This window comes from Streptomyces sp. NPDC058295 (assembly GCF_042880655.1).
In the GTDB taxonomy this organism is placed as follows: domain Bacteria; phylum Actinomycetota; class Actinomycetes; order Streptomycetales; family Streptomycetaceae; genus Streptomyces; species Streptomyces coriariae.
On the sequence record NZ_JBHVYO010000009.1, the window covers coordinates 23,168 to 78,353 of the forward strand.

Sequence of the window (55,186 nt, forward strand, 5' to 3'; positions counted from 1 at the left end):
GCTGGCCCCCCCGCCCCCCCCCCCGGTTGGGTGTGTGGCGGCGCCGGCGGGCGGGGGCGGCCCCGCCCCCGCACATTTTTGGGGTGTTTGTGGGGGGGGGGCGGGGGGGGGCCCCCCCCCCACCACCAAAAGGGGTGAACGGTCGTAACTTTCCCGTGCGGATCGCGTTCGGTCGCGCTAGGAGATCATCCGACTGCGAAACGTCACGTCACACGCGCCGCACGGGTCTCAGGCGAGGGCCGGCTCCCGTCGTTCGGCGCGTCGGCGGGCGGCGACCGCCGGGTCGAGCGCCGGTACGGCGGCCAGCAGCTGGCGGGTGTAGGGGTCCCGCGGCGACTCGTACACCTCGTCGGCGGGCCCCTCCTCGACGACACGGCCGCGCCGCATCACCGCGACCCGGTCGCTGACCTGGCGCACCACGGCCAGGTCGTGGGCGACGAAGACCAGCGCGAGTCCGAGTTCGCGCTGGAGCTCGCCGAGCAGGGCGACGACCTGGGCCTGGGTGGTCACGTCGAGCGCGGAGACCGGCTCGTCGCACACGAGGACGCGCGGGTCGGCCGCGAGTGCCCGCGCGATGCCCACGCGCTGGCGCTGACCGCCGCTGAACTCGTGCGGGTACCGGTCGTAGTGCGCGGCTTCGAGCCCCACCCGCTCCAGCAGTTCCGTCACGCGCCCCCTGACGCGCGCCTCGTCCCTCCCCCGCACGCCACGCGCGCGTGCGCGGAGCGGGTCGGCGATGGACTCACCGACGCTGCGGCGGGGGTTGAGGGAGGAGACGGGGTCCTGGAAGACCATCTGCACGGTCGGGTTCACCCCGGACGACACCCGGCCCTCGTACCGGACCTCGCCGGCCGTCGGCTCCAGCAGTCCGACGAGCATCCGGCCGAGGGTCGTCTTGCCGCTGCCGCTCTCCCCGACGACGCCGAGGGTCTGGCCGCGGTGGACGGTCAGCGACACGCCGTCCACGGCCGCGAAGGCCCGCTTGCCGCGCCCGAAGTCGCGGCGCAGCCCGTGCGCCTCCAGCACGACCTCGCCCGACGGCTCGCCGGCCGGACGCAGCCCGTCCGCCTGCGGCCCGCCCGCGCCCGGCTGCCGTGCGTCAGAACGCGGAACGTCAGAACGGAGTACGTCAGGACCCGGTACGCCAGGACCCGGTACACCAGGACCCGGTACGCCAGGACGCGGTACGTCCGGCTTCCGGGGGTCGTCCCCGACCGCGCGGCGTGCCTCCACCCGGGGGACGGCCCCGAGCAGCTCGCGTGTGTACGGCTGCGCGGGAGCCGCCAGGACGGCTTCGACCGGCCCGTGCTCGACGAGCCGGCCGTGCCGCATGACCAGCACCTCGTCGACGCTCTCCGCCGCCACGCCCACGTCGTGCGTGACCAGCAGCAGCCCCATGCCGGTGTCCTCGCGCAGGGTGTGCAGCAGGTCGAGGATCTGGGCCTGGACGGTCACGTCGAGCGCGGTCGTCGGCTCGTCGGCGATCAGCAGGTCGGGTTCGCAGGCCAGCGCCATGGCGATGAGCGCGCGCTGGCGCATGCCGCCGCTGAACTCGTGCGGGCGCGACCGGGAGCGCCGGACCGGGTCGGGAATTCCCACCCTGTCCAGGACCTGCACCGCACGCGCGCGTGCCGTACGGCGCGACACGCGCGTGTGCACGCGGTACACCTCGGCGATCTGGTCGCCGATCGCGTAGTACGGGTCGAGGGAGGACAGCGGGTCCTGGAAGACCATCGCCGCCCGGCCGCCGCGCAGCCGCCGCAGTTCCTCGTCGGACGCGGCCTGTACGTCGGTCCCGGCGACCCGTACCGAGCCGCCGACGGCGGCCCCGGTCCCCCGGTGCAGCCCCAGGAGGGCCGAGGCGACCGTGGACTTGCCGGAGCCGGACTCACCGACGAGGCCGAGGGCGGCGCCCTCCGCCAGGCGGAAGGAGAGGCCGTCGACGGCGCGCAGCGCGCCGAACTCGACCGTCAGGTCCGTGACTTCCACCAGGCTCATGCGAGCACCACCCGTCGGTCGGCCACCGCGTACAGGACGTCCGCGACGGCGTTGGCGAGGACCACGAAGAAACCGATGACCAGGACCATCCCGACGACCACCGGAAGGTCCACGACGTTGACCGCGTGCACCAGTTCCTGGCCGATGCCGGGAAGCCCGAAGAGCGTCTCGGTGAGCACCGCGCCGCCGACCGCGGAGCCGAAGTTGTTGGCGTTCAGCGCGATGACCGGCGCGAACGCGCCGCGCAGCGCGTGCCGCCCGATGATCGACCGCTCGCCGACGCCGTACGCGCGGAAGGTGCGGATGTGGTCCTCGGCGAGGGTCTCCAGCATCGACGACCGGGTCAGCCGGGCGAACGAGGCGGCCTCGATCAGGGCGAGCGAGAGCCAGGGCAGCAGCAGGTTCCACGCCCACTGCTCGGGGTCGTCGGTGAGGTTCACGTACTGCGGGAAGGGCAGCAGTTGCAGCTCGCCGCAGACGACGATCATCAGGATGAGGCCGATCACGAACACGGGGGTGGCCGTTCCGGCCAGGGTGACGGCGGTCAGGACGCGCTCGGTGAGCCGCCCGCGCCGCCAGGCCGAGAGCACGCCGGTGCCGACGCCGAGGACCAGCCACACCACCATCGCGCCGAGGACGAGCGACAGGCTCACCGGCAGCTTGGTCAGGATCAGCCGGGTGACCTGCTGGTCGCTCTGGTACGACAGTCCCAGGCAGGGCGCCGGGCAGTGCTCCACGGCGGTGCCGGTCGAGTAGTCCTGGCCGGCGACGAGACCCTCGATGAAGTGTCCGTACCGCACGTAGAGGGGTTCGTCGAGGCGCAGTTGCTCGGCGACCTGGTGCACCTGCGCCGGTGAGCAGCGCGGCCCGCAGGTGATCTGGGCGACGTCTCCGGGGGTGACGTAGAAGACGACGTAGACGATCACCGAGATGGCGAACAGGGTGAGGACCGTGCCGATGCCCCGGCGCAGCACGAAGCCGCCGATGCCGCTCATGAGGACGTCTCCTTCTCGCAGGCGGTGTCCGCTCGGTGCTCCCGCCTGCGCCCCGTCCCCACCCGCAGCCGGGACGCCGCGCGCGGGTCCAGCGCCGTGCGCACGCCGTCGCCGAGGACGGTCAGCGCGAGGACGGTCACGAAGAGGGCGCCGGCGGGCAGCAGCAGGTACTGCGGGGCCGCCTGGTACCAGACGTCGGCGGCGGTGAGCATCTGTCCCCAGGACGGCGTCGGCGGCTTCACGCCGACGCCGAGGAAGGACAGCGCGGCCTCGACGGTGATGTTCTGCGGTACGAGCAGCGCCGCGTACGTGATGACGGGGGCGGCGAGGCCGGGCAGCAGTTCCCGGCGGGCGATCCGCCAGGTGCCCCAGCCGCTGAGCCGGGCCGCCGAGACGTAGTCGAGCCCCTTGAGGGTGAGTGTCTGGGCGCGCACCAGCTTGGCGATGTTGCCCCAGGAGAGCAGTCCGATGACCAGGGTGACCAGGACGGGCCGGGGGAAGCTCGCCGGGACGATCGCGAGCAGCGCCAACGACATGATCATCAGCGGCAGGGCTACGAAGATGTCGGTGATCCGGCTCAACAGTTGATCAACCCATCGGCTGCCGAGCGCGGCGGCGATGCCCAGGGTGACGCCGATGGCGATCTGGATGACGGTCGCGGCCAGCGCGACGCCCAGCGAGACCCGGGCGCCGTGCACGAGACGGGCGAACAGGTCGCGTCCGGTCTGCGGTTCGACGCCGAGCCAGTGGTCGCCGCCGATGCCGCCCAGCGGGCCGACGGGCACGCCCCCGCGCGCGGAGTCGATGAGGGAGGGGTGGTAGGTGGTCGGGTCCTGGCCCTCGAGGGCGGTGAGCAGCGGCGCGGCGAGCGCGACCAGGACGAGCAGCGCGACGACGGCCGCCGCGACGAGGGCGGCACGCTGCGCTCGCAGCCGCCGCCAGAACTGACGGGCCCCCGAGGCCCCCGGGACGGACGCGGGGTCCGTACCGGGGGCCTGGGCGGCGATGACGGCCTCGGCGGCCGCCTTGGTGACTGCCTCGCTCACGGTGCTACTTCACCGCGACCTGCGAGGGATCCAGGACGCCGTCCCAGTCGCTGATGACGATGTTGCGGATGTCCTCGCCGTACAGCCGCTTGTAGACCGGGTGGAAGAGCGGCACGGTCAGCGCCTGCTCGCCGATCTTCTTGTCCAGTGCGCCCCACCTCTTGGCGGCGGCGTCGAGATCGGTCAACTTGTTGATCGCGTCGATCTCGGCGTTGACCGACTTGTCGTTCAGGAAGCCCGTGTTGAAGTTCGCGCCGTCCTTGACGATCTGCCGGCCGTCGAAGATCGGGGCGAGGAACGGACCGCCGGAGGGCCAGTCGGCGCCCCAGTGGGCCAGGAAGAAGCCGGGCTCGGTCTTCACGTCGTGGATCGTGTCGGAGTAGTCGTTGTCCTCCAGGCCCTGGAGCTTGACGGTGATGCCGGCCTTCTTGAGCGCGTCCTGGATCGCGGTCGCGATCTCCGGGCTGGTCTCGAAGTCCTGGCTGTTGGAGTGGGTGAGGGTGATGGTCAGCCCGTTCGGGTGACCGGCCTCCTTCAGCAGCTCCTTGGCCTTCGCCACGTCGCCGGTCTTCCCCGCCGGGAAGAGGTCGTAGGGCTCGTAGCCGAAGGACTTCTGGTTCGGCAGGTAGGTGGTGGCGGCCTCGGCGAGCGACGAGCCGCCCGCCGCGTTGACGACCGACGACCGGTCGACGGCGTACGAGATCGCCTGCCGCACCTTGATGTCGTCGAACGGCTTCACGTTCGGGTTGAACGCGATGTAGTCGGTGTAACCGAAGTGGCCGGTGCCGACCCGCGCGGCGAGTTCCTTGTCGCCGCTGACCTTGGCGAGTTCGGCCGGGCCGAGGTTGGTGTCCGTGGTGATGGCGGCGGCGTCCGCCCCCTGGGACGCGGACAGCCGCTGGTTGATCACCGAGGAGTCGAGCCCGGACCGTACGTCGATCTTGTCGGGGTACGCCTTGCGCTCGGCGTCCGTCTTCGCCGACCAGTAGGTGTTGCGCTCCAGGGTGAGCCGCTCGCCGTCGTTCTCGTTCTTGACGACCTTGTAGGGGCCGGACGAAACCGGGTGCTCCTCGTACTTCGTACCGGTGTCCTTGGCCTTCGGGACGGGCGCGAACTGCGTCTGCGTGGCTAGGTACGGGAACTCGCCCTCGGGCTTGTTCAGATGGAAGACGATCGTCCGGCTGTCCGGCGTCTCGATGGCGGCGAGACCCTTGGAGTCCTTGTACGGCCCCTGGTAGTCGGCCGCGCCGACCAGCCAGTCCCGCAGGTAGGGCGCGCCGCCGGAGAGCTCGGGCGCGAAGGACCGCTCGATGCCGTACTTGACGTCGGCCGAGGTGATCGCGGTCCCGTCCTCGTACTTGAGGCCCTCCTTGAGGGTGTACGTCCACACGGTGGCGTCCTCGTTGGGACGTCCGGTGTCGGTGGCGAGGTCGGGCACGACCTCGGTGCCGGGGGCGCCGTTCTCGCGGTTGCGCGTGGTGAGGGTTCTGAAGACCAGGGTGGGGACCTTGCCGCCGCCGGAGGTGTAGAGGCGGGCCGGGTCGAAGTCCTGCTGGGGGTTGCGGTTCAGGACGGTGAGCGTCCCGCCCTGGTGCGGGGCGGAGTCGCCGGCGGAGGCCTTGGCATCGTTGTCCTCAGGCCCGCAGGCGGCGGCGCCCGCGGCCACCACCAGGCTGACGGATGCCGCGGCGACGCGGCGCGCTATGAGGGACGGTTGACGCATCGGAATGACGACCTCTCGGTTGGCGTTCTCGCCGCCCCTGGCGGGGCATCTCGTTATCCGAGACATATGAACGAGGAGTGAGACGAACAGGAACAGACGTCCGCCCCGGCGCCGGGTCGTCGAAGAGCCGTGGCCGTGACCAGGTCACGGCTCGGAGAGAGAGAAGAGAATTCGCGACGCACGCGCCTGAGGGCGGCGTCAGCGACAGTGGATGTCGGCCACGCAGAGCGCGGTCACGCCGAAGAGCGCCAGCTCGATGGCGGCGCTCCTGTCGACGGGATGACTAGACCACATACGCAGCAATATGGAGGAACTTTCTGGGCATGTCAACGCGCCCCATGAGACACCTGCCCATCCCTGAGGCTCAACTGCCGGGATAGGGCCAGGCGTTGGGCAGGCAGTGAATCCCGTCGTGGTCGAGGAACTTCGTCTGCTGCTGCATGACGGGCGCCAGGTCGCCGTCCTTGTCGCAGGTCACATGGCTGTAGCCGAGGCGGTGGCCGACCTCGTGGTTGATCAGCATCTGCCGGTAGGCGTACATCTTGTCGCCGAAGGTCTCCGACCCCTGGGCCCACCGGTAGGCGTTGATCATCACGCGCTCGGTGGCGGCCGAGTCACAGGAGACGTTGTCCTCCGTGGTGTCCAGACCGGACTTGGCGCACCACACGGCGGTGGTGCCCGGACTGGCGAGCGTGATGACGAAGTCGGCCTTGCCCGACTGGATCCGCTCGAAGGTGCGGGCGCCGTCGTGGGCCCAGCTGCGGGGGTCGTTGAGCGTCTGCTGCACGGCCTGCGCGAAGAGTTCGCCGTCGAGCCCGAGGCCCTGTTCCACGTCCACGCGGTAGGTGTACTTCTGCCCCTTGCCGGGCGCCTTGTCGACGCCCGCGACGGCGTCGAACCTTCCCGACCCCTTGAGCTCGGCGCCGAGCGCGTACTTCGTGTCCATCCGCTGCGCGTACGTCAGCGTGGCCGCGGCGCCGGGCGCGCCGGCGGACACGGACGGGCTCGGCCGGGCTTCCCCGCGCGCGGCGTCGTCGTCGACGGCCTCACGGGTCTGCCCGGAGGCGGACTGCGACCGTACGGGGTCGTCGTCCCGGCCGGTGGCGACCTGTCCGGCCACCACGACGGCCAGCACCGTGGTGACGGCGGCGGCCGCGATACCGGCGAACGCCCGCCCCTTGACTCCCTGGGCGGTCGCGGGCTCGCCGACGGGCGGCGCGTCGCCGCCGTCGATGGCGGCCGGGCCGGTGGTACGGAAGGCAGCCTCCCGGGCGGTGTCGGTGGGGTACGGATCCCGCTCACGCACGCGCGTGGCGGCGGACGGCGTCCTCGCGCGCGTGAAGACGTCCTCGTCGTCCTCGCCGAAGGCGTCGAGGTAGTCCTGACGCGGTCCCTGACGGGAACCTTGACGAGGGCCCTGACGCGGACCGTCCTGGGGTATGGGTCTCTGACGCGGTATCACGGGCTGTCCGGTACCCGCTGATCGTCCCCTCAAGTCACCCCAGCCGCCCCCGCCTTCACGCTGCTCGGGGTGACCGCCCCGCACCTGCGGGAACCCATGGGCCGGAGTTCCGTCGGGAAACGGAAAGCGGGGCACTCCGTGCGAGGGGGTTCCGTCGTACCCCGGGGGCGGCACCTGGACGCGGGCGCCACGCGGGTCCCCCTGGGGGGACGGCTCCGGAGAAGCCCCCTGCGACGCGCCCTTGGAGCCGCCTTTGGCGGCACTCTTGGGCGCGGGTCCACGCCGGCTGTGGCGTCCCACCTGGGTCTCAGCCTCCCGAGGTCTTCGTCGCGGTGTCGGCGCACAGCTCCCGGAACGCCGTCGCCACCGTCTCGGGATACTCCATCATCGCCACGTGCCCGGCGTCGGGCAGCGTGAGCAGGCGGGAGTCACGGAAGGTACGGGCGGCCCGCTGCGCCATGCGGAAACCGACGAGCTGGTCGCGACCACCGTAGACCAGGAGGGTCGGAGCGAGGACACGCTCGGCCTGGCGCCACAGCCCGTGCTGCCCGCCGAGCGTGTACGCACTGAGCAGGCCGCGCGTGGAACGCGTCAGCGCGTCCCAGAAGTACGGCAGCTGAAGGCGCCGCTCCAGCTCCTCCACCGCGTGGCGGAACGCGTCCTGGCTGACCCGCCCGGGATCGCCGTAACAGAGCGCCGTGACGCCGCGGACGCGCTGCTCGGCGGTCCACTCCCGGGTGAACCTGGTGAAGAGCGCGGCCACGCCGGGCAGCCCGACCAGTCCGGTGGGTACCGCCGTCCGCTGCACGCGCAGCTCCGGCAGCGCGGGCGACACCAGCGTCAGCGTCCGCACGAGGTCGGGCCGGACCGCTGCGACGCGCGTGGACACCGCGCCGCCGAGGGAGTTGCCGAAGAGGTGCACGGGTCCGCGGTCGACGGCGTCGAGATAGCGGATGACGGCACGCGCGTGTGCCGTGATGGAGTAGTTGCCGTCGTCCGGCGGCGGGGAGTCGCCGAAGCCCGGCAGATCCACGGCCTCGCTCGCCACCACCCCGTCGAGCAGCGCCATCAGCGCGGACCAGTTCTGCGAGGAACCGCCCAGGCCGTGCACGTACAGCGCGGGCTCGAGCCCCTCGCGCGCGGGCGGCCTGGAGCGGACGGTGAGCGTGACACCCGGCAGCCCGACCGACCGGAGCCGCTCGCCCTCGGCCACCCGGACCGCGATCGCCTTCGGCAGCACACTGGTGGGCGGCACGGAAGGCAGCTCGGTCGAAGACATGCGGGCAATGTTACGAGACGATCACGCGCGCTTTTGTGTGTTCGCCGTCACACGCGCGGGTCGCACGCGCGCGGGACGCACACCGCCCCGGCATCACTCCGGAGCCATACCCACGCGAATCGGGGGCACTCCGCACAGCGATCGCTTGGCGTCCGAAACGGGTGTCTCCTAGGCTCGTACCGAGGGCACCCGCTTGTGGCCCCTGCACCTCGCAGGGACGTTCGTAGGAAGGGAGCCCACCATGGCCGTTGACCCCACCGACCCGGAGACGTTCGAAGAGGACGACGACTTCGGGGAGATCGACGTCGAGGCGCCGGAGAACGACGCCGCCGAGCAGTCAAAGGACGTGATCCCTCAGGGCGACGACCCCTTGGAGGACGTGGATCCCGCCCGGGCCGACGAGGCCGATCTCGTCGAACAGGCTCGTGTCGTCTCCCTCGACGAGGACGACTATCGCTGACATGCGCCGAGCTGGAGCGGGGCGGAGTATGCCCGTAACATCCCGGTCCAAACCTCTTTACACCGCTTTTGCCGTCGTCCAGTCCGTGAAATTCTGCACGCGCACCGCGCACAGCACGGTTACCGAAAAGTACGATGGCGTCGCGGCGCTCACCGCATGAGGACCACTTTGGGAGGCGGCGTGACAGCCATCGAGCAGACAGAGGCGGCGCGCCCGCGAGGCACCCGCCTGCCGCGCCGTGCCCGACGGAACCAGCTGCTGGGCGCCGCCCAGGAAGTCTTCGTGGCGCAGGGCTACCACTCCGCCGCCATGGACGACATCGCGGAGCGGGCCGGAGTCAGCAAGCCGGTGCTCTACCAGCACTTCCCGGGCAAGCTCGACCTCTATCTGGCCCTGCTGGACCAGCACTGCGAGTCGCTCATCCAGGCCGTTCGCGGCGCGCTCGCCTCGACGACCGACAACAAGCAGCGGGTCCGGGCCACGATGGACGCGTACTTCGCGTACGTCGAGGACGACGGCGGCGCCTTCCGCCTGGTCTTCGAGTCGGACCTGACGAACGAGCCCGCGGTGCGCGAGCGCGTCGACAAGGTCACCACCGAGTGCGCCGAGGCGATCTGCGAGGTCATCGCGGAGGACACCGGCCTCTCGCGCGCCGAGTCGATGCTGCTCGCCTCGGGTCTGGGCGGCCTCGCGCAGGTCGTGGCGCGGTCCTGGCTGCACAGCGACCGCAGCGTGCCGCGCGACCAGGCGGTGCAGCTGCTGGCCTCGCTGGCCTGGCGGGGCATCGCCGGATTCCCGCTGCACGGCACCGATCAGCACTGACCGCGGGGGCGTCCGGCCGTTTGTTCCCGCCCGCTGTTCGCTCCTGGCGTGGACGGCCACGCCGTGAACGTCCCCTCACCGGGCTAATGTGTGCAGCGTACGGCGCGGACGCCCGCGCACCTCATGACCGTCGGAGGGACATAGCCGTGGAGGTCAAGATCGGCGTGCTGCACGCACCCCGCGAGATCGTTCTGGAGAGCGGTCAGACTCCCGAGGAAGTCGAGCGCGTGGTGGCCGAGGCCCTGGCCGGAAAGTCGCAGCTGCTCAGCCTCGTGGACCAGCACGGCCGCAAGGTCCTGGTTCCGGCCGACCGCCTGGCCTACGTCGAGCTGGGCGAGCCCGCCCCGCGCAAGGTGGGCTTCGGCGCTCTGTAGACGAAGCAACGCGAGTGGGGCCCGGCGAGCAGATGGTCGCCGGGCCCCACTCGCGTTCTCGCCACCGGACATCCCCACCACCGGATTCCCGGCCGGTTTCGCTGTCGGCGTCCTCTCCACAGACGGAGCACAAGTCCGCCACAGAGGAGGATTGCATTCCGCAGGTCACGGGTATGACGGGCTACGACCTTGCTGCACAGCCCCAACCGTCCGGGAGGGACCCACATGATCTTGGAAGCGCTCGGCTCCGCTGTGCTCGGTCTCGTGCTCGCGTGGGCGGCGGTCCACCGCTTCTCGCACCGTCTGCCGGTGCGCACCCTCGTCTTCGCGACGGGCGTCGCCGGAGCGCTGTTCGGTGACTTCGTCACCCACAGCGCACTGGGACCCGGCACCGCCCTGGCGAGCCTCCTCGGCGCGGGGATCGTCTCCACCGCCTCGCTCTCGCTGCTGCTGCGCCCGGCCGGCCGACTCCGCCGGCGGTCGGCCCCGGCCTGAGCCCGGCGACGGCCGGTGACGGCCGGCGGGAAGGGGGCCTGTGCGGCCCTCTCCTGCGCCTCGACCGGCCGAACAGACCCTAGGCCGCCAGCCCCAGCGCCGCCATCCGCTTGGTGTGCGCCTCGGTGATCCGGGAGAACATCCGGCCGACCTCGGCGAGGTCGAAACCGTCCGCGACACCGCCCACGAGCATCGTCGACAGCGCGTCGCGGTCCGCGACCACCCGCTGGGACTGCGACAGGGCCTCGCCCATCAGCCGCCGCGCCCACAGCGCGAGCCGGCCGCCCACCCGCGGGTCGGCGTCGATCGCGCCACGCACCCGGTCCACGGCGAAGCCGGCGTGGCCGGTGTCGTCGAGCACGGCCAGCACCAGGGCACGGCTGTCGGTGTCCAGGCGCACCGCGACCTCGCGGTAGAAGTCGCTGGCGATCGAGTCGCCGACGTACGCCTTGACGAGGCCCTCCAGCCAGTCCGACGGGGCCGTCTGCCGGTGGAAGCCGTCGAGCGCGGCGACGAACGGCTCCATCGCCAGCGTCGGCTCCTCACCGATCTCGGTGAGCCGGTTGTGCAGCCGCTCGAAGTGGTGGAACTCGGCCGACGCCATCTTCGCCAGCTCCGCCTTGTCCTCCAGCGTCGGCGCCAGCTTGGCGTCCTCCGCGAGCCGCTCGAACGCCGCCAGCTCGCCGTACGCCAGCGCACCCAGCAGATCCACGACCGCGGCCCGGTACTGCGGGTCGGCCGAGGCCGTCGTCCAGTCCTGGGCGGCGATGCCGGTGGCGGTGATCTCAGGCTTGTCAGAGGTCGTCATGAAGCGCACAATAGCCCGCTCGTCGCACGGGGGAAGTCCCTGGTCAATCAGTGTGACAACGAAGACGTACGGGACCACCCCCGGCACTGTGACAACCACAACGTGACCGAATCGGCCATCGCGTGTGCGCGATTCCGGGGTATGGTGGTAATGCGCCTGCCGAATATTCGACGGGCCGCACGTATGAGGATGCCCGGTCGGTGGCCCGATCGGCTCCGACCCGACAGCCCTCCTCGCCCGTACGGCACTGTGCGTACGGCAACCCGGAGGGGACCCCCTCAGCGGTACGAGCGCTAGAGCGTCGGCAGAGGTCCCGTGTCCTGACGGCTGGCCCGTGAGGCAGTCGACGTCCCCCGGCACGGTCCTGACACGACCCCCGCGCTCGCCTCGCACCGCGCACACAGAAGAGGCAGCACCCTGACTACCACGTTCCGAGAGCTCGGCATTCTTTCCGAGACCGCTGAGGCCCTTGAGGCCGTCGGCATCATCAGTCCCTTCCCCATCCAGGAGATGACGCTCCCGGTCGCCCTCACGGGCACGGACGTCATCGGCCAGGCCAAGACCGGCACCGGCAAGACGCTCGGCTTCGGACTCCCGCTCCTCGAGCGCGTGACCGTCCCCGCCGACGTCGAGGCCGGCCGCGCCCGGCCCGAGGACCTCACCGACGCCCCGCAGGCGCTCATCGTCGTCCCCACGCGTGAGCTGTGCACGCAGGTCACCAACGACCTGCTGACCGCGGGCAAGGTACGCAACGTGCGCGTCCTCGCCATCTACGGCGGCCGGGCCTACGAGCCCCAGGTCGAGGCCCTCAGGAAGGGCGTCGACGTGGTCGTCGGCACCCCGGGCCGACTGCTGGACCTCGCGGGCCAGAAGAAGCTCGACCTCAAGCACATCAAGTCGCTCGTCCTGGACGAGGCCGACGAGATGCTCGACCTGGGCTTCCTGCCCGACGTCGAGAAGATCATCAACATGCTTCCGGCGAAGCGCCAGACCATGCTGTTCTCGGCGACCATGCCGGGCGCGGTCATCGGCCTCGCCCGCCGCTACATGTCGCAGCCCACGCACATCAACGCCACGTCGCCGGACGACGCGGGCAGGACCGTCGCGAACACCAAGCAGCACGTGTACCGCGCGCACAACATGGACAAGCCCGAGATGGTGGCGCGGATCCTCCAGGCCGACGGCCGCGGCCTGGTCATGGTGTTCTGCCGTACCAAGCGCACCGCCGCCGACCTGGCCGACCAGCTCCAGCAGCGCGGCTTCGCCTCCGGCGCGGTCCACGGCGACCTCGGCCAGGGCGCCCGTGAGCAGGCGCTGCGCGCGTTCCGCAACGGCAAGGTCGACGTGCTCGTCTGCACCGACGTGGCCGCCCGCGGTATCGACGTCGAAGGCGTCACGCACGTCATCAACTACCAGTCCCCCGAGGACGAGAAGACCTACCTGCACCGCATCGGCCGTACCGGCCGCGCGGGCGCCAAGGGCATCGCGGTCACGCTGGTCGACTGGGACGACATCCCGCGCTGGCAGCTCATCAACAAGGCGCTGGAGCTCGAGTTCAGCGACCCGCCGGAGACGTACTCCACCTCTCCGCACTTCTTCGAGGAACTCGGCATCCCCGCGGGCACCAAGGGTGTTCTGCCGCGCTCGGAGCGCACCCGCGCCGGGCTCGACGCGGAAGAGCTCGAGGACCTCGGCGAGCCGGGCGGCCGCGGAGCGCGCGGTCGCAGCGACCGGGGCGGTCGTGGAGACCGCGGTGGCCGTGGAGACCGAGGCGGCCGTGGTGACCGGGGCGGTCGCGACGACCGCGGTGGCCGCGACGACCGCAGTGGCCGCAACGAGTCCCGTTCCGGCGACCGGACCGCGGAGTTGACCGAGGAGCGCGAGCGTTCGGCCCGCACGCCCCGTCGCCGTCGTCGTACGCGCAACGGCTCCCCGCTCGACGCGACGCCCGCCGGGACCACGGCGGCCGAGCAGGCCCCCGTGGCCGAGCCGACGCCCGTGGCGGAGGAGACCGAGGGCCCGCGTACTCCGCGCCGTCGGCGCCGCACCCGCACCGGGTCCGCGCACGAGGCCGCCGTCGTGACGGCCGTGTCGGCCGGCACGGCGACCGTCGAGCCCGTCGCCGAGGCGGTGGAAGCGGCTGTGACGGCCGTGGCGACCGCGGAGGGCACCACCGCCCCGGAGGCAGCTGCGGAGACCGCGGCCGCGCCGCGCCGCCGCCGTACCCGCAAGACCGCGGAGACCATGCAGGCGCCGCAGGCACCGCAGGCACCGCAGGCCGAGGCGACCGCACCGGTCACGGTGACGGAGCCGCCGGCCGCCGAGGCCGCTGCCGACACCGCTGAGGTGACGGAGACCAGGCCGCGCCGCCGCACCCGCAAGGCGACGGCTCCGGCCGAAGCCGTGGTCGAGGCCCCGGAGACCGTCGAGGCCCCGGAGGCCGTCGCGGCCGCCGAGACCGTGGTCAAGCCGCGTCGCACTCGCAAGACGGCAGCCGCGGCCCCGGCCGAAGCCGCCGTCGACACGGCCGAGGCGACCGAGGCCAAGCCCCGCCGCCGCACCACCCGCAAGGCCACCGCGCCCGAGACGACGGCCACCACGGCCGACATCCCGGCCCAGGCCACCCAGGAAGCGGAAGCCACCAAGCCGCGCCGCACCCGCAAGACCGCCGCCACCGTCACCGCCCCGGCCGAGACCACGGCCGCGGCCGACACGGCGGAGGCGAAGCCGAGGGTGCGTCGCACCCGCAAGGCGACGGCTGCCGCGGAGCCCGCGGACGGCTGATCCACCGCATTGGCATGACGGCCCGACGGCCCGTTCCCTCCTCGCGAGGGGCCGGGCCGTCGGCGTTCCCGGGAGAGGTACCACCGACGGCGCGCGGTGGGCCCTCCCGGTAGCCTCGGGGCGTGACCAGGCCCAGCACCAGCAGCCCCTTCCCGCCGCCCCCCGGCGCGCTCTCGTATCCGCTGCGGACCGAGCGCGGCGAGTTCGCCGTCGTCGACGCGCCCGTGCCCGCCGGTGTCGAGCAGCGGGGTGTCGCGCTGCTGATGCCCGGCTTCACCGGGAGCAAGGAAGACTTCCACCGGATGCACGAGCCGCTCGCGGCCCGCGGCTACCGGACCATCGCCGTGGACGGGCGCGGGCAGAACGAGTCCGACGGACCGGCTTTCGACGAATCCGCGTACGCGCGCGAGGAGTTGGCGCGGGACGTGCTGGCACAGGCGGCGGCTCTCGACACTCCTGTGCACCTGATGGGGCACTCCCTCGGCGGTCAGATCGCGCGCGCCGCCGTGCTGGTGGACCACTCCCCCTTCCTGTCGTTCACGCTCGTCGCCTCGGGCCCGGCCGAGATCTCGGAGTCCCAGAAGCAGCGCGTGAAGCTGCTGCACGACGCGCTCGCGGTGATGACGATGCCGGAGGTGTGGGAGGCGATCCTGGCGATGGGTCCGCCGGAGGAGGTCGGTGGTCCGGCCCGCGGCCCCGGCGACCCCGAGATGTTGCGACGGCGCTGGCTGAACCACAAGCCCGCGCAACTCCTGGTGACCGGACGCCAGTTGTGCGTGGAGCCGAACCGGGTCGGTGAACTCGCCGCCGTTCCGCTGCCGTTCCATGTGCTGTCGGGTGCGCGGGACGACACCTGGCCGGTGACCCTCCTCGACGACATGGCCGTGGAGCTGCGGGCGCACCGGACGGTCATCCCGGGCGCCGAGCACTCGCCGAACCAGGACCAGCCGCTGCCGACGGCCCACGCGCTCGCCGATTTCTGGGACCGTCACCCCGGGGGTCGGGGCCCTGTCCGGCCGGCCACGCCCTAGTACTGCGTCTGCACGTGCTCCCAGAAGCCGTCCCGCAGGGCGCGTCTCAGGTCGGCCTGGCCGCGCAGGGAGTACTGGAGGATGCCTTCCGCCTCCACGAGAAGGTCCTGGTCGACGGAGCCGGGGAGGTAGGGGTGGCCCGGCAGCAGCTCGGCCAGCGACTCCCTGCCACGCGCCACCAGCCATTTCGCCGCCACCTGCGCGCCGACGAAGCGGACGGCCTCACGGGTGGGCCGGTTCGCGCCGGGGCCCTCGTAGGCCGGGGCGGTGCGCCGTGAGACGTACGGCTTGAAGAAGTCGAGGTCGAGGGTGCGCTGGCTGTCGACCTCCCAGAGCAGCGGCTCGGCCTGATTGCGGCCTTCCGGGGCCTCGATGCCCCAGAGGTGCACCCGGGCGCCGTACCCCTGCGCGGCCTCCACCGCCGAGACCAGGTCCTCGTCACCGCCCAGCAGGGCCGCGTCACTGATGGCGCGGTGCCGGGCCAGGGACTCCAGGTCGGTCCGGATCAGCGAATCGACGCCCTTCTGCTGATTGTTGGCGTTCAGGTTGCCCAACCGCACCTTCACGTCCGGCAGTTCGGCGATGGACTGCTGCTCGGCGGTGTGGATGCGGCGCCGGGCGCCGTCGTACCAGTAGATGCGCAGCAGCCGGCTGTCGGCGAAGATCGAGCGGGCGCGGTCGATGAGCGCCTCGATCAGGCCCTCGGCGTCGAGATCGAAGGCCCGGCGGTCCTCGGTCCCGGCGACCAGGCGCCCCGCGGCCGCGTACAGATACCCCGCGTCGACGAAGATCGCGTGGGTCGAGGGTGTCTTGGCCACCTCGGCGAGCATGCGTGTCAGCAGCGCGTTCGTGCGGTCGATACGGTCGGCGAGGGCCGGGAGGTCGTCGTTCATCGCCTCCATTGTTCCGGCGGTCACGCTGCGAACACAACCGGTCCCGTTCAGTCTCCGCAAACCCACTTACTCGTCAGTAATTAGCCGTTCGAAAAATTTCTTTAGCGTAGGGAATGTTTGTAACACGCATGCCGTTGACTCCCTGTGTAACCAAGTAGTTCTCCTCAGGAGGATGACCAGACGAAGGGAGAAGCCATGCGCTTCGAAATCATGCGACTCGACGACGTCGACGGCACCGCCGTGGACAGCACCGTCGTGGACGCCGCCTCCGTCAACCGGATCGTTCAGCAGGCCGCCGCCATCGGGCAGCGATTGTGGATCCGTCCGGCCGACAACTCGGCCTCGTAACACGGGTCCCTTACAGGTTTCAGAGCCCCCCACGGCGATGCCGTGGGGGGCTCTGCGCGTGCCGGGCGCCGGTCAGCCTGCCCGGATCACCTGCGTGATCCCGTTGATGATCTGCTGCACGGCGATCGCGGAGAGCATCATGCCCGCGAGCCGCGTCACCAGGACCACACCGCCGTCCTTGATGACCCGGATGATCAGCAGCGAGTAGCGCATCACCAGCCACAGCACGACATGAATGGCGAGGATGGCCACCCAGACGGACACCTGCATCGCCGCGCTGTCGGCCTTCTGCACGGCCAGGATGACGGACACGATCGCACCCGGCCCGGCCAGCAGCGGCATCCCCAGCGGGACGAGCGCGACGTTGACGTCCTTGGTCTGCTTCGGCTCGTCGGTCTTGCCGGTGAGCAGGTCGAGCGCGATCAGCAGGAGCAGCAGCCCGCCCGCGATCATCAGTGCGGGGACGGAGACATGCAGATAGTCGAGGATCTGGTGCCCGAGGAGCCCGAAGACAGTGATCACGCCGCCGGCCACACAGACCGCCTGGAAGGCCATCCGCTTCTGGACCTTGCCGGGGCGTCCGGCGGTCAGCGCGAGGAAGATCGGGGTGATCCCGGGGGGATCCATGATGACAAAAAGGGTCAGGAAGAGGGAGCCGAAGACGGCGACGTCGAACATCAGTGCGGAAGCCTTGCGGGAAAGTGGATGGGCCGGGACGCGTGGAGGTGAGCCTCAGGCTCCGCCGGTGCCCGGCACCGGGAACGCGCCGGTGGCGCGCCGGGTGATCTCCCCGTACACCTCGGGGTCGGTCGTGTACTCGCCGAGCACGCAGGTCTTGCGGCTGCCGTGGTAGTCCGACGAGCCGGTGACCAGCAGCCCCAGATCGGCGGCTAGCCCGCGCAGCCGCGCGCGCGTGTCCGCGTCGTGGTCCATGTGGTCGACCTCGATGCCGTCGAGACCGGCGGCCGCCAGTTCGGCGACCACGGACTCCGACACCGTACGACCGCGCTTGCTCGCGCCCGGGTGCGCGAAGACGGTGACCCCGCCGGCACCCTTGACCAGCCGGATCGCCTCGAAGGGGTCGGTCTCGTGCTTCGCGACGTGAGCACGGCCGCCGTCGGACAGCCAGTTCTCGGTGAAGGCGTCGTTCACGGTCGGCACGACGCCGAGCTCCACCAGGGCGGTGGCGACATGCGGCCGCCCGACGGACCCCTCGCCCGCGATCCGCGCCACCTGCTCCCAGGTGACGGGGACGCCCAGCTCGTTGAGCCTGGCGACCATCGCCCGCGCCCGCGGCACCCGGTCGTCGCGCACCAGCTCACGCTCGGCGAGCAGGGCGGGCTCCTCGGGGTCGAACAGATAGGCCAGCATGTGCATGCTGATGCCGTCGATACGGCAGGACAGTTCGGCACCGGTCACCAGCGTGAGCCCTCGCGGCAGCGCGGCGACGGCCTCGGCATGTCCCCGGGTGGTGTCGTGATCGGTCAGCGCGACGACGTCCAGACCGGCGGCACCCGCGTTGCGGACCAGCTCGGCCGGGGTGTCCGTACCGTCGGAAGCCGTGGAGTGGCAGTGCAGATCGATGCGCACGACGCAGACTCCAGGCGATGACAGGACGGAAGGGGACGCTCCAGCATAGCCGGTAATCAGACCACCCCTGTCACACCCAAAACCCCCGAGCACCCCCTACACGCACAACCCAGAATCCCCGGCCCGCGACACACGAACGGGGCGCGACACACATACGGCGCCGGCAACCCCCTAGGGGCGCGGGGAACTGCGCGACCAGCCACGACGGCGCGGCAGACGCCCACGACCGGCAAGCCCCACACACCCCCGACCGCCCAGCCCAGCGGAGCGCCCCGCGGGGAACTGCGCGACCAGCCACGACGGCGCGGCAGACGCCCACGACCGGCAAGCCCCACACACCCCCGACCGCCCAGCCCAGTGGAACGCTAAGGCTTCAGCAGGCGCGGGGACAGCGCCCCGCACGGCACCAGTTCCAGCTCGGCCCCCGCGTCCCGCAGATCCGTGAGCACCAGCTCGTCGTACATCAGCAGTCCGGACTGCTCGGGCCACACCACCGCCCACAGCCACAGCCCGCGCGCCTCCCCCGCGAAGACGGCCCGGTCGTCCGGGGTGGCGGAGACGTGCCAGAGCGGGGTGGGACGGCCGGCGGCCAGGACCTTGGCCTGCGGGGGTTTCTCGACGCTCATGTACGGACCCGGGTCCGGCCCGTCGACGCCGGCGTACCGCGCTCCGAGCCCGACGCCCAGTTCCTCGGCGACCAGGATCAGCTCACCCATACCGCCGAGCGGGCCCGGTCCGGAGCAGGCCACCGCGGTGGCACGGCCCCCACTGCGGTCGTCCCCCGCGTACGTCACGCCCGTGAAGAGCCAGCCGACCGGCAGCGGCCACGGCATCCACACCGGCACCTGCGTGCGATGCACCACGACACTGAGAGCCTCGACGCTGGGCGGGATCACGGGCTGAAGCGGATGCACCGTCCCGTGCACATCGCACTGCCAGGAATCGGCGAAGAGTCCGGGAGCCCTGACCCGGCCACCACACTTCGGGCAACTGGGTTCGCCCCTCATAGAGCCCCACGGTCCTACCCGAGCACGCCCACGTCAAGGACGATCACCCGTCCGGACGGAAGTGACCGCGCCGTACGACCGCATCGGCCACTCCCTCGGCCGCCCCCTCGGCCGCCTGTCGGCCATCCCTCGGCCCTTCCTCGGCCCTTCCTCGGCCCTTCCTCGGCCCTTCCTCGGCCCTTCCTCGGCCCTTCCTCGCCCCGGTATAGATGTAACTTGCATTAATTAGGCGATCTAACTTATCGTGTGTATATACCAACTACCTCCGAGGGGTGAGCGGAACCATGGACCCATTCGATGCGGGAGCCGGAAGCATCCTGCGACAGCCGAAGGCGGTGTGGGCGACGGCCGGCGCGTCCGTCGTCGCCTTCATGGGCATCGGCCTCGTCGACCCGATCCTGCCGTCCATCGCCCAGGGGCTGGACGCCACGGCCGGCCAGGTCTCCCTGCTCTTCACCTCGTACTTCCTGATCACCGCGTTCGCGATGCTGGTCACCGGCTTCGTCTCCAGCCGCATCGGCGGCCGCAGGACGCTGCTGGTCGGCCTCGCCCTCGTCGTCGTCTTCGCGGGCCTCGCGGGCACCTCGGGCTCGGTCGGCGAACTCGTCGGCTTCCGGGCGGGCTGGGGGCTCGGCAACGCGCTGTTCGTGTCGACCGCCCTCGCGGTGATCGTCGGCGCGGCGGCCGGCGGCAGCGCGGCCGCCATCCTGCTGTACGAGTCCGCCCTCGGCCTCGGCATGGCGTGCGGACCACTGCTCGGCGCGCTGCTCGGCGACGCCAGCTGGCGCTACCCGTTCTTCGGCACCGCGTTCCTGATGGCGATCGGCTTCCTGTGCATCACGGTGTTCCTGAAGGACCAGCCGAAGCCGGCCCGGAAGATCTCCGTCCTGGACCCGATCAAGGCGCTCGGGCACGGCGGTCTCGCCTCCGCCGCGGCCTCGGCTTTCTTCTACAACTACACGTTCTTCACCGTGCTGGCCTTCACCCCGTTCGTGCTGAACATGACCCCCTACAAGTCGGGGGCGGTGTTCTTCGCCTGGGGCGTGCTGCTCGCCGTGTTCTCTGTCCTCGTGGCGCCGCGGCTCCAGGAGCGGTTCGGCTCGCTGAAGGTGCTCGGCGGCTCGCTGGTGCTGCTCGCCGTCGACGTGTTCGTCCTCGGGTACGGCGACCACACCACCGCGATCGTCTGCACGATCCTGTCGGGCGCGTTCATCGGCGTGAACAACACCGTCTACACCGAGTTGGCGCTCGGCGTCTCGGACGCCCCGCGTCCCGTGGCGAGCGCCGGCTACAACTTCGTGCGGTGGTTCGCCGCGGCGGCCGCTCCCTACTTCGCGCCGAAGATCGAGGAGTGGACCGACATCCATGTCCCGTTCGCCGTCGCGGCGGTCACCGCGCTGCTCGGCGCGGTCGTGGTCGTCGTCCGGCGCAAGGCGCTCACGCACGAAGCCGAGGAGCTCGAGCCGAAGCACGCGACGGAGGACGGGGTCGCGGTCTTCGCCGGCTGAGCCGACCCGGCGTCAACTGACGAGCGACGCACGAGCGTTGGTGACGTGGGTCACCCAGATCTCAATCGAGCGGGACGGACTTCCGGGACGGATCCCGGAGGTCCGTCCCGTTCGTGAGCCAGCGCTCCTGGAGAGCCTGGGCGCCGTGCACGCGCTTCCAGGCGGCCTCGTTGGGGGTCATGGGGAGTAGGGGCAGGAAGCGGACCGGATCGAGGGGTTCGTCGAGGTCGAGATCCTCGACCAGGCCGCCCGGCTCGGCGACCAGGACCGAGGTGAACGGGGCGCCCGGCCACAGGGGTTCACCCACGTCGAGGGAGCTGCCGGGAGCCACGACCACACCCTCGACCTGCGGGGACGCGGCGAGCACGGCCAGCGGGCGGAGCACCTTGTCGGTGTCGGACGCGCCGGGCCGGACGGACAGCACCAGCTCGGCACGCGGCCCCTCGACCGGGTCGGCGAGGATCGCCGTCGGGTCGCTCATCGGCTGCGCGGACATGCCGAGCGTGGCGTAGCGGACGACGTCGCCCTCGTGGAAACGCAGCACCTCGAGGCGGTCCGTACCGAGGAAGGTGACCGCGGCGCGGGCGTCCGGCTCGCCCAGCGCGCTGCGCAAACGAGCCTCGACCAGAGGAAGAACATCAACCATGCGGCGAGCATAGAACTCGTCGGTGCTGGGCAAAGCAGCGCCTTGACACTTCCGTCGACTGCTATTCTGGCCCGGTGGTTCGGGGCAGCACGCAGAAGCGTCGCGATCTTGCCCCGACGCAGACGAGACTCCCTTACGAGGGACCGGCTGGAGGAGGTGGGGCTGTCATGGATCGAAGTCACCCGTGCAGTACCACTCGCTCTTCCTGCCGCTGACGCAGCTGCTCCGGCTTCTTGGCCCCGGCTGGTCGCCACCTCTCGCGCTCATCTTCATGCGGAAGAGCACTTCGTTTCCTTTTTCACCTGATCTGCTCGATCTGTCTGATCTGCCAGATCTCTCCGGTCTGATTCAGTAGCGAAGCTCGCCACCGCGACGGAGCGGTGCTCCCCGCTTTGTGGACGTGCCAAACCTCCGCACTCAGGACGTCCTCATTCCGGGCAGTTCCACCCGTCGTGGCGGTCTTTCTTTGCTAGTCGCGAAGGAGCCTGCCATGTCGATGATCCGCGACCTCCGTGCCGTTGTCCGCCCGGCCCGTCCCTCCCTGCGCAAGGGGGGCGGGCGTACGGACACCGGCGCCTACGACACCACCCGCGACCCCGCGACGCCGTCGGCCGTCGTCGACTGCGCGGTCTACCGCGACGGCGCGCGTGTCACCTACGCACAGCCCCCGACCCCGCAGGAGGCCATGCGCCGGGTGCGGCGCGACGGAGGCTTCGTGTGGATCGGTCTGCACGAGCCGACCGAGGCCGAATTCGCCGGTATCGCAAGCGAGTTCGGGCTGCACCCGCTGGCCGTGGAGGACGCCGTGCAGGCGCACCAGCGGCCCAAGCTGGAGCGCTACGACGACTCCCTGTTCACGGTCTTCAAGACCATCCACTACATCGAGCACGACCGGCTCACGGCCAACAGCGAGGTCGTCGAGACCGGTGAGGTCATGTGCTTCACCGGCAAGGACTTCTTCATCACCGTCCGGCACGGCGGTCAGGGCTCGCTGCGCGCGCTGCGCCACCGCCTCCAGGACGACCCCGAGCTGCTCGCCAAGGGCCCGTCGGCCGTGCTGCACGCCATCGCCGACCACGTCGTCGACGGCTACATCGCGGTCGCGGACGCCGTCCAGGACGACATCGACGAGGTCGAGACGGAGGTGTTCTCGCCCGGACGCAAGGGCACCCCGCGCGGCACGGACGCCGGCCGGATCTACCAACTCAAGCGCGAGGTGCTGGAGTTCAAGCGCGCGGTGTCTCCGCTGCTGCGGCCGATGCAGCTGCTGAGCGAGCGGCCGATGCGGCTGGTCGACCCCGACATCCAGAAGTACTTCCGGGACGTCGCCGACCACCTCGCCCGGGTCCAGGAGCAGGTCATCGGCTTCGACGAGCTGCTCAACTCGATCCTCCAGGCCAATCTCGCGCAGGCGTCCGTCGCGCAGAACGAGGACATGCGCAAGATCACCTCCTGGGCCGCCATCATCGCCGTACCGACGATGGTGTGCGGGGTGTACGGCATGAACTTCGACTACATGCCGGAACTGCACTGGAAGTTCGGCTATCCCGTGGTCATGTCGGCCATGGTGGCGCTCTGTGTCGGCATCCACCGCACGCTGAAGCGCAACGGCTGGCTGTGAGGGCCCCGGCCAGGCTGGCTAGGGTTGAGCCATGACAAGAGAGCTGCTGCTCGACCAGGCCCTCGTCGAGGAGGCCACCAAGAAGTCCGGCCTCGTCTGGATCCAGGGCGCCGGTGAACCGGCCGCGCGTGCGCTGTGGCACGTGTGGCACGAGGGCGCGGTCTGCCTGGTCGGCGACGGAACCGGGGAGCAGCCACTGACCGGGCTGACCGAGGGCGCTTCGGCCGAGGTCACCGTCCGCAGCAAGGACAAGGGCGGCCGGCTGGTCTCCTGGACGGCGAAGGTCGTCACCCTCGCGCCGGGCTCCGAGGCGTGGCAGGCGGCCGTCGCCGAGCTCAAGGGCAAGCGGCTGAACGCACCCGACGGCGAGGCGATGACCGAGCGCTGGGCGCGCGAGTGCCGGGTGCTCCGCCTGGAGCCGACGGGGGCCACGCTGCCCCTGCCCGAAGGGGATCTGGCGGCCCGGCCCGTGCCCTCGCCCGCCACCACGCGAGAGCCGGCGCCCGCGGGGCTGCCGAAGCTGCTGCTGCGCAAGCGCAAACGCGCCTAGCCGGTACCGCGAGCAGCCGGGGCCACGAGCGGCCGCTCACGAGGTCGGGAGCTGCTTGCCGTAGTCCACCGTCTCGTCCTTCGCCGGTTCCTTCAGGACGAAGTCCTTGCCCCAGGAGGAGAAGCTCAGCGTTCCGGCTCCGCCGGCGCGCTCCAGGCGCAGCGGGTAGGGCTTGCCCTCCAGCGACACGTCCAGCTTGCCGCCGGAACCGCCGTCGCCGGTGATGCGGATCGTCCGGACGCCGGACTGCTCGTGGTGGCCGTCGGTGGCCAACGAGCCGTGCAGCGACAGCAGACCGTCGAGGAGGAGGTCCTTGTCCGTGAAGCCGCTGAACTTCTTGTACGAGGGGTCGCCCGTCGGCACCTTCACGTACTTGCCGTCGAGCTTGTCGGCGGCCGCCGTGTCCGAACCGTCCTCGCCGGACTTGCCGTCCTCCTTGTTCCAGAAGGCCGCGTCGGCCTTCAGGAACAGCTGCTCGCCGACCCGCAGCAGGTGGAAGGTGGCGCCCTCCGCGGTGACCGACCCGGTGCCGCCGTCCGCCTTCAGGCTCATGTCCAGCGTGTACGTGTGCCCGCTGGTGACCACGCTCCCGGAGAGCCGCACCTCGTCCACGGCACCGGCCGCGGCCTTCGTCTTCGCCTGGATCTGCGCGGCGGACAGCTTGCCCACCCCGTTCGTGCCCGCGTCCGGGTCCTCGCCGCATCCCGTCAGTCCCATGCCCACGACCAGTGCGCACATCGCGCTGACCAGTGAGGCGCGGCGAGTTCGGCCCTGGGGAATCGCAGTCACAGAGAAGGCCGCCTTTCTGCGGGGGTGTGCTGAGCGGCGTACGGCAGCGTACCGGGGTCGCGGCGCCCGAGCGGAGCCAGTCCGTCCGGACCGCCCACCAGGGCGGATCCGATCGGGACGGGCTAGCCTGAAGCCCGCACGAGCGGGCAATTGGGAAAAGAACATCACCGGCAACAGCCCTGACGGCTGTACGGAAGAAGGAGGTGCGGTCATGGTGGCGGGCGCCCCGCGGATCTTCGTCTCGCACCTCTCCGGCGTTCCGGTCTTCGACCCGAGCGGCGACCAGGTGGGGCGGGTACGCGATCTGGTCGTCGTGCTGCGGGTGCGGCGGAGGCCGCCGAGGGTGCTCGGACTGGTCGTCGAACTGTCCACCCGGCGCCGTATCTTCCTGCCCATGACCCGGGTGACCGGCATCGAGTCCGGCCAGGTCATCACCACCGGCGTGCTCAACGTCCGCCGCTTCGAACAGCGGCCCACCGAGCGCCTCGTCTTCGGGGAGCTGCTCGACCGGCGCGTCACGCTCGGCGAGACCGGCGAGGAGGTCACCGTCCTCGACGTGTCGGTGCAGCAGCTGCCGGCCCGCCGGGACTGGGAGCTCGACCGGGTCTTCGTGCGCAAGGGGAAGAGGGCGAGCGCCTTCCGGCGGGCGAAGGGCGAGACGCTGACCGTGGAGTGGTCGGCGGTCACCGGGTTCTCGCTGGAGGAGCACGGACAGGGCGCGGAGAGCCTCCTCGCCACCTTCGAGCAGCTGCGCCCCGCCGACCTCGCCAACGTCCTGCACCATCTGTCGCCGAAGCGGCGCGCGGAGGTCGCCGCCGCGCTCGACGACGACCGTCTCGCCGACGTCCTCGAGGAGCTCCCGGAGGACGACCAGATCGAGATCCTCGGCAAGCTGAAGGAGGAGCGCGCGGCGGACGTCCTGGAGGCCATGGACCCCGACGACGCGGCCGACCTGCTCTCCGAACTCCCGGAGCAGGACCAGGAGCGGCTGCTGAGCCTGATGCAGCCCGACGACGCGGCCGACATGCGGCGCCTGTTGTCGTACGAGGAGCACACCGCGGGCGGCCTGATGACCACCGAGCCGATCATCCTGCGCCCCGACGCCACCGTCGCCGACGCCCTCGCACGGGTGCGCAACCGCGACCTCTCCCCCGCCCTCGCCGCGCAGGTCTACGTCTGCCGCCCGCCCGACGAGACCCCGACCGGCAAGTACCTCGGCACGGTGCACTTCCAGCGGCTGCTGCGCGACCCCCCGTACACGCTGGTCAGCTCGATGCTCGACGACGATCTCCAGGCCCTGGCGCCGGACGCGGCGCTGCCCGTCGTCGCCGGGTTCTTCGCGACGTACGACATGGTCGCGGCGCCCGTGGTCGACGAGGCGGGCTCGCTGCTGGGCGCGGTGACCGTGGACGACGTCCTGGACCACATGCTGCCGGAGGACTGGCGGGAGACGGAGTTCCACCTCGACGAGGACACGACCGAGGAGGGGGGCCCGCATGACTCCTGACCGCGAGACCGGGCGCGTCGACCGCACCCCGGCCGGCGCCACGGCGACCAGCCGCCCCCGGGCCCGGCTGGACCAGCCGCGGCCGCCCCGGCACCGGATCCTGCCCGAGTGGGACCCGGAGGCCTTCGGGCGGCTCTCGGAGCGCATCGCGCGGTTCCTGGGCACCGGGCGGTTCATCGTCTGGATGACGATCGTCATCATCGTCTGGGTCCTGTGGAACATCTTCGCCCCGAGCGACCTGCGCTTCGACAACTACCCCTTCATCTTCCTGACGCTGATGCTGTCGCTCCAGGCCTCCTACGCGGCCCCGCTGATCCTGCTCGCGCAGAACCGGCAGGACGACCGTGACCGGGTCAACCTCGAGCAGGACCGCAAGTCGAACGAGCGGTCCATCGCCGACACCGAGTATCTGACCCGGGAGATCGCCGCCCTGCGGATCGGTCTCGGCGAGGTCGCGACCAGGGACTGGATCCGCTCGGAGCTCCAGGACATGGTCAAGGAACTGGAGGAACGGCAGGACGGGCATCGCGAACATGCCGTATTCCCGGCAGAACGGTCGCGGGGACGTGACGTAGAAGACCGGTGACAGGCTTACCTGCGCCCCCGCCAAGCGCCGTACCATCGTCCCTATGGCTAGCGAAGACGCGGTGCGCGAGGCACTGGCGACGGTGAACGACCCCGAGATCAACCGGCCCATCACCGAACTCGGGATGGTGAAGTCGGTGGAGATCTACGCGGACGGGACGGTCGCGGTCGCCGTGTACCTGACGGTCTCCGGCTGCCCGATGCGCGAGACGATCACCCAGCGGGTGACCGACGCGGTCGCCGCGGTGGACGGCGTCACCCGCGTCGACGTCACGCTCGACGTCATGAGCGACGAGCAGCGCAAGGAACTGGCGAACGCCCTGCGCGGCGGCCAGACCGAGCGTGAGGTCCCGTTCGCCAAGCCCGGCTCGCTGACCCGGGTGTACGCGGTCGCGTCCGGCAAGGGCGGCGTCGGCAAGTCGTCGGTGACGGTGAACCTGGCGGCGGCGATGGCGGCCGACGGTCTGAAGGTGGGTGTCGTCGACGCCGACATCTACGGCCACAGCGTGCCGCGCATGCTGGGCGCGGACGGCCGTCCCACCCAGGTCGAGAACATGATCATGCCGCCGTCCGCGCACGGCGTGAAGGTCATCTCCATCGGCATGTTCACCCCGGGCAACGCCCCGGTCGTCTGGCGCGGCCCGATGCTGCACCGCGCGCTCCAGCAGTTCCTGGCCGACGTGTACTGGGGCGACCTGGACGTGCTGCTGCTCGACCTCCCGCCGGGCACCGGCGACATCGCGATCTCCGTGGCGCAGCTGGTCCCGAACGCCGAGATCCTGGTCGTGACGACCCCGCAGCAGGCGGCGGCCGAGGTGGCCGAGCGGGCGGGCTCCATCGCCGTCCAGACCCACCAGAAGATCGTCGGCGTGGTCGAGAACATGTCCGGTCTGCCCTGCCCGCACTGCGGGGAGATGGTCGACGTCTTCGGCACGGGCGGCGGACAGTCGGTGGCCGAGGGCCTCACCCGCACGACCGGCGCGAACGTCCCGGTGCTCGGCTCCATCCCGATCGACGTCCGGCTGCGCGAGGGCGGTGACGAGGGCAAGCCGGTCGTCCTGACCGACCCGGAGTCCCCGGCGGGCTCCGCCCTGCGGGCCATCGCGGGCAAGCTGGGCGGCAGGCAGCGCGGTCTCTCGGGTCTGTCGCTCGGCATCACGCCCAGGAACAAGTTCTAGCCCGGGGTTCCGGCCCGGCCGCGAGTCCCGTGGCTCGCCTTCCCACGACAGCGGGGGCGTCGTCCAGCACGGACGGCGCCCCCGCTCTCGTGCGGCTGATCAGGCGTAGGTCTCGATGTCCTTGATCATGGCGAAACCGAGGCCGTACGCGCTCATGCCCCTCCCGTACGCCCCCACGTGCACCCCTTGCGAGGTCGAGCCGGCCAGCACCCAGCCGAACTCCGACTCGCGGTAGTGGAAGGACGTCGGCACGCCGTCGACCGGCAGGGACAGCGTCGACCAGTCCGGTCCCGCGAGGTCGTCGGCGAGGACCCACGCCGTCTCCGTCTGCTGGTCCAGCCAGTCGTCGCGCAGGCTGTGGTCCATCTGGCCCGGCCAGGTGAAGGTCAGCAGGCCCACCCCCGCCAGCCAGGCCGCCGAGGACACCGAGGTGGCCTCCAGCAGGCCCGTGCCGTCCGGACTGCGCCGTACGGGGTTCGCGGCGACGGTCACCACGACCGCGAACTTCCCGCGGTCCTCACCGGCCGTCTCGTGCCGTACGGAGGGTTCGTCGCCGTGACCGATGGAACCGTGCTCTACGGCACCGTCGGCCGCCGCACCCACCTGCATCAGCCAGCGCGGCCCCGTGAAGGCCTCGTCGAGGCCGTACCAGGGGAAGGGTGCCTCCAAGTAGCCGTCGACCGTACGCCGGGCGGAGGGGACCTGTTGTCCGCCCTCCGCGGCCGGCGTCTGTTCGACTGCCCGACTCGTCGTCTCCATGTGCCCGGACGCCTCCTCGTTCTCGACGGAACGACCGGCCCGCCCCCCTTCGGGCGTACTCGTCCGCTCCGCACAACAACCAGGCAGCATAGCCACCCCGCTCCGCGCTGCCGGGAAGCCGCCCGGCGCGTGCGGCGTGCGCCCCCTCACATCGGGGGGCGCGAGTCACTCAGGTGGCGTCCGCGTCGTAGGGCGGACGGTCGTCCCTGGCGGGCTCCTCGGGCTTCTTGGTCATGTCGATACGACCGTCTCCCGAAGACGCCCCCGAACCCGACGAAATCGCCGAGGCGGCCGAACCCGAGACGGCTCCGTCCGTGTCGCGGCTGTGGACCGCGTCCGTGACTTCGGCCATCTCCTTCTTCAGGTCGAAGCCGTTGCGGATCTCCTTGAGCCCCAGCTCGTCGTTGTCCATCTGCTTGCGGATGAACGTCTTGGGGTTGAGGTCCTCGAACTCGAAGTCCTTGAACTCCGGACCCAGTTCGCTGCGGATGTCCGCCTTGGCGCTCTCCGAGAACTCACGGATCTTCCGGACGGTACGCATCACGTCCTGGATGACCTTCGGGAGCTTGTCCGGACCGAAGACGAGCACGGCCAGGACGACGATCGTCACCAGCTCGAGCGGTCCTATGTCATTGAACACCTGAAGCTCCTTGCGATGTCCGCGGCCCTCGGCCCTCGGCCCTCGGTGGTCAAGTCGGGTCTTCCGTGGTCCGGGCCGGGTCCACGGTACCTGTCGCACCTGTCCGACCGGTACCGTCCGGGGGCGTCCGCGTACGTGTACGCGGCCGGTTTTTCGCGTTGTTTGCCTTGTGGGACCGGGTTTCGGGGCCCGACCTGTGACGTTTCTGTCAATCCCTGGGAAAGCGCCGGAAAAGGGGGCGGGCCCCGTCAGCCGCCGCCGGACGAGCCGAGGACCAGGGTGAGGGTGCGTTGCCCGCCGTCCCGTTCGATCGTCAGCGCCAGCCGGTCACCGGGACGGTGGGCACGGGTCTTGACGATCAGCTCCTCGCCGGAGTGGACGCGCCGGCCGTCGATCTCCGTGATGACGTCCCCCGCGCGGACGCCGGCCCGGTCGGCGGGCCCGCCCGCGGTGACCGGGTCGCCCGCGGCGCTGTCCGCCGTGCCGACCCGGGCGCCGTCGCCCGCGTAGTCCATGTCGAGCGTGACGCCGATGACCGGGTGGGTGGCCCTACCGGTGTTGATCAGCTCCTCGGCGACGCGCTTGCCCTGGTTGACCGGGATGGCGAAACCCAGGCCGATCGAGCCGGCCCGGGCGGTGCCGGAGTCGGTGCCGTCGTCGGCGGAACGGATGGCGGAGTTGATGCCGATGACATGACCCCGCGCGTCGAGCAGGGGGCCGCCGGAGTTCCCCGGGTTGATCGGCGCGTCGGTCTGGAGGGCGTCGACGTACGACACGTCGCTCCCGTCCCCGCTCCCGCCACCGGCGGTGATGGGCCGTTCCTTGGCGCTGATGATGCCGCTGGTGACGGTGCCCTCGAGGTCGAAGGGGGCGCCGATGGCGACGACCGGGTCACCGACCCGGACGTTGTCGGAGTTGCCGAGGTACAGGGGCTTCAGCCCTTTCACCCCGGTCACCCGCACCACGGCGAGGTCGTAGCCGCTGTCCCGGCCGACGACCTCGGCCTCGGCGGTCTGTCCCCCGTTGAACACGACGGTTATCCGGCCGTCGCCTCCGGCGGGCTCGACGACGTGGTTGTTGGTGAGGATGTGGCCGAGCGAGTCGAGCACGAAGCCGGTACCGGTACCGGACTCCTTGCTTCCACTGACATGCAGCGTGACGACGCCGGGCAGGGCGCGCGCGGCGATCCCGGCCACGCTGTCCGCGGACCGCCCGGTGGGCGCCGCGGCGGCCTGCGGCAGCTCCACCGGGTCGAGCCCGCCGTTGCGCTCCAGATAGACGCCCACGGCTCCGCCGAGCCCGCCGGCGACCAGCGCGATGGCCAGCGCTCCCCCGACCAGCCGCCCCCTCAGCCGCCTGCGCTGCTGGGACTCGGTGAGGACACCCGTCGCGGGGTAGCGGCCATGCCCGCCCGCACCCTGGTACTGAAGAGGCCCACCGACGAGCGCTCCGCCCCCCGGACCTCCGGAAGCCGCGGCCCCGGCGAGGGGGTCGGCGGACCAGGGGTCGTAGCGCTGCCAGGGGCCGGCGGTGCGCGCGGTCCCGGGATCCCCGGCGGCCCCCTGCCCCCCGACCGAACCACCGACGGGCACGGCGGGCGCGGCAGATGTGACGGGCGCGGCGGGCGCGGCAGGGGTGGGGGGTGCGGCAGGTGCGACGGGCGGGCCGGACACGGCAGGTGGGACAGGCGCGACGGGCACGGCGGATGTGACGGGTGCGGCGGGAACGGCAGATGTGACGCGTACGGCGGGTGCGGCAAGTCCGGGCACGGCAGGTCCGGCGGGAACGGCAGGCGTGACCGGCACCGCAGGTTCGGTGGGCATGACAGGTGCGCCGGACGTGGCAGGTGCGGCGGGTGCGCTCGGCCCGGCGGGGACGGCGGACGAGACGGGCGCGGCAGGCGCGGCAGGCGCGGCAGGCGCGGTCGCCGTTCCGGGGTCCGCAGATCCCACGGCCATCGGCACCGTGGCGAGCGCGGGCGCGTGCGCGGCCGACGCGGCGCCCTGTGCGGCCCCAGAGGGCGTGGAGGTCGCCGTCGGGTGCTGGACCGGTGGCGCGGGCGCCCAGGGGCCCGGTTCACCGTACGGCGGGGTGCTGTAGGGGTCGGGGTCGTGCAGAGGCTTGGGCCGCTCGCCGGTGACCGGCGGCGGCTCGGTGACAGGCACCTCGACGGAGGCGACGGCGTCGGCCTGGCCGACCAGACCCTCCAGGCCGATCCGCTCCGGCGGGGCAGCCGAAACAGCCGGACCCTCTGAAGCAGCCGAGGCCCCCGAGCCGACCGGGCCCACCGGGCCCACCGGGCCCACCGGAGCCTCCGGGGCCACCGGGGCCACCGGGCCCACCGGGGCCACCGGGGCCACCGGGGCCACCGGGGCCACCGGGGCCTCCGAAGCTGCCAGCGCAGTGAGGGCCTCCGAGGCGGCCGGGGCCGGAGCAGCCGGAGCGGCCAGAGCCTCCGAGGCAGCCGCAGCAGACCCGGCAAACGCAGCAGGCGCGGCAGGCCCATCAGACGCACCAGACGCACCAGACGCATCAGGCCCATCAGGCCCATCAGGCGCATCAGGCGCATCAGGCGCACCAGACGCACCCAACGAGGCCGGGGGCGTCGGTGGAGGAGCCGTTTCTGCTGCGGGGCGGCTCAGTTCATAGTCGCCGTCGTCGGTGGGGGGTGTCGGCCGTGCGGGTCGGGCCAGTTCGAAGTCGCCTTCGTCCTCGGTCCTGGTCGACGGCTCGCGGCTGACGGTCTCCTCGGGGGCCGGCTCCGCCGTCGTGGCGTCGACCGGGTCCGCGGGGCTCTGTCGCCCCGGGGACGCCTGCGGTCGAGGCCGGCTCCACCACTTCGCCCTCGTGGGCTTCCCGTCGTCCATGCTCTCCCCCGCCCGCCTTCGCGCCCGGCTGCCTGGCAGGGCGCGGTCCTCCCCGGAACCTCCCTGGATTCAACCAGGTTCGTGGCGGCGCGGCGCAGGGCCTGGGTCAGCGGGTGTTCTGCGAGGAAGGCGAGGTGGTGGTGGCGGGGACGGGTGCGGCGAGCAGACCGGTCCCGGTGACCTCCGGAGCGGTGGTCAGGGAGGTCAGGGTGATCGGCGGGGTGGTGCCGAGCGGGCGTATCAGCGGGGACATCACCGCGGCGCCGGCCACCATGGGCGAGGTGAGCCGGTGCAGGGCCTGCTCGACCGGACCGGCGGCCGGGGCGGGCACGCCGGGCAGCAGCGGTGCGGACACCTCGGTCGGGGCGACCGGGGTGTCGCCGAGCTGGCCGCCCTGGGAGAGCAGTGGGCCGACGGAACGGCGGCGCTGGTTCTCGGGCGCCGTCGCCGAGCCCGTGCCCGGGGTACGGGCCGGTGTCACATTGCTCCCGGAGCCCGCGCCCCCACGGCCGTCGGCGGTGGTGTCGATCGGCGCGACGGTCGTCATGCCGCCCAGCGCGATCGCGGCCAGCGACACCGCGCCGGCGGCGACGAACGCGAACCGCATACCGCGCGAACGCTCGGCGTCATGGCGGTCGCCACGGCCGACGGGGTGGATGCGGAAGCCCCGGTCCGAGGCCGGTGACAGGAAGGAGCCGTGGCCGTGGGCGGGTACGTAGCCGAACTCGAACGGTTCGTCCCGTCCGGTTCCGCTCACTCCGAAGACTCCGTCGGCGAATCCGCCCCCGCGCAGCGGAGTGCCGCCGCCGTCCGGGTCGCCTCCGCCGGGAAGCCCCTGGAGGCGGGCCAGGAAGCTTTCGGAGGGGGCCGGCGGGGCGATTTCCGCGAAGACGTTCTTCAGCCGACGCTGTGCGTCGACCTCCGACTTGCATTTCGGACAGGTCGCCAGATGCGCCAGCACCCGCTCGCGGGTGTCATGACCGAGTTCGCCGTCCACCAGGGCGGAGAGGCGGTCTCCGAGGTGCTGCTCCGCGAGGAGCCTCTCGGCGGAGTTGTGTCGGGATCCACTCACGCGGTCGCTCCCCTTCCTCCTCCCAGAGCGGGCACACGGGGTACGAAGGAGCGGCGCTCGGCCCGCGCTTCGGGCGAGCGGTGCGCGAGGGCCTTGCGCAGCTGCGAACGGCCGCGGTGGATGCGCGAGCGGACCGTGCCCAGCTTGACGCCCAGGGTCGCGGCGATCTCCTCGTAGGACAGGCCTTCGATGTCACACAGGACGACCGCGGCGCGGAACTCCGGTGCGAGGGTGTCGAGGGCCTGCTGGACGTCCGCGTCGAAGTGGGCGTCGTTGAAGAGCTGCTGAGGGGTGGGCTCCTTGCTGGGCAGCCGCTCGGCCGCGTCGTCGCCCAGCGCGTCGAAGCGGATGCGCTGCTTGCGGCGGACCATGTCCAGGAAGAGGTTGGTGGTGATGCGGTGCAGCCAGCCCTCGAAGGTCCCCGGGGTGTACGTGGAGAGGGAGCGGAAGACGCGGACGAAGACCTCCTGGGTGAGGTCCTCGGCGTCGTGCTGGTTACCGGTCAGGCGGTAGGCGAGGCGGTAGACCCGGCCGCTGTGCATGCTGACGATCTCCTCCCACGTGGGCGGAGTCCACGCCTGCCCGTCCGCGTCGGTGGTGAAGGTCGCGGTCTGGGCGGGGCCGGCGGCGGTGCCTGCGGCCTGGCTGTGGTCAGCAGCGGTGTCGTTCACGGATTTCGGCCTGCCTGCCGAACCGAGAAAGCGCCGCAGCACTCCTCCCCGATCCACGGGCGCGGCCGCACCTCCCCTGTCGGCTCTGGTGGTGATGTCCAGTGGAGCCCCTACCATAGCCACCTCGCCCGTTAGCTCCGGATAAGCGGTTTTACGAGAAATTGATCTGTGCTGATACGGCTCATACGGCTGCGTCAGCACTTGCTCGACACCCGGTCCCTCGTCGTGATCCAACCGTGTCCCCCCGTTGTCGTTCCCACCCCTTCAAACGCGCGGTCCCATCTGCGGGTTCCCGGCGGCAACGGATACAGTCACGCCCAGGCAACCACGGGGACAGGAGAGGGTCATTAGCGGCAACCGGCAGGCAAGCTGGGCGTTCGCCGACGCCTATGCCGCCGAGGACGAAGCGCTGCACTGGGCCCGTGACCGGGCCCGCGAGGCAGGGCTGCGCTCGGTGTCGCCGAGCACGGGCGCCGCGCTGCGGATGCTCGCCGCCACCGTGGATGCCAAGGCGGTCGCGGAGATCGGTACCGGCACCGGCGTCTCCGGGATCCACCTGCTGCACGGAATGCGCCCGGACGGCGTCCTGACGACCGTCGACCCCGAGCCGGAGCACCAGCAGTTCGCCCGCCAGGCCTTTCGCGCCTGTGGCTTCGCCAGCAACCGGGCCCGGTTCATCCCCGGCCGCGCGCTCGACGTCCTGCCCCGTCTCGCGGACGCCGGCTACGACCTCGTCTTCTGCGACGGCGACCGGCTGGAACTCATGGAGTACCTCGCTGAATCGTTGCGCCTGCTGCGGCCGGGAGGACTCGTCGTCTTCGAGGGTGTCTTCGCCAACGGCCGCACCGTCGATTCCGGACCGCAGCCCACGGAGGTCATAAGGATCCGGGAGCTGCTGCGGGCGGTGCGCGAGAGCCAGGAGCTGGTGCCTTCACTGCTCCCGGTGGGCGACGGACTGCTGTGCGCGGTCAAGCGCTGAGTCCGGCCGAGTCCGAAGGTGCGCGGATCGCGCCGCGCCCCGCGGGCCCGTGGGCGGCCTTTGGGCCTTTCGGGCCATGCGGCCCCCACGGACCGCGGGAAAGCTGAGAAAACAACCGCTCCGGCACCCTGAGGGATGCCGGAGCGGTCGAAAGAGTAGGGTCGCTTGCGCGTCAGCCGACGACCTTCTTGAGGGCGTCGCCGAGCGCGTCGGCCTCATCGGGGGTCAGCTCGACGACGAGTCGACCGCCGCCTTCGAGCGGAACGCGCATGACGATGCCCCGCCCCTCCTTGGTCACCTCGAGCGGGCCGTCACCCGTTCGCGGCTTCATGGCCGCCATGCTCGTTCCCCTTCCTGAAACCAGCTCATCGCCAAAGCCGACGGCCCCGTGGAGGGCAGCCGCGGTCCAGCGAAGGACACACGACACCGGCATCGAACACATTGCTTCCAGGCCATTATCCCGCATCTCAGGACCCGATGACCAACATCAGTCGGCATCGCTTGGGCAACGCGCGCGAGCAAAACCACTCAATTCGGCGATGTGGCTGCGATACTGCACCGCCGCACGGACTTCCGCGCACCGGAAACCGTCCCGAATTTCTTTGACGCAGGTCACATGTCGGGTCCGGTCCGCGGACGATGATCTCCGACATGCTGTCCTGGTACACCGACGTACTGACCAGTAGTACGCCGGAGCCGCGACACGGAGGGGAAACGCCATGGCAGACACCGTGCTCTACGAGGTGAGCGACGGGCTCGCGACGATCACGCTGAACCGCCCCGAGGCGATGAACGCGCTGAACGTCGCGACCAAGGTCGCCCTCCGGGACGCGGTCCAGTCCGCGGCTGCCGACGACGCCGTGCGGGCCGTCCTGCTGACCGCCGCCGGCGAGCGGGCGTTCTGTGTGGGACAGGACCTGAAGGAGCACATCGGGCTGCTGGCCGAAGGGTCGAAGCAGGTCATGAGCACGGTCGCCGAGCACTACAACCCGATCGTGCGGGCGCTGACCGAGGCGCCGAAGCCGGTGGTCGCCGCCGTGAACGGGGTCGCCGCCGGAGCCGGTTTCGGTTTCGCGCTGGCCGCGGACTACCGCGTCGTGGCCGACACGGCGTCCTTCAACACCTCGTTCGCGGGCGTCGCGCTCACCGCCGACTCCGGTGTCTCGTGGACCCTGCCCCGGGTGATCGGTCCGGGCCGGGCCGCCGACCTGCTGCTCTTCCCGCGCAGCATCACGGCCCAGGAGGCGCACGAGCTGGGTATCGCCAACCGGGTCGTACCGGCGGCCTCGCTGCGCACGGCCGCCGAGCAGCTGGCGCGGATGCTGGCCGAGGGGCCGACGGTGGCGTACGCGGCGATCAAGGAGGCGATGGCCTTCGGGTCCTCCCACTCGCTCGCCGAGACGCTGAACCGGGAGGACGAGCTGCAGACGCGGGCCGGAGCCTCCGAGGACCACGCGATCGCGGTGCGGGCCTTCGTCAACAAGGAGGAGCCGAAGTATCTGGGCCGCTGACCCCGGTCACGGCAGCGCAGGAGCGGCTTCGGGGGCCGCGGGACCGTCGTGACCGGTCGCGCGGTGCCCCGCGCCCCTCAAGGGGCGGTTCTCACCACGCAGGTCTCCAGGTGGTCGTCCACCAGGCCGCAGGCCTGCATCAGCGCGTACGCCGTCGTCGGGCCCACGAAGCGCAGGCCCCGCTTCTTCAGGGCCTTCGACAGGGCCGTCGACTCCTCCGTCACCGCCGGCACGTCGGCCAGGGTCCTCGGGACCGGCCGGCCGGCCGGGTCGGGGGCGTGCGACCAGATCAGCTCGTCCAGGTCACCGGGCGCCCAGTCGGCCAGCACGCGCGCGTTGGCGAGGGTGGCGTCGACCTTGGCGCGGTTGCGGATGATGCCCGGATCGGCGAGCAGGCGGGTGCGGTCCTCGTCGGTGAAGACGGCGACCGAGGCGATCTTGAAGTCAGCGAAGGCGGTGCGGAAGCCGGGCCGACGGCGCAGGATCGTGATCCAGGACAGGCCGGACTGGAAGGCCTCCAGGCTGAGGCGTTCGAACAGCGCGTCGTCGCCGTGGACCGGGCGGCCCCACTCCTCGTCGTGGTAGGTCACGTAGTCCGGCGTGGACAGGGCCCAGGGGCAGCGCAGCGCGCCGTCCGCGCCGGCGAGGGCGCTCCCGTCGCTCACTGCTGGTCCTCGGGGGCCGGCTTCTCCATGGAGACGTGGCCGCCGCCGGCCGGGGTCCTGGCGCCGGCCAGTGCGGACTCCAGGTCGGCGATGCGGGCGTCACGCTCGGCGAGTTCGGCGGCGACGCGGTTGAGGGCGTCGTCCACGTCGGCCATGCGGTAGCCGCGGACGGCCAGCGGGAAGCGGAGGTGGTCGATGTCGGAGCGGTCGACCGGGCGGTCCGGGGGCAGCGGGTCGTGCAGTCGCTCGGGGGCGACCTCCGGCAGCGGGCCGGTGCCCTCGCCGCCGCCCACGACGGCGAGTGTCACCGCGGCGACCACGACGGCGAGCGCGATGACCAGGAACAAGAACATAACCATCGGTGGGTCCCCACGCTCGGTGTGCTCGGAGTGGATGTGCTTGGGTCCGATCGTGCCATGCGGGTCCGACGGTTAGGGTCGCAGGCGGTGGATGTGCAGGACGTACTAGGAGAGGTCACAGGGGATGCTCAGGCTGGGCAGGCGTGAATTCGGCGCGCACGAGCCGGTGATCATGGCGATCGTGAACCGGACCCCCGACTCCTTCTACGACCAGGGGGCCACCTTCCGTGACGAGCCCGCCCTCGCACGCGTGGAGCAGGCGGTGGCGGAGGGCGCGGCCATCATCGACATCGGCGGCGTCAAGGCCGGGCCCGGCGAAGAGGTCACCGCGCGGGAGGAGGCCCGGCGGACCGTCGGCTTCGTGGCCGAGGTGCGGCGGCGCTTCCCGGACGTGATCATCAGCGTGGACACCTGGCGGGCCGAGGTCGGCGAGGCGGTCTGCGAGGCGGGGGCCGATGTGCTCAACGACGCCTGGGGCGGCGTCGATCCACGGCTGGCGGAGGTCGCGGCGCGGTACGGGGCGGGGCTGGTGTGCACGCACGCGGGCGGCGCCGAGCCGCGGACCCGTCCGCACCGGGTGACGTACGACGACGTCATGGCCGACATCCTGCGGGTGACCGTGGGGCTGGCGGAGCGGGCGGCGGAACTGGGCGTGCCGAGGGAGTCGATCATGATCGATCCGGGGCACGACTTCGGGAAGAACACCCGGCACGGCCTGGAGGCGACCCGGCGGCTCGGGGAGATGGTGGAGACGGGGTGGCCGGTGCTGGTGTCCCTGTCCAACAAGGACTTCGTGGGCGAGACGCTGGACCGGCCGGTGAAGGAGCGGGTGGTGGGGACCCTGGCGACGACCGCCGTGTCGGCGTGGCTGGGGGCGCAGGTGTACCGGGTGCACGAGGTGGCGGAGACCCGGCAGGTGCTGGACATGGTGGCGTCGATCGCCGGGCACCGGGCGCCGGCGGTGGCCCGGCGGGGGCTGGCCTAGGCCCCTGGGGGCTGCCGCCCCCGGACCCCCGCTTCGGCCCTGAAGGGGCCTCGTCCTCGAACGCCGGACGGGCTGGAACACACGGCCCGGCGTCGGAGAACGAGCCCCTCCGCTCGTCCGCGCCTAGCGGCCCGCCTCCTTCGACACCAGGGCCACGGCCTCCTCCACGTCGTCCGTGATGTGGAAGAGAAGGAGGTCCTTCTCGGAGGCCTTGCCCTGGGCGATCAGGGTGTTCCGCAGCCAGTCGATCAGGCCGCCCCAGTACTCCGTGCCGAAGAGGACGATCGGGAAGCGGGTGACCTTCTGGGTCTGGACGAGGGTGAGTGCCTCGAAGAGTTCGTCCAGGGTGCCGAGGCCGCCGGGCAGGACCACGAAGCCCTGCGCGTACTTCACGAACATCATCTTCCGCACGAAGAAGTAGCGGAAGTTCAGGCCGATGTCGACGTACGGGTTGAGGCCCTGCTCGAAGGGGAGCTCGATGCCCAGGCCCACCGAGATGCCGCCCGCTTCGGACGCCCCCTTGTTGGCCGCCTCCATCGCGCCCGGGCCGCCGCCCGTGATCACGGCCCAGCCGGCGTCGACGAGGGCGCTGCCGAGCCGTACGCCGGCCTCGTACTCCGGGGAGCCCGCCGGGGTGCGGGCGGAACCGAACACGCTGATCGCCGGGGGGAGTTCGGCGAGGGTGCCGAAGCCCTCGATGAACTCCGACTGGATCCGCAGCACCCGCCAGGGGTCCGTGTGCACCCAGTCGGAAGGCGCGCGTTCGTCCAGCAGCCGCTGGTCCGTGGTGCTCGACTGCACCTGGTCCCGCCTGCGGAGGACCGGTCCCAGGCGCTGTTCGTCCGGTGGCTGCTTCTTGCCCTCGGGGTTCCCTGTAGCCATGGTGAGCTCCCTCCGCTTGCGTTGGTTCCACCTCAGCGTAGATCTAGGCGGGTTACGGACGGGGGACGTCGGCGTGTCCGCCCTGAAGCGCCCACACGCCGAACGTCCTCTCAGGCGGTGAGCCAGGCCCTCAGCCGCTCCTCGCCCGCCAGGATCTTGGCCGTCTCCACTCGCTCGTCCCGCTTGTGCGCCAAGTGCGGGTTGCCGGGGCCGTAGTTGACCGCGGGGACGCCCAGCGAGGAGAAACGGCTCACGTCCGTCCAGCCGTACTTGGGCATCGGGGTGCCGCCGACCGCCTTGATGAAGGCCGCCGCGGCCGGGTGGGAGAGGCCGGGGAGGGCGGCCGGGCTGTGGTCGTCGACCACGAACTCCGCCACCCCGCAGTCGGCGAAGACCTCGCGGACGTGGTCGACGGCCTCCGCCTCGCTCCGGTCCGGCGCGTAGCGGAAGTTGACGGTGACGACGCACTCGTCGGGGATGACGTTGCCGGCCACCCCTCCCGTGATGCCGACCGCGTTGAGCCCCTCGCGGTACTCCAGGCCGTCGATGACCGGGTAGCGCGGCTCGTAGGCGGCGAGGCGGGCCAGGATCGGGGCCGCCGCGTGGATGGCGTTGGAGCCCATCCAGCTGCGCGCCGAGTGGGACCGCTCGCCCTTGGTCTTCAGCAGGACCCGCAGGGTGCCCTGGCAGCCGCCCTCCACCTGGCCGTCGGAGGGCTCCAGCAGCACCGCGAAGTCGCCCGCCAGCCACTCCGGGCGGTGCTCGGCCACGTGCTTGAGGCCGTTGAGGTCGGCGGCGACCTCCTCGTTGTCGTAGAAGACGAAGGTCAGGTCGCGGTTGGGTGCCGGGACCGTCGCCGCGATGCGCAGCTGGACCGCGACCCCGGACTTCATGTCGCAGGTGCCGCAGCCCCACAGGACCCCGTCCTCATCCAGCCGCGAGGGGACGTTGTCGGCGATCGGGACCGTGTCGATGTGGCCGGCGAGGACCACACGCTCCGCGCGGCCCAGGTCCGTGCGGGCGATCACGTTATTGCCGTAACGGTCCACCGTGAGGTGGGGCAGCGCACGCAGGACGGCCTCGATCGCGTCCGCGAGCGGCTTCTCGGTGCCGCTCTCCGAACGGAAGTCGACGAGCCGCGCGGTGAGTGCGGCGGCGTCCAGAGTGAGGTCAAGCGGGGTGTCGGCCATGCCGTCGACCCTAACGCGCCCGCTGGGCGTCCGGCTTTTCCGCGCTCAGCGCACGGGCCTCCTCCTCCTCAGTACTCTCCAGTACCTTGTACGCGTGCCAGAGCCGTCCCCCTCTCCCAAGCGCCGCGGCCGCCTCCTCCGTTTCGGGGCGGCCTGCGTGGTCCTGTCCGCCGTCGCGGGTTATGTCGTGGTGCAGTACGTCACCGGCGGCACGGACGATCCGGGCTGCCGGGTCGTCTCGGGCGGCGCGAACGGGGCGACGTACGAGTTCACGCCGGAGCAGGCGGTGAACGCGGCCACGATCGCCGCCGTCGGCACCAACCGGGCCATGCCCGAGCGTGCCGTGGCGATCGCGCTCGCGACCGCCCTCCAGGAGTCGGGGCTGCGCAACCTCACCCACGGCGACCGGGATTCGCTCGGCCTGTTCCAGCAGCGGCCCTCGCAGGGCTGGGGCACCGAGAAGCAGGTCACGGACCCGGCGTACGCGGCGAACATCTTCTACGAGCACCTCGCGAAGGTCCGCGGCTACACCGAGCTCCCGCTCACCGTCGCCGCGCAGCGCGTGCAGCGCAGCGGCTACCCGGAGGCGTACGCCAAGCACGAGCCGGACGCCACGGTGCTGGCCGCCGCGCTGACCGGGACGGCGGCGGCCACGCTGACCTGCAACGGCCGCTCGGCCACCGCGCCGACGTCCACCGGTCCGGACGCGGTGCGGGCGGCGCTGGTCCGGGACTTCGGGCGGGGCGCGCTCCGGCAGGTGGGCTCGGAGGCCGACGCGCAGGACGTCGCGTCCACTCCCTCGGCGGAACCGGACGCGCCGGCCGCCGAGAGCGGTGGGCGGACCGTGACGCTGCCGGTGACCGAGGACACCGCCTCCGGCGGGCGCAGTGTCGGCGAGCGTGGCTGGCAGCTGGCGCACTGGGCGGTGGCCAACGCCTCGGCGCTGCGCATCGAGAGCGTGTCGTACGCGGGCCGGGAGTGGGTCTCCGGGAACACCGACAGCCGGTGGCGGGCGACCGGCTCGACCAGCGCGGAGGCCGCCGGGGCGACGGGGGCGGGCGGCGGAGACGGCAGCGTACGGATCGTCACCGGGCAGTAGACCGCGCAGCAGTACGGGTCGTCACTCGGTCGGGTCACGTACGGACCGTTCGGGCGACCTGGTGCTCAGGTTTTCGCGCCGTCACCCCCGCATCCGACGAATCCCTTGCGGACAAAGGGCTTCAGGGGTTTGACGGACTTTCACATCGGGCGGTTTTTGCCCGTTTTTATCCGCAGGCGATAATGCGACGCATTGCCAACTCTTTACGTTGGCCGTGCGCAACCTTCGCGGGCTTCGAGCGGTAGTCAGTGCGTCCGGGCCCGGACAGACAGACAGTCACAGCAGTCACAGACAGTCCTTGTTCTCTCCCGTCGAAGGAGCATCATGTCCCTCCCCCTGACCCGCCGGATCGCCCGTGCCGCGCTGCTTGTCGCTGCGGGAGCGGCCGCCGGGGTCGGTGCGGCCGGCTCCGCCAGTGCGGCCCCCAGCCTTCCCGCCGCTCCGAACCTCGGCGGACTGACCGCCCTGGACGCGGCGAGCGTCGGCACCACGGTCGACGGCGCGACGCAGAACGTCACCGGACTCGCGGGTGAGACCGGTGGCAAGGCCGTGAAGCAGACGGTGCCGGCCGCGGGCAAGACCGGCGGCAAGGCCGTGAAGAAGGCGGCGCCCGCGGCGCAGAAGACGGCCGGCGAGGCCGCGGGCTCCGCCGGGGGCCTCCTCGGCGACACCGCGTCGACCGCCACCAAGGGCGGACTGCCGACGGACTCGCTCACCAAGGGCGGGCTGCCCGGCGCCGAGACCCTGCCGGTGAAGAGCCTGCCGCTCGGCTGACGCCCCTCGAGCCGGTGACGGGGTCCAGGGTGTTCCCTGGGCCCCGTCTCGTCGTTGCGGCGGGCCGGGCGGGCGCGGGACGCGTCCTGGCGTCCCGGTGTCCCGGCGTCCTGGCGTCCCGGTGTTTCAGCGGGCGAGCCGCGCGACCGCCGCCGCGATCCGCTCGTCCGTCGCCGTCAGGGCCACGCGGACGAAGTTTTCGCCCGCCTCGCCGTAGAAGTCGCCGGGGGCCACCAGGATGCCCAGGTCCGCCAGGTGGGCGACGGTGGTCCAGCAGGACTCGTCCCGGGTGGCCCAGAGGTACAGGCTGGCCTCGCTGTGCTCGATGCGGAAGCCGTGGGCGAGCAGTGCCTCGCGCAGCGCGGTGCGCCGGGCCGCGTAGCGTTCCCGCTGCTCACGGACGTGGGCGTCGTCACCGAGGGCTGCCACAGCCGCCGCCTGCGTGGTCGCCGACGTCATCATGCCGCCGTGCTTGCGGATCTCCAGGAGCGGGGCCAGGACGGCCGGGTCGCCCGCCAGGAAGGCCGCCCGGTAGCCCGCCAGGTTGGAGCGCTTCGACAGCGAGTGGACCGAGACGATGCCCTCGTACGAGCCGCCGTTGACGTCCGGGTGCAGGACGGAGACCGGGTCGGCCTCCCAGCCCAGCTCCAGGTAGCACTCGTCGGAGAAGAGCAGGACGCCGTGCTCACGGGCCCAGGCCACGATCCGGGTCAGCTCGTCCTGGGAGAGCACCTTGCCCGTCGGGTTGGACGGCGAGTTCAGCCAGAGCAGCTTCAGCCCCTCCGGGTCCAGGTCCGTGGGGTCGTCGTAGACCTCGTACCCGGCGCGGGCCAGGCGGGCGCCGACCTCGTAGGTCGGGTAGGCCAGGCGCGGGTAGGCGACCCGGTCGCCGGGGCCGAGGCCCAGCTGGGTCGGCAGCCAGGCGACCAGTTCCTTGGAGCCGACGATCGGCAGCACGTGCCGATGGGTCACACCGCGGGCGCCGAGCCGCCGCTCCACCCAGCCGGTGATCGCGTCGCGCAGCTCTGGCGTGCCCCAGACCGTCGGGTAGCCGGGTGAGTCGGCCGCGTCGATCAGGGCCTTCTGGATCAGCTCGGGGACCGGGTCGACGGGGGTGCCGACGGAGAGGTCGACGATGCCGTCCGGGTGGGCCGCGGCCGTCGCCTTGTACGGCGCCAGCTTGTCCCAGGGGAAGGTGGGGAGACGGTCGGAGACTGCGGACACGGCTTCTGGCTCACTTTCTGGTACGGCAGCTGCCCCTGACGGCAAACGCCTCGGCCCCGCACGGCGATCTGAGGTGATCAGGCCGTACGGGACCGAGGCGGCACGAGGTGCGGGCCGCTTTACTGGTTCTGCGGCGGCAGCGCGGCGACGAAGGGGTGGTCGCGCTCGATCAGCCCCAGCTTGCTGGCACCGCCGGGCGAGCCGAGCTCGTCGAAGAACTCGACGTTCGCCTTGTAGTAGTCCTTCCACTCCTCCGGAGTGTCGTCCTCGTAGAAGATCGCCTCGACCGGGCAGACCGGCTCACAGGCGCCGCAGTCGACGCATTCGTCCGGGTGGATGTACAAGGACCGCTGGCCCTCGTAGATGCAGTCGACCGGGCACTCTTCGATGCACGCCTTGTCCTTGACGTCGACACAAGGCTGCGCGATGACGTAGGTCACGCTGTCGTTCCTCCTCGATAGGGCGCTGGCGGGCCTCCTCAGGCTCCGCCGCCTGGCGCGCGGGAGCGCGGCGTCGTCGATGCCCGCCTCTAGTATCTCCGTTCCTGGGCACGATCCGAACAGGAGGGGTGAACTGACCTGTGGAAATCTCGGCCGCCGGACGCCTCGAGGTCCGCATAACCACTGCTGACGTGGGCAAACGTGTCTCCGTACGATGCCTGACCGAGGCGGGTACCACCGGGGGGAAATTCACCGACACGGTAGGCGTTCTCACATCATGGGACGCCGGTGTGCTGGTGATCACACGGAAGAGCGGCGAGAGCGTCCGCGTTGACGCATCCTCGCTGGTCGCCGGGAAGGTCGTACCGGCCGCCCCGGCCCGCCACCGGGGTCCGGCCGCCGACTACGAGGAGCTCGCGCAGGTCGCCTCCCGGGCCTGGCGTCCGCTGGAGAGCGCGCGGCTCGGCGGGTGGGAGCTGCGGGCCGCCGCCGGGTTCACCCGCCGGGCCAACTCGGTGTTGCCGCTCGGCGCGCCGGGCGTCCCGCTCGACGAGGCCCTGGACGTCGTACGGCGTTGGTACGGGGAGCGCGGGCTGCCCGCCTATGTGCAGACCGCGACGGGGGCCGAGGGCACCCAGGAGCTGCTGTGCGCGGAGCTGGAGCGGCGCGGGTGGGTGCGTGAGGTGAGCTCCGAGTTGTGGATCGGGGCACTGGCGCCCCTCGCCGACCGGGCGGAGGCTGAGGGGGTGGTCCTGGCCCGGGAGGCCGACGAGGCGTGGCTGGCCCGGTATCAGCGCAAGGGGGTGAGCGAGGTGGCCCTGAAGGTACTGGGGAGCGGGGCCTCGGTGTGGTTCGCGTCGGTGCCCGGGGCGTCGGGCGAGGCTCCCGCCGCCATCGGGCGGTGTGTCGTGGACGGGCGCTGGGCCGGGTTCGCGGCGGTCGAGGTCGACCCGGCACAGCGGCGGCGGGGCCTGGCCACCGTCGTGATGGCCGCGCTCGCCCGGCGGGCACTGGACGAGGGGGCGTCGGCGGCCTGGCTCCAGGTGGAGGAGCGCAACGCGGGAGCACGGGCGCTGTACGCCGGGATGGGCTTCGCGGCGCATCACGCGTACCACCACTACCGGGAGCGGACGTGAGCGGGTTCGAGGCCGGGGAGGTGCGGCGGCGGTTCGCCGAGGAGGCGCGGGCCGAGCGTCCCGACCTGGCCCTGCTGTGCCTGCTGATCGGCGCTGAGCCGGACCGGGAGCTGGACGAGGCCGCACTGGACGCCGCGCAGATCGAGCTGGACCGGCTGGCCGGAGAGCTGCCGTACCGGCCCGGCGGGCCGCGGGAGTGGGCGGTGGCGCTGCGGGAGCTGCTCGGCGAGCGGTACGGGTTCCGTGGCTCGGCCGCGGACTACGAGCGGCTGGAGTCCTCGCTGCTGCATCGGGTGCTGGTACGGCGGCGGGGCCTGCCGATCCTGCTGTCCGTGGTGTGGGTGGAGGTGGCGCGGCGGGCCGGGGCACCGGTGTACGGGGTCGCGCTGCCGGGGCACTTCGTGGTGGGGTTCGGGCCGCCCGCGGACCTGGAGCGCCAGGTGCTCGTCGATCCCTTCGACGGGGGCCGTATCCTGTCGGGCGATGACGCGGAGTCGCTGGTCACCGCGGCGACGGGGGCGCGGCTCGAGCCGTCGATGCTGGTCCCGGCGGAGCCGTTGGACGTCGTGACGCGGATCCTGAACAACATCCGGTCGTGGGCCCTGGCCCGGCCGGAGCGGTCGGATGTCGCGCTGTGGGCCGTGGAGCTGGCGCTGGCGGTGCCCTCCCATCCGGCCCGGTTGCGGTACGAGAAGGGGCAGTTGCTGGTGCAGCGGGGGGACTTCGTCGGCGGGGCCGTGGAGCTGGAGGAGTACGCGGGGCTGGTGGAGGTCGTGGACGAGGGGACCGCGGAGCGGGTGCGCAAGGAGGCGTTCGCCGCACGGGCGATGCTGAACTGAGGCCCGTGGGAGGGCTGTCGGGGGGCTGTCCGGGGGCCGTCAGAGCCTGGCCGGGGCGCTGCCGCTCACAGCCAGCCCTTCTCCCTCGCGGTCCGTACCGCCTCGGCCCGGTTGCGGACCGCCAGTTTCTGTATCGCCGTCGACAGGTAGTTGCGGACCGTGCCCTGGGACAGGTGCAGGGCCGCCGCCAGTTCCGCGTTCGTCGAACCGTCGGCCGCCGCGCGCAGGACCTCGCGTTCGCGGTCGGTGAGGGGGTTGGCGCCGCCCGCCAGGGCCGCCGCCGCGAGCGTGGGGTCGATGACCCGCTCGCCCGCCAGAACCTTGCGGACCGCCTCCGCGAGCTGCGCCGCGGGCGCGTCCTTGACGAGGAAGGCGTCGGCGCCGGCCTCCATGGCACTGCGCAGATACCCGGGGCGGCCGAAGGTCGTGAGCACGACCAGCTTCAACCCCGGCAGTTCCTTGTGGAGTTGCGCGGCGGCCTCGATGCCCGTCGCGCCCGGCATCTCGATGTCGAGGAGGGCCACGTCGATGTCGTGGGCGCGGGCGGCCGCGAGGACCTCGTCGCCGCGCGCCACCTGAGCGACCACCTCGATGTCGTCCTCGAGGCCGAGCAGGGCCGCCAGGGCCTCGCGGACCATCGACTGGTCCTCGGCCAGCAGGACCTTGATCATGCCACCACTCATGAGCGGGATCCTACGTCCGGTACCGGGCCGGCCGGGACCCGGGCGGTCAGCCGGAAGCCGCGCCGGGCGCGGCCCGCCTCCAGGGTGCCGCCGGCCTTCTCCAGGCGCTCGGTGAGGCCGGTGAGGCCGTTGCCGGGGCCCTTGCCGGAACCGCCGGACCCGTCGTCCTCGACGGAGAGTTCGAGGACGGGCCCGTCCAGGGTCTGGCGCCGCACCAGGTCCACCGTGCAGCGGGCGCCGCCGCTGTGCCGTACGACGTTGGTGATCGCCTCGCGCAGGGTCCAGGCGAGGGCGGACTCGCTCTCCTCGGGGACGCCGTCGAGGTCGGGTTCGGCGGGGATCACGGCGGTGATGCCGGCCGCCGTCAACGCGACCTGTGTGCCGGCTAGTTCGGCGGCGAGACGGGGCCGCCGATAGCCGGTGACGGCCTCCCGGACGTCCACCAGGGCCTGGCGGCTGACCTGTTCGATGTCCGCGACCTGCTGGGCGGCCTTCTCGGGATGGCCGGGGAGCATCCGGCCGGCCAGCTCGCTCTTGAGGGTGATCAGCGAGAGCGAGTGGCCCAGCAGGTCGTGCAGGTCCCTGGCCAGGCGCAGCCGTTCCTCGTTGGCGGCGAGCTGGGCGACCGTCGCGCGGGCCTTGCGCAACTCCACTGTCGTGCGGACCAGTTGGCTCACCCCGGTCATCGCGAAGCCGATGAGCAGGACCAGCAGGAGGAGGTTGAGCGCCTCGTCCTCGTCGGTGCGCAGGCCGACGAGGAGCATCACGGCGGCCGTGCCCGGGATCGTCCAGAACGCCACCCGCGGCGGGAGCACCATCCCGCAGGCCACGGAGACGTAGCAGTACAGGCCGAGCCAGGCGGAGCCGAGGGTGAGGCAGAGGACGGTGGCGAGCACCGCCATGGAGCCGATCAGGGCGGCGACGAGCCCGTCGGGGTAGGGCGCGGCCCCCATGTCGCGGAAGAGCAGCGACAGGTAGACGGTGACGAACACCGCCAGGCCCAGCCAGCCGGCCACCGTGCCGCCGGTGGTGTGGTGGCCCGAGACGAGGTCGTGGACCGGCGAGCTGAGGAACACCAGCCAGACGCCGATCCACAGCGCTTTGCGCCGCCACAGTTCGCGCGTCGTGCGGGCGGTCTGGCCCAGCGCGATCGGCGGTCCGCCCCGGGCCTTCCCGGACAGCTGGTCGTCCGTCATGACGCTCACGCCTTCAGCGTGTCCTTCCGGTACAGCCAGGCCGCGCCGCCCGTGAACAGGGCGAAGAAGACGACCAGGATGACGATGTCCTTGGCATGCGGGGCCTGACTCTGCTCGATGGACTGCCCCAGGGCAGCGTACGCGTGCGTCGGCACCCACTTGGCTATGTCCTGGAGCCAGGTCGGGAAGGTCGTTGTCGGCATCCACAGGCCGCCGAGGATGGACAGGCCGAAGTAGGTGATCATCGTGATGGGGCGGACCGCGTCCCCGTTCGCGAGGTAGCCGATCGCCACGCCGAGGGCGGCGAAGACCAGGCTGCCGGCCCAGATCGCGCCGGTGAGGGCGCACCACTGCCAGGCGTCCAGCCGTACGTCCTTCACGGCCGCGGCGACGGCGAAGACGACGACGATGGAGGGCAGGCTGACCACGGCCGCGCTCGCCGTCTTCGCCAGGACGTAACCACGGCCCGGGAGCGTGGTCAGGCGCAACTGCCGCACCCAGCCGCTCTGGCGCTCCTTGGCGATGCGTTCGCTGTTGCCCATCAGGACGGCCGTGAGGGCGCCGAAGGAGGCCATCGAGACCATCATGTAGGTCGGCAGGGTCAGGCCCGTGCCGTCGACCTTCTCCGTGCTGTCGGCGCTGCCCGCGATGAGCAGGAACAGGACCGACGGGTAGATCACCGAGAAGAACAGGAACTTGCGGTTGCGCAGGGCGCGGGTGAGTTCCAGCTTGATCAGGCCGTTCACTTGGACTTCGCCTCCTCGGCGGTGGTGAGGGCGACGAATGCCTGCTCCAGGCCGAGTCCGGCGACTTCGAGGTTGCGGGGGTAGAGCCCGAGGCCGTAGACCGCGTGCACGGTGGCGTCGGCGTCGGTGGACTGGATGCGGACGGTCCGGGCCGGCCCGGTGGCGGGGCCGCTGTGGGACACGGTGAGGCTGGTGAGGAACGGCAGGGCGCGCAGGGTCTCCTCGTCGAACCCGTCCGCCAGGTCGAAGGCGATCCTGCGCGCCCCCGCCTTGGCCTTGATCTCGGCGGCCGTGCCGTCGGCGAGGAGCCGGCCGCGGTGCAGGACCAGCACGCGGTCGGCGATCGCGTCGGCCTCTTCGAGGTAGTGGGTGGCGAACAGGACCGTGCGGCCCTGGTCGGCCTGCTCGCGCATGGTGGCCCAGAACGCCTGCCGGGTGGTGACGTCCATGCCGGTGGTGGGCTCGTCCAGGACGATCAGGTCGCTGTCGCCGGCGGTGGCGAGGGCGAACCGGACCCGCTGGGCCTGGCCGCCGGAGAGCTTGTCGACCTTGCGGTCGGCGATCTGGGTGACGCCCGCGCGGGCCAGCACATCGGCGACCCGGTACGGCTTGGGGTGCAGTCCGCAGGCCAGCGCGACCAGTTCGGCGACCGTGACCTCGTCCATCAGTCCGCCGCTCTGGAGCATCGCGCCGACCCGGCCGGCGACGATCGCCTCACGCGGGCCGGTGCCGAAGACGCGGACCGTGCCGCTGTCGGGCTGCTTGAGGCCGAGCAGCAGATCGAGGGTGGTCGACTTGCCCGCCCCGTTGGGACCCAGCAGCGCCACGGTCTCCCCCGGGCGCAGCGCGAGCGTCAGGCCGTCCACGGCCCGCACGTCCCCGAAACTCTTGCTCACCTGGTCGAACCCGACCACCGGTGCTGTCGTCGTCATGACACCGATCGTCGCCCCGGGGGCCGGGCGGGCGGCAGTGTCTGCCGTCCTGGGTGCCGCATGACAGATGTCATGCGGCACCGCCGTCGGATCAGCTCGGGTCGGTGTCGATGACCCCGGTCCGCTCCGTCTCGCTCTTCAGGGCCGGGCGCAGGGCGCTGATGACGTCCTGGACCGTGACGGCCGTCTTCTGACCGGTGCCCCGGGTGATCAGCACACCGTTGAAGGTGCCGCCGTAGAGCTCCGTCAGCGCGGCCTGGTCGTAGCTCTCGACGAGCTTGCCGTTGACCGCCTTGACCTGGAGGAACTTCCAGAGGGAGTTCTTCGGGCTGAAGGAGACCGTGTGCGCCGCGTCGGTCATGACGGTGACCTTGCCGGACATCGCCGGTTCGGCGAACTCCTTCATCATCCGGTCGACCTCGGCGTCGGAGATCGTCGGCTGCTTGTCGGTCGTCGGGACCTTCACCCCGGTGGCCGTGCCGGTCTCCACCTGGGTGCGATAGGCCTCGACGACGGCCTCCTGGGCCTGCGCCGCGTCGATGCCCTTGCCCGCCTTGCCGTAGACGGCGACGGCCTTGCCGGACTCGAACTTGATCGTGCCTTCGGTGGCCGAGCCGGAGCCGCCGGCGGCGGACTCGAGGGCCGCCTGCAGCTTCTCCTCGTCGACCGGCATCGCCGGCTCGACCTCTCGGTGCTGCCCGAACAGCGAGCCGATCACGGAGACCGGGTTGTAGTCGCTCTTGGCGGCGTCGTCGACGGTGGCCTGCAGGTCGAACTGGAGGCCCGCCTGATCCGGCTTCAGGGTGACGGTCTCGCCGTCGACGGACAGCTTCAGTGCCTGGGTGACCCGCTTGCCGAACGCGTCGTCGAGCTTCTTGACGGCGTCGTCGCTGGTGCCGCCGCCGACCTCGACGCCGAGCACGGTGGTGCCCTTGGGCACGTCGGAGTGGTTCATCAGCAGGCCGGCGCCGTAGAGGCCGATCCCCGCGACGACCACCAGGCCGCCCAGCAGGGGCAGCTTGCTGCGGCCCTTCTTCTTTTTCTTCTTGGAGTTCCTGGATTCGCCCGCGGGCGAGCTCTGCGGGGCCGGAGCCGGGGCCGTGCCCTTCGGCGGGGTGTGCGGCAGCGGACCGTCGGTGCGCGTACCGCCCTGGCCGCCGGGCACGACGGGAATGCCGCTGGTGACCGTGTTCCCGGAGACGTTGTCGACGGGACGGCCGCCGTAGCCGCCCGCGCCCGGTTCGGGGGCGGGCTTCTGCGGGGTGAGGATCGCGGTGTCGTCGCTCAGGCCACCGCCGGGGAGACGACCGGTGCCGGGGGCGGCGCCGACGGCACGCGGACCGCCGGGACCTGCCTGGCCACCGCGGCCGGCCGGACCACCCGGACCGGAGGGAGCGCCGGGCGGGCGGGTCACACCGGGAGCGCCGGGTGTGCCGTGCGGGGCGCCACCCATCGGAGGCACCATCGGGCCGTCGCCGGTGACCGGACCGCCGGTCGGGCCGGCGGGGCCGCCCTGCGGGCCGCCACGGCCGCCGGGACCGCCGGGTCCGTCCGGGCCGTTGAAGTCGTAGGAGCCGCCGGGACCGGGCGGGAGAGCGCCCTGGGGGACCTGGCCGGGCGTGCCGTTCGGCACGCCGAAGCCCTGCTGGCCCTGCTGACCCTGCTGGCCCTGCTGGCCCTGCTGGCCGTTTTCGGAGAAGTACGGCAGGTTGTCACGCCGCGGCTCGGCACCGCCGACGCCCTGCCCCGGCCCCTGTGCCGGCCCCTGTCCCTGCACCGGCGGCTGGCCGGGCTGGCCCGGCCGCGGGCCGTTGCCGAGCGGGCCCGTGGCGAGTGCCTCGGTGACGTCGAAGGAGCCCGTGCCGCCTCCGTGCCCCGGAGCCACGGGACCGCCGGTGGCGCCCCCGGGCACCCCGGCGCCGTTGGTGCCGCCGGGACGCGAACCGCCCGGCACGCTCATGGAGCCGACCACACCACCGGGACGTCCGTTGCCCGGCCGCGCGCCGCCGGGCGCACCTGCGCCGGTTCCGGCACCCGGTCCGGCCGCGTCGGCGGGAGCACCCGTGGGCGCGCCCGTACCGGCGGCGGAACCGCCCGGCAGACCCGCGCCGTTGGTGGAGCCGCCGCCCTGCGCGCCCTTGCCCGGCCCGGACTTGCGGGGCGCGAACCAGTTGCTCGTCTCCGGGGCGGGCGCGGGTTCGGCGGGCAGCTCGAACGAGCCCGTGTCGGACGAGGAGTGGCCGACGGCGGGCGCGGACGGCGCCGACTGCGGGTCGGCACCGGCCTGGGCGTTGCCGTCGGGGCGGTCACCGCCCTTGCTCTCCGCGTCCGCGACGGGCGTGCGCATCACGACCGGCGGAATCGGCCGCGAACCCGGGATGTTGATGCGGATCCGCGTCGTCAGCGTGGTCTCGGTCTTGCGTTCCTCCGGCTGCGCGGACGAACGGCCCGCGTCCGCACCGCCGTCGGACACCACGGGGGTGCCGTACGGCGGCGTGCCCGAGGGGTATGCGGCTCCGCCGCGCCCGTTGGGCCCGGAGGACGGACTGTCAGTTTCACGACTCAAGGCAGGTTCTCCAGGTTGGCTCCGCCGCCCGCACGGCCTCACGGGCAGCTCGGCGGCGCGCACCACCATACTGGCCACTTCTGGCCCGTATCCCACGACCGCCGGGGAAACCCACACGGGACTCCCACCGGCACGCCACGGTGAAGTGGTACGTCACTTGCCAAGTCGGACGTCGCCGCCGACCGGTTGCCGCCCCGAACCAATGGTGGCGCAGATCACAGCAAGTGCCATGCCACCGAGCAGGAAGAGGTACGAACCGCCTCCCGCTCCGAACAGGAAGTCACCCTCGGGACGGCCCGCCGTGCACAGGATGACGGAGATCATCCAGCCGGCGGCGGGCGCGACGGCCCCGGCGCGGCTGCCGAGCGCCCGCGCCCCGCCGAGGAACAGCCCGGCCGCGCCCACGAGCGCGAGGAGCAGTCCGCCCGGGAACCAGCCGGCCTGGACGAGCGCCCCGGCGAGACCGGTGACGGCGCCGAGCAGCAGGAGTCCCGCACAGGCGGCGATCCGTCCGGCGGGGGGCATCCGCAGCGGCTGGGCGAGCATCGAACCACGGTCGGACATCACGCCACCTCCGTCGCGTCGCCCGTACCGGCGAACAGGTCGGTCTCCCTCTTCCCGGCGGGCTCCCCGCGTACGAGTTCGTAGTACTCGATCGGGAACAGGGGCTGCGCGAGCTCGTTGGAGAGGGCGAAGTACTGCTCGCCGGGGGCGACTTCGACCTGGGTGGCGTGCGCGCGCATCGCGGCGGCCTTGGCGGCGGTGTGCGCGGGGCCGCCCTCGATCGCGGCGGTGACCAGGCCGTCGTCCACCACGCCCGGCACGTCGGCGACGACGGCGCTCCTGGTGAAGGGCAGTCCCGGCAGCTCCTCCCGGAGCCGTGCGAAGGCGGCCCCGACGACGGAGCGCGGGACGCGGTTGACGTACACCTTGGGGATGCGCCACCCGGCGTCCTCGGCCAGCTCCGCGGCCCGCACGGCGACGCGGTGGGCCTGGATGTGGTCGGGGTGGCCGTAGCCGCCGTCGTCGTCGTAGGTGACGAGGACATGGGGGCGCACCTCGAGGATGACCTCGACGAGGAACGCGGCGGCCTCGTCGACGTCGGCCCGCCAGAAGCAGGCCGGGTCGTCGTTGTCGGGAAGGCCCATCATCCCGGAGTCGCCGTAGCGGCCGGGGCCGCCGAGCAGGCGGAAGTCGTCGACGCCGAGTTCGGCCATGGCGGCGGCGAGTTCACCGTGCCGGTGCTCCCCCAGGGCGGCACCGGTCAGATGCCGCAGCTCCGGTGGGATGACCTCGCCACGCTCACCGAGGGTGCAGGTGACCAGGGTCACATGGGCACCCTCGTCCGCGTACCTGGCCATGGTCACGCCGTTGTTGATCGACTCGTCGTCCGGGTGCGCGTGCACCAGCAGCAGACGCCGAGCGGCGCGAGGTCCCCCCGGCCGGAGGTTGGGGGAGGGGAGTTCCGTCATGGGGCCAACCCTACGAGGGAGGACTACATCTCCCGCGCAGGGGCAGACGCAGGGTCGGCACGCGTCAGAACTTGATGCTGCCGATCATGCTCGCCACGCTCGTCGTCAGGTCGCTGATCGTGGGCGCGATCGTCGAGGAGGCCAGATAGAAGCCGAACAGGATGCAGACGACCGCGTGACCGCCTTTCAGCCCCGACTTCTTGACCAGCAAGAAGACGATGATCGCCAGCAGCACCACCGCCGAAATCGAGAGTGCCACGGCGGTTCACCTCCAAGGACCCGGGAACGTGGGGGCAAAAGCAGAACAAGGGAACTTGTAAATCCATACATCAGCCAGCAGGTTCATACCCACACAGCGCTAGTGATCATAACTATGTGTGGGTGCGCATCTCGCGGCGCACAGCCGCACAAGGGGGTCGCATGGCCAATATGGTCGGAGGATGACGACCGAGTCCGACTCCTTCCCCCGCAGACACGCCCGCACCCAGCGTTTCACCCTCGGCGCCCCGCGTTCGTTCACGGTGGCGCCCGACTGCTCCCGGGTCGTGTTCCTGCGCTCCGGCTCCGGCACGGACCGCGCGGGCGCGCTGTGGGTCCTCGACCCGGCGGACGGTACGGAGCGCCCGGCAGCCGACCCGCGCACCCTCCTCGGCGGCACCTCGGAGGACCTCTCGCCGGAGGAGCGCGCCCGCCGCGAACGCAGCCGTGAGGGCGGCGCCGGGATCATCGGCTACGCCACCGACGAGACCGTCGAGCTGGCGTCTTTCACCTTGTCAGGGCGGCTTTTCACGGCGGAGTTGCGGGCCGGCACGGCGACCGAACTCGCGGTCCCCGGGCCGGTGATCGACCCCCGTCCGTCCCCCGACGGACGGCTCGTCGCGTATGTCGTCGGGGGCGCCCTGCGGGTGGTGGGCGCCGAGGGCGACGGCGACCGGGCGCTGGCGGAACCGGAATCGGACACGGTTTCCTATGGATTGGCCGAGTTCATCGCGGCCGAGGAGATGGGCCGCTCGCGAGGGTTCTGGTGGTCTCCGGAGTCGGATCGACTGCTGGTCACGCGGGTGGACGACACGCCGGTGCAGCGGTGGTGGCTCTCCGATCCGGCCCAGCCGAAACGTGACCCACAACACGTGCCCTATCCGGCTGCCGGGACGGCCAACGCCGAGGTGCGGCTGTTCGTGTTCGGGCTCGACGGGGTGCGCACGGAGGTCGTGTGGGACCGGGCGCGCTATCCGTATCTGGCGCGAGTGCACTGGTCAGGGGCGGGGGCGCCGCTGCTGCTCGTACAGGCGCGCGACCAGCGCAGTCAGCTGTTCCTGGCGGTGGACACCGACTCCGGGGCGACCCGGATGGTGCACGCCGACGAAGATCGGATTTGGCTCGATCTTTTCCCTGGAGTGCCGTGCTGGAGCCCGTCCGGACAGTTGGTCCGGATCGCCGACGAGGGCGGCGCCCGGGTCCTGGCGGTGGGGGAACGTCCGCTGACGGGCGCCCAGTTGCACGTGCGTGCGGTGCTCGACGTCACTTCCGACGATGTGCTGGTCACCGCCTCGGCCGGGGCGGACGCGGCCGCGCCGGAGACCGGCGAGGTGCACGTCTACCGGGTCAACGAACTCGGCGTCGAGCGCCTCTCCCAGGAGCCCGGGGTGCACTCGGCGGTGCGCTCGGGGAACGTGACCGTTCTGGTGTCGGCGGTGCTCGACCGGCCGGGCAGCGTGGCGCGGGTACTGCGGGACGGGAGGCCGGCGGCGACTGTCCGGTCGTACGCCGAGGATCCCCGCCTGTCCCCCCGCGTACTCCTCACCGAAGGGGGCGCACGGCGCATCCCGTGCGCCGTGCTTATGCCTACGGACTACCCCGGTGACACCCCCCTGCCCGTGCTCATGGATCCCTACGGTGGCCCGCACGGGCCCCGGGTGCTCGCCGCGCACAACGCGCACCTGACCTCGCAGTGGTTCGCCGACCAGGGTTTCGCGGTGGTCGTCGCCGACGGGCGGGGC

General features: G+C 71.8%; 57 protein-coding genes (1 of these 57 only partly in view). 23 read left to right on the forward strand and 34 right to left on the reverse strand.

Annotation, left to right across the window (positions count from 1 at the left end):
- Positions 1-228: 228 nt before the first annotated feature.
- The 7 genes from ACFVYS_RS11705 to ACFVYS_RS11735 form a co-directional block, all read right to left on the reverse strand.
- A complete protein-coding gene (locus ACFVYS_RS11705; RefSeq protein ID WP_389501123.1) occupies positions 229-1,998 on the reverse strand; it encodes a dipeptide ABC transporter ATP-binding protein in 1,770 nt (589 codons plus the stop codon).
- Positions 1,995-2,993 carry an ABC transporter permease gene (locus ACFVYS_RS11710; RefSeq protein WP_389501125.1) on the reverse strand — a complete coding sequence of 333 codons (999 nt, stop codon included), beginning with the start codon at positions 2,991-2,993 and terminating at the stop codon, positions 1,995-1,997. The genes ACFVYS_RS11705 and ACFVYS_RS11710 overlap by 4 nt, the downstream gene beginning before the upstream one ends.
- Complete coding sequence (locus ACFVYS_RS11715) at positions 2,990-4,039, reverse strand: ABC transporter permease (protein WP_389501127.1); 1,050 nt, start codon at positions 4,037-4,039, stop codon at positions 2,990-2,992. The genes ACFVYS_RS11710 and ACFVYS_RS11715 overlap by 4 nt, the downstream gene beginning before the upstream one ends.
- Positions 4,040-4,043: 4 nt before the next feature.
- Entirely contained in the window at positions 4,044-5,762 is a 1,719-nt protein-coding gene (locus tag ACFVYS_RS11720; RefSeq protein WP_389501128.1) for an ABC transporter substrate-binding protein, read from the reverse strand.
- 198 nt (positions 5,763-5,960) lie between these two features.
- Entirely contained in the window at positions 5,961-6,056 is a 96-nt protein-coding gene (locus ACFVYS_RS11725; protein ID WP_355709575.1) for an Ms4533A family Cys-rich leader peptide, read from the reverse strand.
- A gap of 70 nt (positions 6,057-6,126) precedes the next feature.
- On the reverse strand, positions 6,127-7,524 hold the full coding sequence (locus tag ACFVYS_RS11730; protein ID WP_389501130.1) for a DUF3152 domain-containing protein: 1,398 nt from the start codon (positions 7,522-7,524) through the stop codon (positions 6,127-6,129).
- Positions 7,525-7,531: 7 nt separating this feature from the next.
- A complete protein-coding gene (locus tag ACFVYS_RS11735; protein WP_389501132.1) occupies positions 7,532-8,503 on the reverse strand; it encodes an alpha/beta fold hydrolase in 972 nt (323 codons plus the stop codon).
- Between the two features lie 241 nt (positions 8,504-8,744).
- Between ACFVYS_RS11735 and ACFVYS_RS11740 the strand changes: the two genes are divergently transcribed.
- The 4 genes from ACFVYS_RS11740 (at position 8,745) to ACFVYS_RS11755 (ending at position 10,654) form a co-directional block, all read left to right on the forward strand.
- Positions 8,745-8,963 carry a hypothetical protein gene (locus ACFVYS_RS11740; RefSeq protein ID WP_389501133.1) on the forward strand — a complete coding sequence of 73 codons (219 nt, stop codon included), beginning with the start codon at positions 8,745-8,747 and terminating at the stop codon, positions 8,961-8,963.
- A gap of 180 nt (positions 8,964-9,143) precedes the next feature.
- Positions 9,144-9,785 (forward strand): TetR/AcrR family transcriptional regulator, encoded by a 642-nt coding sequence (locus tag ACFVYS_RS11745; RefSeq protein WP_020130830.1) that lies wholly within the window; start codon positions 9,144-9,146, stop codon positions 9,783-9,785.
- Between the two features lie 146 nt (positions 9,786-9,931).
- Positions 9,932-10,159: a DUF3107 domain-containing protein gene (locus ACFVYS_RS11750; RefSeq protein WP_020130831.1), complete on the forward strand. Its 228-nt coding sequence runs from the start codon at positions 9,932-9,934 to the stop codon at positions 10,157-10,159.
- A 225-nt stretch (positions 10,160-10,384) separates the two neighbouring features.
- Positions 10,385-10,654: a hypothetical protein gene (locus ACFVYS_RS11755; protein WP_389501135.1), complete on the forward strand. Its 270-nt coding sequence runs from the start codon at positions 10,385-10,387 to the stop codon at positions 10,652-10,654.
- 79 nt (positions 10,655-10,733) lie between these two features.
- On the opposite strand, the gene ACFVYS_RS11760 is transcribed toward ACFVYS_RS11755, so the two are convergent.
- The gene (locus ACFVYS_RS11760; protein WP_389501136.1) at positions 10,734-11,471 is read right to left on the reverse strand and encodes a ferritin-like fold-containing protein; all 738 of its coding nucleotides are present in this window, start codon (positions 11,469-11,471) and stop codon (positions 10,734-10,736) included.
- Positions 11,472-11,972: 501 nt separating this feature from the next.
- Here ACFVYS_RS11760 and ACFVYS_RS11765 point away from each other — a divergent pair.
- On the forward strand, positions 11,973-14,246 hold the full coding sequence (locus ACFVYS_RS11765) for a DEAD/DEAH box helicase (RefSeq protein ID WP_389501138.1): 2,274 nt from the start codon (positions 11,973-11,975) through the stop codon (positions 14,244-14,246).
- A 122-nt stretch (positions 14,247-14,368) separates the two neighbouring features.
- Entirely contained in the window at positions 14,369-15,277 is a 909-nt protein-coding gene (locus ACFVYS_RS11770; RefSeq protein WP_389501140.1) for an alpha/beta fold hydrolase, read from the forward strand.
- On the opposite strand, the gene ACFVYS_RS11775 is transcribed toward ACFVYS_RS11770, so the two are convergent.
- Positions 15,274-16,170: an NYN domain-containing protein gene (locus tag ACFVYS_RS11775; protein ID WP_389501142.1), complete on the reverse strand. Its 897-nt coding sequence runs from the start codon at positions 16,168-16,170 to the stop codon at positions 15,274-15,276. The genes ACFVYS_RS11770 and ACFVYS_RS11775 overlap by 4 nt on opposite strands.
- A 195-nt stretch (positions 16,171-16,365) precedes the next feature.
- On the opposite strand from ACFVYS_RS11775, the gene ACFVYS_RS11780 reads away from it, so the two are divergent.
- Entirely contained in the window at positions 16,366-16,518 is a 153-nt protein-coding gene (locus ACFVYS_RS11780; protein WP_314221384.1) for a hypothetical protein, read from the forward strand.
- 72 nt (positions 16,519-16,590) lie between these two features.
- Here the strand turns inward: ACFVYS_RS11780 and ACFVYS_RS11785 are convergent, their stop codons facing one another.
- The 3 genes from ACFVYS_RS11785 to ACFVYS_RS11795 all read right to left on the reverse strand — a co-directional run bounded on the left by ACFVYS_RS11785 (position 16,591) and on the right by ACFVYS_RS11795 (position 19,115).
- On the reverse strand, positions 16,591-17,196 hold the full coding sequence (locus ACFVYS_RS11785) for a MarC family protein (RefSeq protein WP_020127905.1): 606 nt from the start codon (positions 17,194-17,196) through the stop codon (positions 16,591-16,593).
- A gap of 54 nt (positions 17,197-17,250) precedes the next feature.
- Positions 17,251-18,108 (reverse strand): PHP domain-containing protein, encoded by an 858-nt coding sequence (locus ACFVYS_RS11790; RefSeq protein ID WP_389501144.1) that lies wholly within the window; start codon positions 18,106-18,108, stop codon positions 17,251-17,253.
- Positions 18,109-18,473: 365 nt separating this feature from the next.
- Positions 18,474-19,115, reverse strand: a complete 642-nt coding sequence (locus ACFVYS_RS11795) for a DUF6758 family protein (protein ID WP_028806532.1) — start codon at positions 19,113-19,115, stop codon at positions 18,474-18,476.
- Positions 19,116-19,399: 284 nt separating this feature from the next.
- Between ACFVYS_RS11795 and ACFVYS_RS11800 the strand changes: the two genes are divergently transcribed.
- A complete protein-coding gene (locus tag ACFVYS_RS11800) occupies positions 19,400-20,623 on the forward strand; it encodes an MFS transporter (protein WP_389501146.1) in 1,224 nt (407 codons plus the stop codon).
- A gap of 61 nt (positions 20,624-20,684) precedes the next feature.
- Here ACFVYS_RS11800 and ACFVYS_RS11805 read toward each other — a convergent pair whose 3' ends face one another.
- The gene (locus tag ACFVYS_RS11805) at positions 20,685-21,269 is read right to left on the reverse strand and encodes a suppressor of fused domain protein (protein WP_389501148.1); all 585 of its coding nucleotides are present in this window, start codon (positions 21,267-21,269) and stop codon (positions 20,685-20,687) included.
- A 184-nt stretch (positions 21,270-21,453) separates the two neighbouring features.
- Here ACFVYS_RS11805 and ACFVYS_RS11810 point away from each other — a divergent pair, with 184 nt between their 5' ends.
- The 3 genes from ACFVYS_RS11810 to ACFVYS_RS11820 all read left to right on the forward strand — a co-directional run bounded on the left by ACFVYS_RS11810 (position 21,454) and on the right by ACFVYS_RS11820 (position 23,440).
- Positions 21,454-21,624 carry a hypothetical protein gene (locus ACFVYS_RS11810; RefSeq protein ID WP_389501150.1) on the forward strand — a complete coding sequence of 57 codons (171 nt, stop codon included), beginning with the start codon at positions 21,454-21,456 and terminating at the stop codon, positions 21,622-21,624.
- 135 nt (positions 21,625-21,759) lie between these two features.
- The gene (locus ACFVYS_RS11815; protein ID WP_020127911.1) at positions 21,760-22,890 is read left to right on the forward strand and encodes a magnesium and cobalt transport protein CorA; all 1,131 of its coding nucleotides are present in this window, start codon (positions 21,760-21,762) and stop codon (positions 22,888-22,890) included.
- Between the two features lie 31 nt (positions 22,891-22,921).
- Entirely contained in the window at positions 22,922-23,440 is a 519-nt protein-coding gene (locus ACFVYS_RS11820) for a hypothetical protein (RefSeq protein WP_389501152.1), read from the forward strand.
- Positions 23,441-23,476: 36 nt separating this feature from the next.
- On the opposite strand, the gene ACFVYS_RS11825 is transcribed toward ACFVYS_RS11820, so the two are convergent.
- Positions 23,477-24,229 carry a hypothetical protein gene (locus ACFVYS_RS11825; RefSeq protein ID WP_389501154.1) on the reverse strand — a complete coding sequence of 251 codons (753 nt, stop codon included), beginning with the start codon at positions 24,227-24,229 and terminating at the stop codon, positions 23,477-23,479.
- Between the two features lie 211 nt (positions 24,230-24,440).
- Here ACFVYS_RS11825 and ACFVYS_RS11830 point away from each other — a divergent pair, with 211 nt between their 5' ends.
- The 3 genes from ACFVYS_RS11830 to ACFVYS_RS11840 are packed head-to-tail and all read left to right on the forward strand — an operon-like array spanning position 24,441 to position 27,499.
- Positions 24,441-25,736, forward strand: a complete 1,296-nt coding sequence (locus tag ACFVYS_RS11830; protein ID WP_389501156.1) for a magnesium transporter MgtE N-terminal domain-containing protein — start codon at positions 24,441-24,443, stop codon at positions 25,734-25,736.
- Positions 25,726-26,322 (forward strand): DUF1003 domain-containing protein, encoded by a 597-nt coding sequence (locus ACFVYS_RS11835; RefSeq protein ID WP_389501158.1) that lies wholly within the window; start codon positions 25,726-25,728, stop codon positions 26,320-26,322. Before ACFVYS_RS11830 ends, ACFVYS_RS11835 begins: the two co-directional genes overlap by 11 nt.
- Positions 26,323-26,365: 43 nt before the next feature.
- Positions 26,366-27,499 carry an Mrp/NBP35 family ATP-binding protein gene (locus ACFVYS_RS11840; protein ID WP_389501160.1) on the forward strand — a complete coding sequence of 378 codons (1,134 nt, stop codon included), beginning with the start codon at positions 26,366-26,368 and terminating at the stop codon, positions 27,497-27,499.
- A 99-nt stretch (positions 27,500-27,598) separates the two neighbouring features.
- Here the strand turns inward: ACFVYS_RS11840 and ACFVYS_RS11845 are convergent, their stop codons facing one another.
- The 3 genes from ACFVYS_RS11845 to ACFVYS_RS11855 all read right to left on the reverse strand — a co-directional run bounded on the left by ACFVYS_RS11845 (position 27,599) and on the right by ACFVYS_RS11855 (position 31,063).
- Positions 27,599-28,258: a hypothetical protein gene (locus ACFVYS_RS11845; protein WP_389501162.1), complete on the reverse strand. Its 660-nt coding sequence runs from the start codon at positions 28,256-28,258 to the stop codon at positions 27,599-27,601.
- Between the two features lie 169 nt (positions 28,259-28,427).
- Complete coding sequence (locus ACFVYS_RS11850) at positions 28,428-28,898, reverse strand: sec-independent translocase (protein ID WP_389501163.1); 471 nt, start codon at positions 28,896-28,898, stop codon at positions 28,428-28,430.
- Between the two features lie 248 nt (positions 28,899-29,146).
- Entirely contained in the window at positions 29,147-31,063 is a 1,917-nt protein-coding gene (locus ACFVYS_RS11855; RefSeq protein WP_389501450.1) for a trypsin-like peptidase domain-containing protein, read from the reverse strand.
- Between ACFVYS_RS11855 and ACFVYS_RS11860 the strand changes: the two genes are divergently transcribed.
- Positions 31,010-31,153, forward strand: a complete 144-nt coding sequence (locus ACFVYS_RS11860; protein WP_389501466.1) for a hypothetical protein — start codon at positions 31,010-31,012, stop codon at positions 31,151-31,153. The genes ACFVYS_RS11855 and ACFVYS_RS11860 overlap by 54 nt on opposite strands.
- 718 nt (positions 31,154-31,871) lie before the next feature.
- Here ACFVYS_RS11860 and ACFVYS_RS11865 read toward each other — a convergent pair.
- Together ACFVYS_RS11865 and sigE are read right to left on the reverse strand one after the other, a co-directional pair.
- The gene (locus ACFVYS_RS11865) at positions 31,872-32,837 is read right to left on the reverse strand and encodes a zf-HC2 domain-containing protein (protein WP_389501165.1); all 966 of its coding nucleotides are present in this window, start codon (positions 32,835-32,837) and stop codon (positions 31,872-31,874) included.
- Entirely contained in the window at positions 32,834-33,550 is a 717-nt protein-coding gene (gene sigE, locus ACFVYS_RS11870; RefSeq protein WP_389501452.1) for an RNA polymerase sigma factor SigE, read from the reverse strand. Before sigE ends, ACFVYS_RS11865 begins: the two co-directional genes overlap by 4 nt.
- 238 nt (positions 33,551-33,788) lie before the next feature.
- Between sigE and ACFVYS_RS11875 the strand changes: the two genes are divergently transcribed.
- The gene (locus ACFVYS_RS11875) at positions 33,789-34,487 is read left to right on the forward strand and encodes an O-methyltransferase (protein ID WP_078615599.1); all 699 of its coding nucleotides are present in this window, start codon (positions 33,789-33,791) and stop codon (positions 34,485-34,487) included.
- A gap of 172 nt (positions 34,488-34,659) precedes the next feature.
- On the opposite strand, the gene ACFVYS_RS11880 is transcribed toward ACFVYS_RS11875, so the two are convergent.
- Positions 34,660-34,827, reverse strand: coding sequence for a DUF3117 domain-containing protein (locus ACFVYS_RS11880; protein WP_003966491.1), 168 nt, complete (start codon positions 34,825-34,827; stop codon positions 34,660-34,662).
- A 379-nt stretch (positions 34,828-35,206) separates the two neighbouring features.
- On the opposite strand from ACFVYS_RS11880, the gene ACFVYS_RS11885 reads away from it, so the two are divergent.
- Positions 35,207-35,998: an enoyl-CoA hydratase/isomerase family protein gene (locus tag ACFVYS_RS11885; protein WP_389501167.1), complete on the forward strand. Its 792-nt coding sequence runs from the start codon at positions 35,207-35,209 to the stop codon at positions 35,996-35,998.
- Positions 35,999-36,075: 77 nt separating this feature from the next.
- Here the strand turns inward: ACFVYS_RS11885 and ACFVYS_RS11890 are convergent, their stop codons facing one another.
- Positions 36,076-36,663 (reverse strand): DNA-3-methyladenine glycosylase I, encoded by a 588-nt coding sequence (locus tag ACFVYS_RS11890; protein ID WP_389501169.1) that lies wholly within the window; start codon positions 36,661-36,663, stop codon positions 36,076-36,078.
- Positions 36,660-37,022 (reverse strand): DivIVA domain-containing protein, encoded by a 363-nt coding sequence (locus tag ACFVYS_RS11895; protein WP_028806537.1) that lies wholly within the window; start codon positions 37,020-37,022, stop codon positions 36,660-36,662. The genes ACFVYS_RS11890 and ACFVYS_RS11895 overlap by 4 nt, the downstream gene beginning before the upstream one ends.
- Positions 37,023-37,146: 124 nt before the next feature.
- Between ACFVYS_RS11895 and folP the strand changes: the two genes are divergently transcribed.
- Entirely contained in the window at positions 37,147-38,007 is an 861-nt protein-coding gene (gene folP, locus ACFVYS_RS11900; RefSeq protein WP_389501171.1) for a dihydropteroate synthase, read from the forward strand.
- Between the two features lie 123 nt (positions 38,008-38,130).
- Here the strand turns inward: folP and ACFVYS_RS11905 are convergent, their stop codons facing one another.
- Positions 38,131-38,889 carry a TIGR00730 family Rossman fold protein gene (locus ACFVYS_RS11905; RefSeq protein ID WP_389501173.1) on the reverse strand — a complete coding sequence of 253 codons (759 nt, stop codon included), beginning with the start codon at positions 38,887-38,889 and terminating at the stop codon, positions 38,131-38,133.
- Between the two features lie 110 nt (positions 38,890-38,999).
- Entirely contained in the window at positions 39,000-40,079 is a 1,080-nt protein-coding gene (gene dapE / locus ACFVYS_RS11910) for a succinyl-diaminopimelate desuccinylase (protein WP_389501175.1), read from the reverse strand.
- 94 nt (positions 40,080-40,173) lie between these two features.
- Here dapE and ACFVYS_RS11915 point away from each other — a divergent pair, with 94 nt between their 5' ends.
- Positions 40,174-41,178: a heavy metal transporter gene (locus ACFVYS_RS11915; protein WP_389501177.1), complete on the forward strand. Its 1,005-nt coding sequence runs from the start codon at positions 40,174-40,176 to the stop codon at positions 41,176-41,178.
- Between the two features lie 324 nt (positions 41,179-41,502).
- On the forward strand, positions 41,503-41,952 hold the full coding sequence (locus ACFVYS_RS11920; RefSeq protein WP_389501179.1) for an ATP-binding protein: 450 nt from the start codon (positions 41,503-41,505) through the stop codon (positions 41,950-41,952).
- Between the two features lie 126 nt (positions 41,953-42,078).
- On the opposite strand, the gene ACFVYS_RS11925 is transcribed toward ACFVYS_RS11920, so the two are convergent.
- A complete protein-coding gene (locus ACFVYS_RS11925) occupies positions 42,079-43,176 on the reverse strand; it encodes a bifunctional succinyldiaminopimelate transaminase/glutamate-prephenate aminotransferase (RefSeq protein WP_389501181.1) in 1,098 nt (365 codons plus the stop codon).
- 119 nt (positions 43,177-43,295) lie between these two features.
- Entirely contained in the window at positions 43,296-43,616 is a 321-nt protein-coding gene (gene fdxA / locus ACFVYS_RS11930) for a ferredoxin (protein WP_003973842.1), read from the reverse strand.
- Positions 43,617-43,756: 140 nt separating this feature from the next.
- Here fdxA and ACFVYS_RS11935 point away from each other — a divergent pair, with 140 nt between their 5' ends.
- Both ACFVYS_RS11935 and ACFVYS_RS11940 read left to right on the forward strand, forming a co-directional pair.
- Positions 43,757-44,752 (forward strand): GNAT family N-acetyltransferase, encoded by a 996-nt coding sequence (locus ACFVYS_RS11935; RefSeq protein ID WP_389501183.1) that lies wholly within the window; start codon positions 43,757-43,759, stop codon positions 44,750-44,752.
- Positions 44,749-45,591 (forward strand): tetratricopeptide repeat protein, encoded by an 843-nt coding sequence (locus ACFVYS_RS11940; RefSeq protein ID WP_389501185.1) that lies wholly within the window; start codon positions 44,749-44,751, stop codon positions 45,589-45,591. Before ACFVYS_RS11935 ends, ACFVYS_RS11940 begins: the two co-directional genes overlap by 4 nt.
- A gap of 65 nt (positions 45,592-45,656) precedes the next feature.
- On the opposite strand, the gene ACFVYS_RS11945 is transcribed toward ACFVYS_RS11940, so the two are convergent.
- From ACFVYS_RS11945 to ACFVYS_RS11980, 8 genes are all read right to left on the reverse strand, one after another.
- The gene (locus tag ACFVYS_RS11945; RefSeq protein WP_054242692.1) at positions 45,657-46,274 is read right to left on the reverse strand and encodes a response regulator transcription factor; all 618 of its coding nucleotides are present in this window, start codon (positions 46,272-46,274) and stop codon (positions 45,657-45,659) included.
- Positions 46,271-47,470 (reverse strand): sensor histidine kinase, encoded by a 1,200-nt coding sequence (locus tag ACFVYS_RS11950; protein ID WP_389501454.1) that lies wholly within the window; start codon positions 47,468-47,470, stop codon positions 46,271-46,273. The genes ACFVYS_RS11945 and ACFVYS_RS11950 overlap by 4 nt, the downstream gene beginning before the upstream one ends.
- Before the next feature lie 5 nt (positions 47,471-47,475).
- Positions 47,476-48,216, reverse strand: a complete 741-nt coding sequence (locus tag ACFVYS_RS11955; protein WP_389501187.1) for an ABC transporter permease — start codon at positions 48,214-48,216, stop codon at positions 47,476-47,478.
- The gene (locus ACFVYS_RS11960) at positions 48,213-49,148 is read right to left on the reverse strand and encodes an ABC transporter ATP-binding protein (RefSeq protein ID WP_389501189.1); all 936 of its coding nucleotides are present in this window, start codon (positions 49,146-49,148) and stop codon (positions 48,213-48,215) included. The genes ACFVYS_RS11955 and ACFVYS_RS11960 overlap by 4 nt, the downstream gene beginning before the upstream one ends.
- A 91-nt stretch (positions 49,149-49,239) precedes the next feature.
- Entirely contained in the window at positions 49,240-51,714 is a 2,475-nt protein-coding gene (locus ACFVYS_RS11965; protein ID WP_389501191.1) for a hypothetical protein, read from the reverse strand.
- Positions 51,715-51,867: 153 nt separating this feature from the next.
- Positions 51,868-52,278, reverse strand: coding sequence for a DUF6113 family protein (locus ACFVYS_RS11970; RefSeq protein WP_057603261.1), 411 nt, complete (start codon positions 52,276-52,278; stop codon positions 51,868-51,870).
- Positions 52,278-53,186: an N-acetyl-1-D-myo-inositol-2-amino-2-deoxy-alpha-D-glucopyranoside deacetylase gene (gene mshB, locus ACFVYS_RS11975; protein ID WP_389501193.1), complete on the reverse strand. Its 909-nt coding sequence runs from the start codon at positions 53,184-53,186 to the stop codon at positions 52,278-52,280. The genes ACFVYS_RS11970 and mshB overlap by 1 nt, the downstream gene beginning before the upstream one ends.
- Before the next feature lie 64 nt (positions 53,187-53,250).
- Positions 53,251-53,445, reverse strand: a complete 195-nt coding sequence (locus ACFVYS_RS11980; protein WP_389501195.1) for a hypothetical protein — start codon at positions 53,443-53,445, stop codon at positions 53,251-53,253.
- A gap of 181 nt (positions 53,446-53,626) precedes the next feature.
- Here ACFVYS_RS11980 and ACFVYS_RS11985 point away from each other — a divergent pair, with 181 nt between their 5' ends.
- Positions 53,627-55,186 carry the 5' portion of a prolyl oligopeptidase family serine peptidase gene (locus tag ACFVYS_RS11985; RefSeq protein ID WP_389501197.1) on the forward strand. Its footprint extends 558 nt past the window's final position, so 1,560 of the gene's 2,118 nt are visible here — the first part of the coding sequence; its start codon is at positions 53,627-53,629; its stop codon lies off the right edge, out of view.

Bases quoted from the DNA above. Each gene is read 5' to 3' on its own strand.
- ACFVYS_RS11705 (WP_389501123.1), bottom strand. From the start codon at position 1,998: ATGAGCCTGGTGGAAGTCACGGACCTGACGGTCGAGTTCGGCGCGCTG.
- ACFVYS_RS11710 (WP_389501125.1), bottom strand. From the start codon at position 2,993: ATGAGCGGCATCGGCGGCTTCGTGCTGCGCCGGGGCATCGGCACGGTC.
- ACFVYS_RS11720 (WP_389501128.1), bottom strand. From the start codon at position 5,762: ATGCGTCAACCGTCCCTCATAGCGCGCCGCGTCGCCGCGGCATCCGTC.
- ACFVYS_RS11725 (WP_355709575.1), bottom strand. From the start codon at position 6,056: ATGTGGTCTAGTCATCCCGTCGACAGGAGCGCCGCCATCGAGCTGGCG.
- ACFVYS_RS11735 (WP_389501132.1), bottom strand. From the start codon at position 8,503: ATGTCTTCGACCGAGCTGCCTTCCGTGCCGCCCACCAGTGTGCTGCCG.
- ACFVYS_RS11740 (WP_389501133.1), top strand. From the start codon at position 8,745: ATGGCCGTTGACCCCACCGACCCGGAGACGTTCGAAGAGGACGACGAC.
- ACFVYS_RS11755 (WP_389501135.1), top strand. From the start codon at position 10,385: ATGATCTTGGAAGCGCTCGGCTCCGCTGTGCTCGGTCTCGTGCTCGCG.
- ACFVYS_RS11765 (WP_389501138.1), top strand. From the start codon at position 11,973: ATGACGCTCCCGGTCGCCCTCACGGGCACGGACGTCATCGGCCAGGCC.
- ACFVYS_RS11775 (WP_389501142.1), bottom strand. From the start codon at position 16,170: ATGAACGACGACCTCCCGGCCCTCGCCGACCGTATCGACCGCACGAAC.
- ACFVYS_RS11780 (WP_314221384.1), top strand. From the start codon at position 16,366: ATGCGCTTCGAAATCATGCGACTCGACGACGTCGACGGCACCGCCGTG.
- ACFVYS_RS11785 (WP_020127905.1), bottom strand. From the start codon at position 17,196: ATGTTCGACGTCGCCGTCTTCGGCTCCCTCTTCCTGACCCTTTTTGTC.
- ACFVYS_RS11795 (WP_028806532.1), bottom strand. From the start codon at position 19,115: ATGAGGGGCGAACCCAGTTGCCCGAAGTGTGGTGGCCGGGTCAGGGCT.
- ACFVYS_RS11800 (WP_389501146.1), top strand. From the start codon at position 19,400: ATGGACCCATTCGATGCGGGAGCCGGAAGCATCCTGCGACAGCCGAAG.
- ACFVYS_RS11805 (WP_389501148.1), bottom strand. From the start codon at position 21,269: ATGGTTGATGTTCTTCCTCTGGTCGAGGCTCGTTTGCGCAGCGCGCTG.
- ACFVYS_RS11815 (WP_020127911.1), top strand. From the start codon at position 21,760: ATGTCGATGATCCGCGACCTCCGTGCCGTTGTCCGCCCGGCCCGTCCC.
- ACFVYS_RS11820 (WP_389501152.1), top strand. From the start codon at position 22,922: ATGACAAGAGAGCTGCTGCTCGACCAGGCCCTCGTCGAGGAGGCCACC.
- ACFVYS_RS11830 (WP_389501156.1), top strand. From the start codon at position 24,441: ATGGTGGCGGGCGCCCCGCGGATCTTCGTCTCGCACCTCTCCGGCGTT.
- ACFVYS_RS11835 (WP_389501158.1), top strand. From the start codon at position 25,726: ATGACTCCTGACCGCGAGACCGGGCGCGTCGACCGCACCCCGGCCGGC.
- ACFVYS_RS11840 (WP_389501160.1), top strand. From the start codon at position 26,366: ATGGCTAGCGAAGACGCGGTGCGCGAGGCACTGGCGACGGTGAACGAC.
- ACFVYS_RS11845 (WP_389501162.1), bottom strand. From the start codon at position 28,258: ATGGAGACGACGAGTCGGGCAGTCGAACAGACGCCGGCCGCGGAGGGC.
- ACFVYS_RS11880 (WP_003966491.1), bottom strand. From the start codon at position 34,827: ATGGCGGCCATGAAGCCGCGAACGGGTGACGGCCCGCTCGAGGTGACC.
- ACFVYS_RS11885 (WP_389501167.1), top strand. From the start codon at position 35,207: ATGGCAGACACCGTGCTCTACGAGGTGAGCGACGGGCTCGCGACGATC.
- ACFVYS_RS11895 (WP_028806537.1), bottom strand. From the start codon at position 37,022: ATGGTTATGTTCTTGTTCCTGGTCATCGCGCTCGCCGTCGTGGTCGCC.
- folP (WP_389501171.1), top strand. From the start codon at position 37,147: ATGCTCAGGCTGGGCAGGCGTGAATTCGGCGCGCACGAGCCGGTGATC.
- ACFVYS_RS11905 (WP_389501173.1), bottom strand. From the start codon at position 38,889: ATGGCTACAGGGAACCCCGAGGGCAAGAAGCAGCCACCGGACGAACAG.
- dapE (WP_389501175.1), bottom strand. From the start codon at position 40,079: ATGGCCGACACCCCGCTTGACCTCACTCTGGACGCCGCCGCACTCACC.
- ACFVYS_RS11920 (WP_389501179.1), top strand. From the start codon at position 41,503: ATGTCCCTCCCCCTGACCCGCCGGATCGCCCGTGCCGCGCTGCTTGTC.
- ACFVYS_RS11945 (WP_054242692.1), bottom strand. From the start codon at position 46,274: ATGAGTGGTGGCATGATCAAGGTCCTGCTGGCCGAGGACCAGTCGATG.
- ACFVYS_RS11950 (WP_389501454.1), bottom strand. From the start codon at position 47,470: ATGACGGACGACCAGCTGTCCGGGAAGGCCCGGGGCGGACCGCCGATC.
- ACFVYS_RS11960 (WP_389501189.1), bottom strand. From the start codon at position 49,148: ATGACGACGACAGCACCGGTGGTCGGGTTCGACCAGGTGAGCAAGAGT.
- ACFVYS_RS11970 (WP_057603261.1), bottom strand. From the start codon at position 52,278: ATGTCCGACCGTGGTTCGATGCTCGCCCAGCCGCTGCGGATGCCCCCC.
- mshB (WP_389501193.1), bottom strand. From the start codon at position 53,186: ATGACGGAACTCCCCTCCCCCAACCTCCGGCCGGGGGGACCTCGCGCC.